Source organism: Paenibacillus macerans (assembly GCF_900454495.1).
Classification (GTDB): domain Bacteria; phylum Bacillota; class Bacilli; order Paenibacillales; family Paenibacillaceae; genus Fontibacillus; species Fontibacillus macerans.
This window is the reverse complement of record NZ_UGSI01000001.1, coordinates 3,632,851-3,690,521: the sequence shown is the minus strand read 5'-3', so window position 1 is coordinate 3,690,521 and position 57,671 is coordinate 3,632,851. Positions and strand designations below refer to the sequence as shown.

The window sequence follows — 57,671 nt, the reverse complement described above, 5'->3', positions numbered from 1 at the left end:
CGATAAAAAAGTATCTTTTATTCAGAAATGAACTGCACTTTTGCATCTGAACCCCCTGTTTCGAGGAATTTCGATAAAAACCGCATGCACTTTTGCATTTCGTAGGATTCCCCGTTACTTATATCTGCGACAGTGGGGGAGTGGCATATGGTTCCTTCTACGCAAAGGCTTCGGCGAGTTCAAGTTTCCGAATAGCGGCTTCAAGCCCCGCATAAGCCCTGCATGCCATCGCGTTGAGTTATTCGTTATTCGACCCGGACGGAAAAAACATAGCTAGACGTGCCTGCGGAAATGCGTTTTTCCGGATCCTTGAGCCATATCGCAAACAGATCGTAAACGTACGTTCCCGGCTCATGCGGCACTTCGAAGGAACCGTCCGCCGCCGCAACCTGTTCGGAACGGCCGTCTTTAAATAAAGTTACCGTGGTTTCCGTCGGCGGCTTGACGTTGTCGAACCGGAACGTTATCTTCTCCCCGGGGCTTGCCGCCGCGGCCGGTTTGCCCTGGGCTATTTCGCTCGGGCTGGCGTAATCCACGCAGACTCCCTGGCCCGTCTTCCCGGACTTGCCGGTGCTGCTCCAACAGTACGACCCCTGAATTACCGTAATGGCGGTATCGGCTGCTGTACGGACCGCCGGCAGGGGCGGCTCGCTGCCCAGGCCGTTCCCGCTGCTTGCTTCGCTCCTCGCGCAGCCGGAAACCAGCAGCAGGGCCGCAGCCAGAATGGGGCCTCGAACCAGGCCGCAAATAAGGTCCCGGATATGATCCCGAACATAATCCCGAACATAATCCCGAATATGGCCCCAGATATGGCCGCCAGACCATAACCGCCGTCCCCGTACACTGTGCATCAAGTCCCTCCTTATCGTTTTAATTTTAAGTATTTGCCTTCCTGACGTAACCAGGATGAGGTATGTTTCACTTGCGAGCGTTTTTTGCCGCATTTGGGCAAATTTTTTTGGCGTGCTTAAAGCTTCGGCGGAAACCAGATATTCCGCAGATCGACCCAGCCTTGGCTGTTGAAAGCGACGCCGCGCACCGATGGGAGGAAAGCGGTCTGGACCGGTTTTTCGTATAAAATATACAGTTCGTCCGCGGCGATTAACCGCGTTTCGATTTTCTCGAACAGGGTGGCCCGCCGCCGTGGATGCTGCTCCAAGGCCACGGCCTGCAGCAGTCTGCCGATGTCGATCTGCATATACGGCTCCACGTGTTCGGAGACGGTTTGATACAGATCGAACAGGCGGAGCTGCTCGTCCTGGTCCCGCAGCAGGGAAAAGACGATCAGGTCGGACTTCAGGCGGATATCGCCCTTGAATTCCTCGGCCGACGCGGAAAGTACGCGGCAAGGATAGCCCGCGGCCATCAAGCGTCCGGCGACGAAGTCGGCGTCCGGCTTGTACGGCGCAATGGTGGCGATAAGCAGCTCGGACCCGGCCGCATCCTGCGCCGGTGCGGCCGTATCCCGCCCAAGCGCACTGGCGTCCAGCCCGGGTGCAGCGGCGGCGCTCCGCCCAAGCGCACTGGCGTCCAGCCCGGGTGCAGCGGCGGCGCTCCGCCCAAGCGCACTGGCGTCCAGCCCGGGTGCAGCGGCGGCGCTCCGCCCAAGTGCGCTAGCGTCCAGCCCGGGTGCAGCGGCGGCGCTCCACCCCAGTGCGCTGGCGTCCCGCCCAGGTGCAGCGGCGGCGTTCCGCCCAAGCGCGCCGGCGTCCCGCCCAGGGACAGCGGCGCCCTCTTCTGATGCGATAGCGTCCTGGCCAAATGAGCCGCCGCCTTGCGCCGAATCGGCAGTACCCCGTGCTGAATCGGCGGTACCCCGTGCTGAATCGGCAGTATCCCGTGTTGAATCGGCGCTACCTCGCACAGAGTCGGCAACGTCTTGCCCAGGTCCGGTGCCAAGCCGCCCCGGCGCGTCGGCACGCCGAGCCGGCTCGGCGGCAGCGCCCCGCAGCGCGGAAAAAACCCGCGCCCGCACCGCAGGATCGCTGAGCGGGCCGCTTTTTCGCGTATTGCAGGTCACGAATTTGCGGACGGAGACCCGGGAATGCATTTGGCTCCAGCCTTCGCTTTCCGCCGCAGTCGGATTAGGGATAACGTGGAACGGGGAGAGAGAATCCCCGTCGCTTCCGGCGCCTGGTTCCCCGGCGATATTCCAGGGCACATACACGATTTCGATCCGGTCAAGATGCGCCTGCCCCTGAAAATAATGCGGGAAAGCCTCCAGCACGCACAGATCGCCGTTCATCTCGGCGACTTTGAACGGCCCGCTGCCGACGGGACTCACCCCGAATCTTGCTTCCCCGCGCCCGTCGAGGTTTCGCGGGACGATGGCGGCCCGGCTGGTGCAAAGCCACGGAAGAAATAGCTCGCTTTGCTCCTTCAGCTCGATGCGGACGGTGTTTTGATTAAGCGCGCGAACCGTCCGGATTTGCTTGAAAATCGAGCTGTACAAAGCGCGGCGCGTACTTCCGGCCAGCCGCTCGAAGGTAAACACGACGTCGTCCGCCGTAAGCAGATTGCCGTTGTGAAACAGCACTCCTTTGCGAAGGTAAAACGTCCACTCGGTGCGGCCTGCGTCAACGTCCCAGGCGTGGGCGATGCCTGGCAGCAATTCCCCGGCGGCGCTCTGCTGATGGACGAGACCGTCGAACACATGGCTCGACACAAAAGACTCCGCCAGCAGGTTCATGTACAGCGGGTCCACCGTATAAAGCCGCTGCCGGACCGGCAGGCGCAGCGTGTCGATCTGCCGGTCGCGGCGCGTTTCGGCGTGATGCCCGAAATAGGAAAGCAGCCAGCCCTGGAGCTGGTCCTGCAGCGAGGAGCTTCCAGCGTGCCGGCGGATGTCCTCGATCGCCTGCCGGACATCCTTGCGGCGGATGGCCTGCATGACCGACTGCGCGGCGATTTCTTCGGCTCTCGCCAGGAAGCGCAAGGAAGAACGCGCCCCCCGGCCCCGCCGCGGCGTCCACCCGATCCAGCCGCGCTCCTCCATGTTGCGGATGATCGTCAAGGCGTTCCGGTGGGTGCAGTCCAGGGCGGCCGCCAGCTCGTCCAGCGTAACTCCCGCAACGGCGGCTTCACCCTCCTTGGCGCCGTAACGCTCATGCAGCAGCAAATATTGATGGTGCAGTTTCATGAGAGCCGCCCCCTTTTTAGAAGTATTCTTCATAGAGGTAGTTCAAAAAGTCCGCTTTGGATCATTCCGCTTCGATACCCCGCTCCGCGGCGTTCCCGTCTTCATCCTCCACGTACTCCAGCAAATCCCCGGGTTGGCATTCGAGCGCCCGGCAAAGCGCATCCAGCGTGGAGAAGCGGATCGCTTTGCCGTTTTCGTTTTTGAGGATGGACAGGTTGGCCTGGGTAATTCCAACCAGTTGGGAGAGACGGGTTAACGACATTTTCCGCTGGGCCATTACGACATCAAGCTTGATTCTGATCACGCCCGTCACCTGCTTTCTCGATCAGATCGTATTTTTGTTTTCTTCCACCGCGTTTACGGCGATTTTGAGGGCGGAGGCAATGATCATCATAACGAATCCGCTGATTAGGCTGTCTACGTACGAGATGTCGGTCAATTGAATGGAGGCGCCCACGATCTGCAGCTCGCCGATGGCCTGCGTCAGCATAACGGATTCCGTGTAGTTGAATAACGTACCCAGTACAATAATAACGATCCCCAGTTTGTAAAAGACGGAAACATTCTCATACATAAACAGGCTGTCCCGGTGAATGTTCCGCAGCAACTTATGCATATAAAACGCGGACAACGCGATTAAAAGAAGCGCGCTGATCGAGTTAACGAAGGATAAAGCGATAAACGCCCTGCTGTCGTAGAGCTCCGGATTGGCAAGAAAATGGATATCGATATAGCTGAATACCGGCTCAAAATCGCCCAAAACCCCGGTCCATCCGCTGCCTGCGAACCAGAGATGGGAAACATGCTCTATCGCCTCCAGCACACCGATCAGCAGAGCTACAAAAAATACGATCAAGCTAGCGACGGATCCCGCTTTGAAGAACATTTTGGATTTCATGATTTCATACTCCTCTTCTCGTAATCTCTTTGTGTCTGGAACTGAATTTAGCACAAGTCGCACTGCAAATCAATAATAATTTATCGAAAAACAATAAAATCATATTGAGTTTCATGTGTAACCTTTGCTAAACTTAGACTTGATAGAAAGGAGTGGTTCTTTTTTGTCTAACGAAGTCATCGAACCTCGGCAGCGATTATCCAAAAATGCGGTGAAAATTTGGAGGATTCATGAGGCGGTCGAAAGCGCCGTCACATTTCTGGTGATCGGGGTGCTGCTTTATCTGGGTCACCGTTTTTCATGGGTTTCCTGGGTGGGATGGATTCTGGCCGGACTCGCCGTCCTTGAGGTGCCGCTGATGATTTGGTCCGTGTTTATCCAGCCTTCCATGAAGTATGCCAGATGGCGTTACGCCATTTCGGAGCAGTTTTTGCAATTGAAATATGGAATCCTTACGGAAACCGGGGAGTTGATTCCGATGACCAAAATTCAGGCGGTGGCCACCCGGCAGGGTCCATTGCAAAAAAGGTACGGGGTCTGCTCGGTAACGGTCACGACGATGGGGGCTTCGCATACGATTCCCGTCCTGGACCAGGACGCGGCCAAGGCACTAAGAAATCAGATCGCCCGTTATGCCAAGCTGAAAGAGGCCGACGAATGAGCCGGGCCAAACGTTATCATCCGTTTGTTATGCTGCTGGGCATCTGGAACTTGGGGAAAAATGCGATTTATTTCTTTTTCTTTTTATTTGTTCTTAAAGCGGGCTCGGACGCGGCATGGGTGAAATACGGCAGGCTGGCCTTGCTGGTCCTGGCCGGAATCAGCCTCTTGTCCATCCTGTGGAGTTGGCTCACGCGCCGGTATCAGCTTGATGACACTTCGTTCCGTTTATACCAAGGCGTTTTCGTCAAGTCGAAAAGAGTGATCCCCTTCTCCAAAATTCAAAATATAAACCGTCATACGACGCTGTTTCACCGGATTTTCAAGGTGACCGCCATCCGTTTTGAAACCGGGATGGAGGGCGAAGATGCGGCCGTCGAGTTTCGCGTCATCTCCTATGCGGAAGCGGACCGGCTGGAGGAGCGGGTGGCGGGACCGGCAAAAAGGGAGGATGCTTTGACTGCGGCGGACGGCGATAGGGCAACCTCGGAAGTAAAGCCCAAAGAAGCCGGTGATTCCAAGCGGACCCTGCATTTCAGTCCGGCCCGGAAAGACCTGATCAAAGCTTCGTTTACCTCCTTGAGTTTCCTTATTCTGATTCCGGTTCTTTTTTCGCTGTATTCCAAAGCCGATGACTTTTTCGATCTTGAGCAACAAGCCCAAGGCGTTCTGGCCGAGCTGATGAGTACCTGGTGGTCGGCGGCGGCGACACTTTCGCTGCTGGCGGCGGTATCCGTCGTCCTGGGGATCGCCGTAACTTTTGTGAGATATGGGGGCTTTGAGCTTTCTTCGGATGCGGAGCGCATCTATATCGTCAAGGGGATGATCGAACGTACGGCGTTCTCCATTGCAAAAGAAAGAGTGCAGGGGGTGGAGGTTGTCCAATCCCTGATGAAGCGGCTGCTTGGTTTGGCGGAGGTACGGTTGATCACCGCGGGCGGCGAGGGGAAAGACGAACGGGAGGTCAACTCGCTTTATCCTTTTTTGCCGGTCCTGGATGCCTTCCGCCTTGTGTCGGAAATGCTGCCTTCCTATGAGATTTCCGCCGAAATGAGCCCGCTCCCCCGGGCATCCCTGGGAATCAGTTTGGCTAAGTCAGGGTGGACTTGGGTTTCTCTTATTGCTTTATCCCTTCCTTGGCTTCCTTTCATACCGGACGTACCGGTTTTCGGGGCGGCTTGGTGGTGGATGGCCGCGGCGGGGCTGTTGATTTGGACCGTGGCGCGGAATATCCTGAATCATTTCAATACGGCTTATGCCATCCATGGCCGTTTCCTGCAGTTTCGGACCGGAGGGCTGACTTCCCGGCTGTTTATCAGCAAGCGGGAGAAAATCATTGAAGTGAAAGTGACCCGCGGCCCGCTGCAGCGCCGGTGGGGGCTGGCGTCCGTCCATATCGCGAACCGGGCCCGCCCCGTTCTGCAGCACAAGCTTCCCGGCGTTCCGGCCGCTTGGGCAAGGTCGTTTTACGCATGGTACGCGGGAAGAACGAAGGAAATAAGGATTGAATGATGACGCCGTCCGGCAGGCCTTTTTTAAAAATACGAAATTTCTTGTGAAAAACCTTCTCTTTATCTTCTTGTTTTATCCATTAAAATGGGCGGTAGAAAGCAAAGGTTCGACGAACCTTGAAGTTACGGAGGGATCCAAGGGATGAACGAAAACAGGCCCATGCCGCACGACAAAGTGCTGGCGGCGCTGCTCGGCGGCTTTGCGCTGGCCGCGGCGCATCAATATTTGTTTTACGGGGGCGGCTACGGCGTATCCGTTCCGATTTTTGCCGGCTTGTTTTACCTGTATTTGTTCTTATGCGCCAGGGACCGGTTTCAGCGCCCGATGACCTGGTTCGGCTGGCTGTCCTTGGCGGCGGTCGTGCTGCTGTCGCTGACGTATGCGCTGTTTGCCAATTCGGTGTTTTTTGCCTTGAATTTGCTTGCCTTGCCCGGCCTCATTTTTGCCCAGACGACTTATATGTTTAATCTGAAAAAACGGTCGTGGGGCGATTTAAGGATTATTTTTGATGTGCTCGACCATCTGCTTCCGCAAAACTTCCGGCACTGGGCTACAGCATTCCGTGCCGTGCAATCGGCAGCGACGAAAAAAATGGGCGACAGCCGCAAACAAGCGGCCGGCAAGGTGCTGCTCGGGCTGCTGATCGCGCTGCCGCTTCTGATCATCGTGATCGGGCTGTTGACCTCGGCGGACAGCAGCTTTGACCGCCTGCTCTCGGCGATCCCGGACTGGCTGAACGACAGCCTTTCGTTCGGGGATGTGATGTTCCGGCTGATCTGGATCTTGCTGCTCGGCCTGCTGCTGTTCGGCTATCTGTGGGGATTCGTCGACCCGATGCGGGAAAACCCCGTAGACTGGTTTGGAGGAATCCCGATGGCGGACAGTATAGGGCAGACCGGTGGGTTCCGGAGCGATACGGTCCAGAGCGATACGGTCCAGAGCGATACGGTCCAGAGCGGTGCGGTCCAGAGCGATATGGTCCAGAGCGGAGCGGGTGAGGGCGGTGCGAGCGTGAGCGGTGCGGGCGTGAGCAGAACGATTCAGAATGATGCGGGCCGCAACGGTACGAGCGGTGCAGGCAGAAGCGAAACGCTGCCTGGCGCAACCGCTGCCGCTTCCCCGTACCCGGGCAGTACGTACCCGGGCAGTACGCCCGTCAGAATCGATCCGCTGATTGCCGCTACCGTGCTGGTCTCGATCAACATCGTTTATCTGCTGTTCGTTTCGCTCCAGTTTACATATTTGTTCGGGGCGTGGCGGGGCGTTTTGCCGGACGGCAGCACTTACGCCGATTACGCGAGAAGCGGATTTGTTGAGCTCGTTCTGGTTACGTCGATCAATTTTGCGATACTGATCGGCGCCTTGACGTTGGGCGGCGAGGCGAGGAAGGCGCTGCGGACGCTGAATCAGGCTTTGCTGTATATCCTTGTCGGATGCTCCGGCATCATGCTGCTGTCGGCGTTTACGCGGCTGGCCCTGTACCAGGAAGCCTACGGCTATACCTATATCCGCTTTCTGGTCTTCGCCTTTATGATCTTTTTGGCGCTGCTGCTCGTTTGCGCCGGGCTGCGCATCCGCTTCGCGCGGGTTCCGCTGGCCAAATGCTTTATCGCGCTCGGCCTGGCCGCTTACGTTGCGGTAAACTATGCCAATATGGACCTCTTTATCGCCAAAAAGAACGTTGAACGCTACGAAGCGACCGGCAAAATCGATGCCCATTACCTGACGACTCTGTCCGCCGACGCGCTGCCATGGCTTGTAAGCTACAGCCGCAAGGCCGATCCGGAACTGAACCGCCAGCTGCATGAACGCTGGGACGTCATGACAACGATACCCGAAGGCCAGGGCTGGCCGGGGTTCAATTGGGCCAAATTCCGGGCGGTCCGTGCGCTGGAGGAGGATAGAAACCGCTAGGCAGCGGGAACCTTGGTGAATCGGGCAAACCAAAGAGGGATGAAACCCCGAATAACCGGGCTTCATCCCTCTTTTTCCACCGTTGCTTCAGGAAAAAATACGGTCGATGCCGGCGATTTCCTCGGGCGTTAGGGTCACGTCCAGCGTTTTCAAATTGCGAATGACCTGATCCGGTCTCTTGGCTCCGGGAATCAAGGCGTCGATCGTATCCCGGGTTAAGTACCAGGCCAGCACGACATGGGCCACCTCGGCGTTTTTGGCTGCGGCGATCTTGCGGACCTGGTCCACTTTTTCCAGCGTGCGGGCAAACGCTTCGCCCCGGAACATCGGGTGATTGGCCCGGTAATCGGCGAACTTGGTATCCTTGTCGTATTTCCCGCCGAGCAGGCCGGCCGCCAGCGGAAAATACGGGACAAAGGAGATGCCCTGCTCCCGGCAATACGGCTGCAGTTCCTTTTCCACATCGCGCTTGAGCAGATTGTATTCCGATTGCAGCACATCGATGTATCCGTCCTTATTGCCTTCCTTGAGCTGTTCAATCGAGAAATTGGATACGCCGATCGCCCGGATTTTACCTTCATCCTTCAGCTTCTTCAGCTCCCCGACCGCCTCGTCCTTGGGAGTCGCTTCATCGGGGAAGTGGATGTAGTACAGGTCGATGTAGTCGGTCTGCAGCCGTTTCAAGCTGTTTTCGACCTCCTGGCGCAAGAAGGCCGGCGAATTGTCGAACACGATTTTGCCGCCCGCCATCCGGTGCGCGCCTTTGGTGGCGATGACGGCCCGGTCGCGGGCGCCAAGCTCTTTGACGACTTCGCCGATCAGGATTTCCGACCGCTCCGGCCCGTAGAAATACGCCGTGTCCAGGAAGTTGATCCCCTGCTCCAGAGCGGTCCGCACGACCTGCTTCCCGGTTTCCTCGTCCAGATTCGGATAAATGTTGTGCCCGCCTACCGCGTTGGTCCCCAGACCGATCGGATTCACGTATAAATCGGTTTTGCCTAATTTCACGCTTGCTGCCATTCGTTTTTCCTCCTTTTTCCACTAATAAGTTTATTATACCGCAATCCGGCGGGCATTTCTCCTGAGCTTTTTGGCCGGTGGCCGCGGCTGCGTTTTAAAGTGATTGTCCCGCCAGGTATGTATTCGTATAATGGTAACATGCATTCTGAAAAAAGGGCCCGTGGGCCCGCCGACAACCAGGAGGAACACCGCTATGCCGTTGGAAATAGAACGTAAATTTCTGCTGCCGGAGTATCCGGAAGAGCTGATTCGGACAGGTGAACTGATTATTCGCTCGGAGCAGGAGATCGATCAGACGTATTTGGCTTTGCATGAGGATCAGGAGCTGCGGGTGCGGAAGATCCGCGATGCGGCCTCCGGGAACGTTACGTTTACGCATACGTTTAAAAAAGGCTTCGGTTTGTCCCGGGAGGAAGTGGAGGTTTCCATTTCGGAGGGGCTTTACGAGCAAATCACCGGAATCCACCGGGCGATACCGCTGACGAAACGGCGGGTGACCGCCGAGTGGAACGGGATCGTTCTGGAAATCGACCGCTACGATCAGATCGACCTGATGGTGTTGGAAGTGGAGTTCGCTTCGGAGACGGAGGCGCGGGAGTTTCAGCCGCCGCAGTGGTTTGGCCCGGACATCAGCACCGACAAGCGTTACAGCAACAAAAAGGTGTGGCGCGAGCTGCAGCAAAGCCGGCGCCCGCAATAAGCCGCCATGTATAAGGCTGCCGCCTATGCAATGAACAAAGAGACCTGGGGTCAGGTCTCATTGTAAAACTTCAGAGTGCCGGGGAACTACGAGGCCTGCGTTTTTGAAGGGATCATGGGATGGGAATAGCGGCAAAAAAGGATCTTATTTTCGCGCAAATAGGTATTACAGCAAAAATAGAGGACTTTTTTGCCGCTAGTTTAGAAAAATGGAGACAAACAGTTGTTTTTTCCCAGCTTAGCCTTTCAATAACGGCAAATAATGCCGCTATTTAACACGGGAGAGGGGGAACTCTCGAAATAAGGACAAAAATTGCCGCTAATTTCGATCCGTTCCACTGGGCCCGCGAAGCTCCGCATGCGGCAAATTCTATCTGCGCTATCTTCAGGTTCCGGCACCCGGCACCTCCATCCGCGTCCATCCGCGCCATCCGGTTCAATCCAGCGCCAAGTTGCCGCCCTCCCGAAGCAAAAAACGATAGTTCTTGCGCATGAATTCAAGCACTTTGTCAAAGATGATCCGGTGTCCGTCCTGGTTGGGGTGAATGCCGTCGGAACAAAGGAACTTCGTAAAATCGGGGTGTTCCAAAAACGCCCCCCGGACATCGATATACTTTGTTTTGGTCAGTTCCGATACTTTGAGGATGGTCGAATTGTATCTTTCCTGCCACCAGTAAATTTTCGTGACGCTTCCGAGCCATTTCATGATGTTTTGCTCCGCTTCCGGATCGTTTCTGCTGACCCATTTGAAGTACTTGTCAGCATTAAGCGGGGGCAAGCTCATCAGGATCGGGGTAATTTGCTGGCTTCTGACGAATTGGATCGCTTCGGTCAGCATTTTCTCAAACATCGAAAAGTCGGTTTTCGGGCTGTGCTCTGCGTCGGGCTGTTCAGCAATCTCGTTCCAGTTGAAGTCACAGTCGTTGCCGCCATATTCGATCAAGACAAAATTCGGCCGATCCTTCAAAACGTCCTTTTTTAGGTTGGTTAACCCCTTAACCAGCGTGTTGCCGAACCTGGCCGTGTTATGGATCGCTCCTCTCAATTTTTTCTGCAGGAGAGATACATAATTGTCCTCCAAAACGACGTATTTGTTTTTCGTTTCATCATAAATGACGCCCTTGGAAATGGAATCGCCGCTCACCATGTACTTAAATTCGTTGTTGAAAATTCCGCTGCTGTCCTCGCTCACAGATTTCACCTCTTTCCAGCCTCGAAACCTTGGAAGGTCGCTCGGTCCGTAATATAAACGCCTGTTACCCCTATTGTAGATTAGTTTTCTTTCGGTGCGCAAGTAGACTTCACCGCGTTGAACCTCATGTAAACGCTTAAAGTTTCGGCTTTTGTCCGGCGGAACGGCCTGGCGCGGTTTGCAGGGTGCTCGATGCACTTCGTAGAGGGAGTGGGGTGCAGTTTGCCGGACCGCCCTTATAGCTGTTCACGGACCGGTGATGGCGCTAACGGTATCCGTAAAAACGCTGATTGCCGGCGAATTTCTTTTTCGCCTGGAAGTGGACAAGGTTGACAGGGAATGAGAGAATACGGTTAGACCATTCATTCAAAAAAGGGGATGACATAACGTTGATACGATTCGGCACCATTGGCACGAACTGGATCACGGAGCGCTTTATCCAGGCGGCTTTGGAAACGGAGCAGTTTGTTTTGACGGCGGTTTACTCCCGCACGGAGGAGAAAGGCAAGGAGTTTGCCGCCAAATTCGGCGACCCCAAGGTGTTTACCGAGGTCAAGGCGCTGGCTGAAAGCGCTGACGTAGACGCCGTTTACATCGCCAGTCCGAATTCTTTGCATGCCGAGCAGGCGATTTTGCTGATGGATCACGGAAAACATGTGCTGTGCGAAAAGCCGATGGCTTCCAACGCCGCTGAAGTCCGGCGGATGATCGAGGCGGCGCGCCGCAATGGCGTCCTGCTTATGGAGGCGCTGAAGTCGACGCTGATGCCGAACTTCCGGGCGGTTCAGGACAATCTGTACAAAATCGGCCGGGTGCGGAGATATTTTTCCAGCTACTGCCAGTATTCTTCGCGGTATGACGCCTTTAAGGAAGGAAAAGTGCTGAACGCTTTTAATCCCGCGTTCTCCAACGGCTCTTTAATGGACCTTGGCGTCTACTGCATTTATCCGATGGTGACGCTGTTCGGCAAGCCGGAATCCGTTCAGGCGTCCGCGGTGATGCTGCCGTCCGGGGTGGACGGCGAAGGCAGCCTTATTGCGCGGTACCCGGATATGGACGGCGTGATCATGTATTCCAAAATCACGGACTCGTATGTGCCGACGGAAATCCAGGGGGAAAACGGGACGATGGTGATCGACAAGATCAACCAGCCTTACGATGTAAAAATATTGTACCGCGACGGGACGACCGAAGAACTGTCGCGCTCCCAGCCCCAGGAATCGATGTACTACGAGGCGCTGGAGTTCATTGAGCTGCTCCAAAGCGGCCGGCGGGAAAGCGAGATCAATACGCACGCCCGCTCCCTGGCCGTCGCCGAATTGATGGAGGAAGCGCGGCGCCAGTTTGGGCTGCGGTACGCGGCCGATCAGGATTAGCCGGTCAACCTGAGATTTGTGGCTGTTTTGGTAGGCCCGGGCATACGCTCCGGGCCTTTTTGGCGCTCGCTGGAGACTAATTAAGAAGTGTGCTGTGTGGTGAGCGGTAAGTTTGGCGGGTGGTCAGTCAATAAGGCTGGTGGATGGCAAGTTGCAAGCTAATATTAGTTTGGCGGCAGGTTTGGGTGATGCGATGGATGGTTCTATTGGAAATATCCAATAGAATGGAAAATGAGTGGAATATGGTTTGGTTAGATTGGATTTTTCCAATAGATTGGGTTCGGCAGAGGGCAAAATGGGCTGTTTGCGAGAAATCTATTGGATATTTCCAATGAGAGCCCCCAGTTGCGGCCGACTTTCGTCAATCTATTGGATTTATCCAATTAGAGGCGAGGGAACCAGCCACAAGGGAGCCTATTTGCATACTTGCATGTTTACGTACTCGTACTCACTAACAAGACAAGTTCATTTTTTTGATTGCAACCGCTTTCAATCATGAGTTAGGATAATCGGTGAGGTGAACGCAGATGATCAAGGACAAAACATGGCTGGCGGGCATTACCGTGTGCATCGTCATTTTGGTTTATTTGTTTTTCGGCTTTGCCCGCTATTCCGGGAAAATCGGCAGCATCGTTCAGGAGCTGCGGGGCAATCCCGCAAGCGGCGAACGCCGTTACCATATCGTGCTGATCGAGCAGGAACGGTATCACCCATACTGGGAGATGGTCGAAAAAGGCGCGGCCCAGGCGGCGGAAAAATACGGCATCGACATCGAATTTACCGGCGCGGTGCGCAACAACATGGAGGAGCAGCTGAACCTGCTGGAAAAAGCGATCGCCGCCCGCGCCGACGCGATTATCGTGCAGGGGTTGAACGAGGAGAAGTTCACGCCGGTCATCGACAAGGCGGTGCAGCGCGGCATCCCGGTCGTGACGATCGACACCGACGCGCCGGACAGCCGGCGGCTGGCCTATGTCGGGACCGACAATCTGGCCGCGGGGGAGCGGCTGGGCCGCCTGGTGGTGCAAACGACCGGCGGCTCGGGCAAGCTCGGCGTGATCATCGGCAGCGATCAGGCCGCCAGCCAGCTGCAGCGGCTGGACGGGCTGAAGCGGGTTGTGGCCGAGCATCCCGGACTCGACATCGTTGCCGTGCGCAGCTCCAACATCTCGCATATGGAGGCGATCCAGCAGGCCGCGGAAATGCTGCGGCAGCATCCCGAGATCGGGGTCATGGTCGGCACCAGCGCGACCGATGCCCTCGGCGTGCTGCAGGCGGCAAAAAGCCTGCAGCGCGAGCGTCTGATGATTATCGGGTTCGATAATCAGAAGGAAACGCTGGCGGCGATCCGCAAGGGCGAGATCGCCGCGACGGTCGCGCAGCAGCCTTACCTGATGGGGGAGACGGCGGTCCGGCTGCTGTACGAGCATTTTCAGGGCAAGCCGCTTCAGCCGGAATACTACACGGAGGTTAAAGTGCTGGACCAGCGCAACGTGCGGGAGGGAGAAAGCTTATGAGCATCCGCCGCAAGCTGTTTCTGTTTATTCCGCTGCTGGTGCTGCTGATGAGCTCGGTGTCTTTTTTTCTGTTCGAAAGCGGTAAAAACGTGCAGGAAAGCTATCATCTGATGATGAAGCGAATATTGCTGTACAAGGAAGTCTCCTACGAGGTCGGCGAGATCATGCGGGCGATGAACCGCTTTATCATGCAGGTGGATACGGAAAGTCTGCCCGAGGTCGAGCGCCACCTGAACGCGGTCAGAACCTTAAGGGCCGACTTGGACGGGCTGGAAACGATCGGCGGGAGCGCTTTGCCGCTTGTCAACTACCGCAATATCGTCGATACGTTCCTGGAGCAAGCCGAGGACATGATCGACCAGATCGGCGGCGAAGATTCAGGCACAATGGCGGGAAAATACATTGAAGCGGAGCAAACGCAGCGCTTCATTCGCGAGGAAGCCCAGGAACTCGTCGATCTTGAGCTGGAGCAGTACAAGCCGATTTACCAAGACATGATGTACGCGACGGACAAGCTGAACAGGCTTGGCATTATGCTCGTGGTGACGGCGGCGGCGTTCAGCATTTTGCTGGCGCTTTGGCTGTCGAGCAGCATCACCGGGCCGATTCGCCGGCTCGTCGCCACGGCCAAGCAAATTTCCAAAGGGCGGATGGACACGAAAGCTCCCGAAAGCGACCGCAACGACGAGATCAGCATTTTGTGCCGGGCGTTTAACGGGATGATCGACAACATCCAGCGCCTGATGGCCGAAAACATCAACAATCTGGAAAAAGACCGGCTGGTCAAGGAGCTGGAGCTGAAGACGCTGCAGAGCCAAATCAATCCGCATTTTTTGTTCAACACGCTGAATTCCATCTCCAAGCTGGCTTATATCGAAGGGGCGCCGAAAACGAGCGACCTGGCCGTCTCCGTTTCCAGGCTGCTCCGGTACAATTTGCAGAAGCTGGACCAGGCGGTCCCGCTGCGCGAAGAGGTGCAGCATGTCAGCGAATATATGAACATTCAGAAGGCGCGGTTCCGCGACCGCATCAAATTCGAGCTGGACGTGGACGAACGGGCGCTGGACGGCATCGTTCCCTGCCTCACCCTGCAGCCGATTTTGGAGAACGCCTTCGTGCACGGCATCGAGCAGATGGAGGAGGGGGCGCTTTTGCAGCTGGCGATCCGCCTTAGCGAGGAGGGTAAGGTGGAGATCGAAATCCGCGACAACGGCGCCGGCATGAGCCGCGAAACGGTGGAGCGGCTGCTGCGGTCGGTGCGCGAGGAAGCGCCGCGTTTTGGCGGGAAAGGGCAGTCGACCGGGCTCGGCACGCATAACGTGTTCAAAAGACTGCATCTGTTTTTCGACGGCCGCCAGCAGATCGACATCGACAGCAAGGAAGGGGCCGGCACGACCGTCAAATTCACCCTGCCGTACCGTACGGCGGCCATGGCGTCGTAAAAGAACATTTTCACACGGCTGCACTTTAACTTTATATAAAAATAAGAATGGAGGATTTCCGATTCATGTATACCTTGCTGATTGCGGATGACGAAGCGCTGGAACGGGAAGGCCTGGAGCTGATGATCGGCCATATGCTGCCGGATACGTTCCGCTTTCTCCATGCGGAGAACGGGCGGCGGGCCATTCAGCTGGCGGAGGAGGAGCGGCCGGATTTTATTTTTATGGATATTAAAATGCCGGGGATTCCGGGACTGGAGGCCGTGCGCGAAATTTTGGCGCGGCAGCCGGGAACGCCGGTCGTGATCATCACAGCGCACGATTATTTCGCCTACGCCAAGGAGGGGCTGGCGCTCGGGGTGCGCGAGTATTTGCTGAAGCCGGCCCGGCGGGAGGAAGTGCTGGACCTGCTGAAACGCCTGATCGCCGAGGCCGAGGAAGCCAGGCGCGCCCGCGATGAGCGGCTGGCGATGCAGGAGAAGCTGGCGCAGCTAGTGCCGCTCGCCGAAAACGAGCTGTCCCTGATGCTGATGCTGGAATGCGCGCAGGAGCCGGAACTGGCGCAGCTGGCGGAGCTGCTTCATCTGGACTGGCATAAGGGGTACGCGATGGTGTTGTCTTTTTCGCGGCATTCCCCGAAGGAGCGGGCCAATTTCCAACTGGTCAAAAAAGAGCTCCACGAAGCCGTCAAGCAATGGACGAAACCCGGCTTGTCCTGTCTCGTCAGCCCGGTGGTCGGCCATCAGCTGGCGTTGTTTATCCCGTTTCCGCCCGGGCGGCCGGGATATTCGCAGCGCGTGGCCGCGCTGGAATGGGGCGAGCGGCTGCGCAGCCAGGTCGAGCAGCGGTTCGGGCTGCCGCTGGCGGTCGGGATCGGTCCGGTCCGCGAGGGCTGGGACGGGCTCGGCCGCTCCTACCGGGAGGCGGTCCGCGTCTGCGCGGACGATCAGGAGCAGGACGTCGCCAGCGTCCGCCATTACGACGACATCGCTGAAAGCTCGGGCCGGCCCACGCTCCCGCCGGATGAGGAGAAACGGCTGCTCGACGCGCTGCTAAGGCATGACCGCCAGGAGACGGCGCAGCGGTTCGACCGGCTGTTCGAGCGGCTTGCGCAAAGCGAGCCCCGGCATTTCCCGCGCCTGCGCGGGGACGTGATCGGCTTGCTACTGCATCTGGGCCGAAGCGCGCAGGCAGGGGACGGCGGCGAGTTGATTTCCTTCTTGAGCGGCTTTAACGATCCGGACTCGTTGCGCAACGGGGCCCAGCGGCGGCTGGCCGCCTGGATCGACGGGCTGCGGGAAGCGAAGGAGCGCGGCCGCTCCCATGTGCTGCAGCGCGCGCTTTTGTACATCGGCCAAAGGTACAAGGAGGAACTCTCCATGGAGCAGACGGCCGAGCACGTCAATCTTAGCCCTTATTATTTCAGCAAATTGTTCAAGCTGCAGACGGGCGAAAACTTCAGCGACTACGTCACCCGGCTGCGCATCGAGGAGGCCAAGCGGCTGATCGCGGAGGGGCGCCTGAGCCTCAAGGAAATCTGTTACGAGGTAGGCTACAAGGACCCGAACTATTTCAGCCGGGTATTCAAAAAGGCGGCCGGCATGACGCCGACGGAATACCGCCAGCACAGCGAATAAACGGGAGGACGGGGCATGGTCGCCACGGCGCGCCGCTTGTGGCGCATCGCTGGGGCGTAGCGCCGTGGAAGCATCGCCGTGGCCACCACTGTGGCGCACCGCCGAGGCGCACCGCTGGGACGTAGCGCCGTGGCGTAATGCCGTGGAGCACGCCGTGGAGCATCGCTGAGGCGCACCGCAGGGGCGTGACGCGGTGGAGCACGCCGTGGAGCACCGCTGGTGACCAACGCAGCGGCGCACCACTGTGGCGCGGGGCATGCCCGAAATGGAACGTGGCACTGCAATGGCCCAGGGTCCCCATCAGTTTGAGAAGATAATTGTAAAAAGTACACTTAAATAGGCGGAATATAAGCTGCTTACCAGAAATAGTTGCAAAAGCTGCGGTTATTGAGGCGAAAATCAGAGGTTGATGCGCGCAGCATTCGTTTTGTTGTAAGTTTTGCAATTAAAATGGAACCGGCGACCATTACCCAGCGGTTACGTGTATAAAATGCAACTATTTCCGAAACAGAAAGGACCATCCTCAAGTTCTTGTCCACAGGCAAGGACTTTTTTGCTGTCCGGCCGACAAAAATGTGCTGTGAAAGCTCAGGCGATGAATTTCATTTCATCCGGCAGCAACCAAATGCTGATCGCGGGCAAACCAGTGCTGGCATTAGCGGCCCCGCGGCGGATCAATCGGTGCTAAGATTTGTGTGTAAGCGCAATCATAATCCGAATAACGAGAAGGGGCGAAGCAATATGAAAAAATTCAGTCAACGTTTCCGGTTTGGTTTGGCGGCCGTTTTGCTGGCATCTTCCCTGGCGGGGTGCGGCATCGTTTCGGACGGCGGCGCAGGCGGAGGCGCGGGCGGCGGTTCCGGCAATGCGCCGAATAACTCGGGCGGGGCGGCGAATGGAGGCGCCGGAGACGACGGGAAAATCGTGATCGGCATGTCGATGGACACGCTGAAAGAAGAACGCTGGCAGAAGGACCGGGATATTTTTACGGAGAAGGTCCAGGAGCTTGGCGGGGAAGTGAAGGTACTGGCCGCCAACGGCGACGACGCCACGCAGCTCAGCCAGGCGGAGCAGCTCATTTCCCAAGGGGTCGACGTACTCGTCGTGATCGCCCACAACGCGGAAGCGACCGCGCCGATCGTGGATAAGGCCCATAAGGAAGGCATCAAGGTGATCGCTTACGACCGGATGATCAACAACGCCGAAGTAGACTACTACATCTCCTTCGACAACGTCCGCGTCGGCGAGCTGCAGGCCCAGGCCGTCACCGCCGCGGCGCAGAAAGGGAACATCGTGTATATCGGCGGGGCGGACACCGACAACAACGCCCACATGTTCAAGGAGGGCGCGATGAACGTGCTTAAGCCGTTGGAGGAAAAAGGCGACATCAAAATCGTCTACGACCAGTTCTCCAAGGACTGGAAGCCCGAAGAAGCGCTGAAAAACATGGAGAACGCGCTGACCGCAAACAAAAATGACGTTCAGGGCGTGGTTGCCGCCAACGACGCCACCGCCGGCGGGGCGATCCAGGCGTTGACCGCGCAGGGCATGGCCGGCAAAATTCCGGTTTCCGGGCAGGACGCCGACTTGGCCGCCGTGCAGCGGATCGCCGAGGGCACACAGCTGATGACGGTCTACAAGCCGATCAAATCGATCTCCACCAAAGCCGCGGAAATGGCCGTATCGGCCGCCAAGGGCGAGAACATCGGCACGGACAAAACGGTGAACAACGGAAAAATCGACGTTCCGTCGGTGCTGCTGGACCCGATCCCGGTCGACAAAAGCAGCCTGAACACGGTCATTGAGGACGGGTTCCACAAGCTGGAGGACGTGTACAAAAACGTGCCGAAGGATCAATGGCCGCAGCGGTAAACGGTGTGAACCCGCCTTTGGTATTGGCTAAAAAAGGAGTGCAAACGCCTATGCACGTGTTGGAAATGGTGAACATCAGCAAAGAGTTTCCGGGCGTCAAAGCCCTCGACCGCGTCAATTTGCAGGTGCGAAAGGGTGAAATCCACGCCTTGTGCGGCGAAAACGGGGCCGGCAAGTCGACGCTGATGAAGGTGCTTAGCGGGCTGTATCCCGCGGGCACCTACAGCGGCGACATCATCATCGACGGCGAAAAAAGACAGTTCCATAACATCACCGATGCGGAAAAGGCCGGCATCGCCATCATTCACCAAGAGCTGGCGCTCGTGAAGGAAATGACGGTGGGAGAAAATATTTTTTTGGGGACGGAACCGACTAAACGCGGCGTCATTCAGTGGGATGAGCTGTATCACAACGCGTCCATCTGGCTGGACCGGGTCGGGTTGCGCATTTCCCCGGAAACGAAAATCGCCAGCCTCGGCATCGGTCAGCAGCAGCTGGTGGAAATCGCCAAAGCCCTGTCCAAGCATACGCGGATTTTGATTTTGGATGAGCCGACGGCGGCTTTAACCGAAAGCGAAGTGGCGATTTTGATGGGAATTTTGCATCAGCTGCGCCGGGAAGGCGTATCCTGCGTGTACATTTCGCACAAGATGCCGGAAGTGTTCGCTTTGGCCGACTCGATTACAGTGCTGCGCGACGGGCGTACGGTGGCGACGCTGGACCGCAAGGAGACGAACGACGACCAGGTCGTGTCGCTTATGGTGGGCCGGGAGCTGACCGAGCGGTATCCCCGGGTGGAGCATACCCCGCAGGAGACCGTGCTGGAGGTGCGGGACTACAACGTCTGGCATCCGGAAAAACGCAATCAAAGAGTCATCAAGGATGTTTCTTTTACGCTGCGAAAAGGTGAAATTCTCGGCATCGCCGGGCTGATGGGCGCCGGGCGCACCGAGCTTGTCAGCAGCTTGTTTGGCGCGTACGGGGGCCGCTCGTCCGGCGAGGTGCGGATCGAAGGGAAGCCGGTGCGAATCCGCTCGGTCGCGGATGCGATCAAAGCGGGCATCGGCCTGGTCAGCGAGGACCGCAAGCGGCAGGGCCTGGTGCTGGGGATGGATGTGAAAACGAACACGACGATGGCGACAATGCGCAAAGTGTCCAGGTTCGGCGTCATTAACGACAACGAGGAAATGAAATGGGGACAAAGGTACGTGCAGGATCTGAAGACCAAAACGGCTTCGCTGGAAACGCCCGTCGGCACGTTGTCCGGCGGCAACCAGCAGAAGGTCGTCATCGGCAAATGGCTGATGTCCGATCCGAAAATCCTCATCATGGACGAACCGACCCGGGGGATTGACGTCGGGGCCAAATACGAGATTTACCATTTGATGAATCGGCTGGTCAGCCAGGGCGTGGCGATCATTATGATTTCCTCGGAGCTGCCGGAGGTGCTTGGGATGAGCGACCGGATTCTGGTCATGAGCGAAGGCCGGTTCGTCCGGGAAATTCATTGGCGCGAAGCGACCCAGGAAAATATCATGCAAGCCGCAACGGGAGGAAAATAACATGGAGCTGCAAAAAAATGTTCAGCCGCAAGCGGAAATCCCTGACGCCAAATCGGCGTTATGGAGCGGCCTGTTCGGAAAAATGGACGTGCGGGCCTATACGATGGTCGGCGCCCTAATCCTCATCTGGGTGCTGTTTGGCATACTGGACCCGACGTTTTTGACGGCGCGGAACTTGTCCAACCTGTTTACGCAAATGTCCGTCACGTCCATTCTCGCGATCGGCATGGTGCTCGTCATCGTGGCCGGACATATCGACCTTTCCGTCGGATCGATCGTCGGCCTGACCGGCGGGATCGCGGCGATTTTCAGCAATTGGCTGGGCCTGCCGGCGATCGTCGTTATCCTTGCCACGCTGGCGGCCGGGGCCGTGCTCGGACTAGTGCAGGGCTGGCTGGTCGCCTACAAGATGGTCCCCGCTTTTATCGTTACGCTGGGCGGCATGATGGTGTTCCGCGGCGCGCTGATGGGCATCACCGGCTCGATGACGATCCCGGTATCGGACCCGGTGCTGGCGCTGCTCGGCAACGCCTATTTCGCCCCGGGCTTCGGCATCGTACTTGGCGTGCTGGCGGTCGGCCTGCTCGTCTGGAGCATGTTCAATAAACGCCGCTCTCGGCAAAAATACGGCTTTGAAGTCGCATCGCTCGCCGCCGACGTCATCAAGGTGGCCGCGCTTTCGCTGCTGGTGGTTGTGTTCGTGCTGGTTATGAACGCCTACAAAGGCATCCCGTTCCCGATCATTTTCGTGATCGTGCTGGCCGCCGTTTTTTATTTCCTCTCGAAAAAAACGACCTTCGGCCGCCACATCTACGCCATCGGCGGCAACCTGGAAGCGGCCCGCCTCTCCGGGATCAACATCCGCCGCAAAACGATGCTGATCTTCCTGCTCAGCGGCCTGCTGTCCTCGATCGCCGCGATCGTGCTGACTTCCCGGCTCGCCTCGGCCACGATCACCGCCGGGAACATGGCGGAAATGGATGCGATCGCCGCCTGCGTCATCGGCGGCACCTCGCTCATGGGCGGCGCGGGCACGGTGCTGGGCGCGCTGATCGGCGCCCTGGTCATGACCTCGCTCGACAACGGCATGTCGCTGATGGGGCTGGAGTCGTTTTGGCAGTACGTCGTCAAAGGCTCGATCCTCGTTTTCGCCGTCTGGCTGGACATCTCAAACCGCCGCAAGGGCGCAAACTAAGCTACATTAAACCGTTGTATCAAGTTATTGCACCAGATTATTGCATCAAGTAGTTTAAATCAAGTTACTGCACCAGATTATAGACGAAGTTGTTATTTCAAGTCAGTGTATCATGTTGTTTTATCAAGTTGTTACTTCAACGCTGGACTAAACAGTAAGCAAGCTCACTTGGACGTTGCACGACCGCTGCACCGATCAGCATCATATGAAAAATGGCACTTTCGGCCGCCGGGAATTCCGGATTTCCCCTGTGCGCGAAAGTGCCGTTTTTATTGGAGGCAGGTTTGCACGAAATGCAAAAGTGCATTTGATTTAGCGAAATTTCCGCCCATCGAGGCGGATCGCCTGCAAAAGTGCAGTTGCCGCGAGCTCATTGGGACGGATGTTGATTTTAAGACGGAAATGAAATGCACTTTTACATTTGAGCCGCCCTTTTCGGGCATTTTCGACGAAGTTCGCATGCACTTTTGCCTTTGCCCACCGGAAAGGGCATCTACCCTTCTAGTAGGGTGTATCTACCCTTCTAGTAAGGGTGCATCTACCGTCTAGTAAGGAGGCATCTACCGTCTAATAAGGGAGGCATTTGCCTTCCAGTAAGGGACGCAGCCTGTCTGATGGTAAGTGAGACGCAATTATCCGCGGTAGAATGGATTTGCCCGCTAGAAAGGGATGCCTTTGGGGATGCCTCTACCTGCTGGTGAGCGAGATCCATCCGCCCATGGCGATGTGGAACAAAGTTTCCGCATTAGCTAGCGCGCCTGCGCCCCTAACGGTACGTCACGATCAGCGCGTTGCTGATTTTGCGGCCCGGCGCCGTCAAGTACTTGCCGTTATAATACAGCCCGCTGGAAGCGCCGCCGTCGAGGTTCATCGCCTGATAGGCGCCGGCCTGCTTCATGATTTCCGCGAGCTGCGGAATCGTCGCGCCGCCGGTTGTCAGCAGGATCAGCTTGTGGTCGCGGGTCAGGCCAAGGGCGCTGCGGGCGCCGCCGCCGGTCAGGATTTTCGGGTCCTTGAAGCCCTCCGCCTTGACGTCGAGCGCTACTTTGCCGTCTGCGACCAGGCGTGGTCCGGCCTGCAAGGCGCCTTCCATTCGGCCTTCGTCATACCGCTCGCTGAACTCATTGCCCGGAATGAGCTGCGCCAGCAGGTTTTGGTCATAGGTAAAAATCGTCCGCTTGTCCCCGGAAGCTGTCTTTTTCACCTCACCGCCGCTGACGATATAGCCGTAAGGGGCTTTATAGGCGCCTGACGTGTAGGCGTCAAAAAAAGTGCCGTTCACGGCGACGGCAGCCTTATGGCGGTTGGCGATGCTGCTTAAGTCTTCGACCTTGCCGACTTTATCGCCCGCCAGCACGACGTCCAGTTGGACCTTCGGGTCCATCAGCGAAATCGTAACCATTTGCACGCTAAACGTTTTGCCGCCGACTTTAAACGACTTGCGTTCGCTGACGATCGGCTTGCCGCCGCTGTCCGTCGCCCCCCGGCTGGCCAGCGGCAGGGTCAGCCGTTCCTCGCCTTGCCCCAGGCTGATTGATGACAAGTTTTTGTCCCGGTCCATCGGCAAATTTAACAGCTCGCTTACAGGCTGCAGCGGGACGTAAGCGACCCCGGCTTCGGTAAAGGGCGCATCCGTTAACGAATGAGACTGTTGATTGACCGAAGCGTTCTTTTTCCCGACAAACATCGTAAGCTGTACATCGCCTTTGGCGATATCGATTTTTTGCTCGGCGGCGTTCCACTGGACGCTTGTCCCTTCAAACCCGCTTAAAATGCGGACCGGTACAAAAGCGCGGCCGCTTTTGGCGTCGGTCAGGACGACGTTTTTGGGAGCAGGCGCGGATGCAGCCGGGATCGTGGCGGGCACGAGGCAGATCATGGCGAGCAACAACAGCAGCAGTTTCTTTTTCATAAAATATGTACTCCTTCTTCCCTATGTCTGATAATGTCTCATTATGTAATATCGGCCGAAAGCCCCAAGAAAAAAAGACCGCCCGCTCCGGAAAGAGCGCGGTCCGTTCCATAGTGGAGGCCAATAGCGAGCGCCCGGTTCCGCCGAAGCCGCCCCAAGAGCATGTCTGGTTCCGCCGAAGCCGCCCCAAGCGCGCATCTGGTTCCGCCAAAAGCCGCACCAATTTGCGCACCTGATTCCGCCAAGCCGCCCGATTTGCCCGTTCGGCCTGCTTATCTTTGCGGCGGCAAGACGGCGGTTGTTAATTGCGGATGTACATTTTACGATAATACTCCTCCAGCATCCGGGCGGTCGCAAAGGATTGCCGGATCGTTTCGATGCTGCGCCGCATCATCCGCACCCACTGGGTCCGGTCGCCGTAATACGCTGGCAGCACGCGGTTCAGCAGCGTATCGTACAGCGCTTCGCCGTCATGGCGGTCCGCTTCCGCAGGATCGTCCGCCTCGTAGCCGTCCCCGAACTGCCAGCCGTTTTCGCCGTCGAGGCAGCCTTCGGGCCACCAACCGTCGAGGATCGAGCAGTTCAGCACGCCGTTGGCCGCGGCCTTCATCCCCGACGTACCGCTCGCTTCCAGCGGCCGGCGCGGGTTGTTGAGCCAGACGTCACAGCCGCGGGTAAGCATGGCGCCGATTGTCATATCGTAATTTTCCAGGAACACGACGCTGCCCGGGTACTTCTGCGCCATGGCGACGAGACCCGCGACGATTTGCTTGCCGGCTTCGTCGTTCGGGTGGGCTTTGCCGGAAAAAACGATTTGGATTTCTCCGGATTCGAGATAGGGGGCGATCACTTCCGGTTTGGAAAAAATCAACTCGCTGCGTTTATAAAGGGCGGCGCGGCGGGAAAAACCGAACAGCAGCCGGTCCGGATTCAACGCGGCCCCGCAGCGCTCCCGGATGAACTCGAGCAATTCGCGCTTCAGCTCCATATGGACCGCCCATAAATCGCCGCCTTCCTCATAGGCCCGCACGATGCGCGGATCGGCCCAGGTCGGAAGGTGAACCGCGTTGGTGATGCCGATGATCTCGGAGCGCCCGGCGACATCCCGCCACATGCGGTTGGCCGTTTCCGCGTGCAGCGCGGCCACGCCATTGGAAACGCGGGACAGTCGCAAACCGGCGACGGTCATGTTAAACGGATTGCCGCCGATGCGCTCCATCTGCTCGCGGCTTAATTCGTTAAATGCGGACATCGCCTCAAGCAAGTCCAGCGGATGAGCTTCGTTGCCTTCCTTAACCGGCGTATGGGTGGTGAACACCACTTCCTCGCGGGCCTGCCGCCAGGCGGCTTCAAAAGTGAGCCCGGACTGCATCTTTTCGCGGATTAATTCGGTGGCCGCCAGCACGGCGTGACCTTCGTTAAAATGATAGACATCCACCGGGATTTGCAGCGCGCGCAGCGCTTTGACGCCGCCGATGCCCAGCACGATCTCCTGGGCGATCCGCTCCTCGCCGAAGCCTCCCCCGTATAACCGCTCCGTAATCCACGCACTGCCGCTCCCCGGCAGGTCCGTGTCCAGCAAATAAAGCGGCGCGTTGCCGAACTTTTCCGTTTTCCATACCTTGCAGCGAACGTCCGCCGAGCGGACTTTGACGGTGACCGTCACCTCGGTATCTTCGAGAAAATCATAGTCTCTGTTTTCAAACGTATCGTAAGGCTTGCCGTCAGGGCCGATCCGCTGATCGGTGTAGCCCTGTTTCCACTTGATGCCGACCGCGACGATCGGCGCGCCGTAATCTTTGGCGCCTTTGATATAGTCACCGGCCAAAATGCCCAGGCCGCCGGCGTACATTTTAAAATCGGAATGAAGCCCGTACTCCATGCAAAAATAAGCGACCGCAGGCAATTTCTGTTCGTTCATGGGAATACCTCCTTTGATGGGGAAACCGACTCCGGAGATTCTTGATATCGTATGCAAAATGTGGCGAAAAATTGAGGGAATCGGAATTTACTCCATTTTGGCCTTGACGCGATTTATGAAAGCGGTTATATTGGATTTGTAGACAATACGTTATATAACGTTATATAAAAAGGAGAGAACAATATGAACGTATCGAAAGTCATCAGCACGATCAGCGAAAAGACGGAAAACGGGATTACGGAAGTTTACCTGGTCGCTTGCGGCGGTTCCCTCGTCGATATGTATCCGGCGAAATATTTTTTGGAAAGCGAAGCCCAAAAAGTCGTAACCGGCCTGTACACGGCCAATGAGTTCGTCCACGCGCTGCCGAAGCGCCTGAACAAAGACTCCGTCGTCATCGTCTGCTCGCACGGTGGCAACACGCCGGAATCGGTGGCGGCGGCCAAGACGGCCAAGGAACACGGCGCTCATACGATCGGCCTGACGCATAACAAGGAAGCCGCGCTGCTGAAGCATTCCGACCACACCTTCCTGTATGAGTGGGGGGAAGACAGCGACGTCAAAAACAACCCGATGGCGATTATTCTCGAACTCGTGGTGGAGATTTTGAACACAGTGGAAGGGTACGCGCATTACGATGCTTTCCAAAGCGGGATGCAGAAGATCAACGGCATCATTGTCGCCGGGAAAAAGCTGGTGGCTCCCCGGGCCAAAACGTTTGCGGACAAATACCGCGCGGAGGATCTGTTCTACATTTTGTCCAGCGGCGCTTCCTACGGCCACGCTTACGGTTTCGCCATCTGCTCCCTGATGGAAATGCAATGGCTGAACGCGGCGCCGATCCATTCGGGCGAATATTTCCACGGCCCGTTTGAAGTGACGGATAAAGAAACGCCGTTTATCCTGATGATGAATGAAGGACGCACCCGCGCCCTGGATGAACGCGCCTTGATTTTCCTTAAGCAGTACGCGGAAAAAGTGGAGGTCGTGGACGCCAAGGAGCTCGGGATCGGTACGATCGCCGATGAAGTGGTGGAGTTTTTTAACCCGATTCTGTTCTACAGCATCCTCTGCGTATACCGCGAGGCGTTGGCGGACGTACGCAATCATCCGTTGGAAACCCGCCGTTACATGGGGAAAGTGGCCTATTGATTTAATAATGATTTAACAGCTTTCAAGGGGAACAGGCAAACGGATTTTTGGGAGAAACCGATCGAAAGCAGGTGACAACATGAAAGTTTTAGGAATAGGCGATAATGTGGTGGACAAATACGTCCATCTAAAAACGATGTACCCGGGCGGCAATGCGCTGAACTTTAGCGTATTCGCCAAGAAGCTCGGCGTGGAAGCCGCTTTTGTGGGCGTGTTCGGAGACGACCGCGAGGCGCGGCATGTCGAGAACACGGTGCGGGAGCTTGGCATCGATATTTCGCGGTGCCGCCACTGCAGCGGGGAAAACGGCTGCGCCCGGGTGACGCTGGAAAACGGCGACAGGGTGTTCCTGGGGAGTAACGAAGGCGGGGTAACGCGGCTGAATCCGCTTAAGCTCGACGAGGAGGACAAGGAGTATATCCGCTCCTTCGCGGTCATGCATACCGGACTCTACAGCCATACCGGGCATTTGCTGCCCGAGCTTAAACAGCTTGGCGTTCCGCTCTCGTTCGACTTCTCCGACGATTTTGAGGACGAGCAGGTGGAGCGGTTCATTCCGTACGCGGATTTTGCTTTCTTTTCCTGCAGCCATATGCCGGAGGATGAGGCGATGGAATATATCCGCTCCAAATGGAAGGCCGGAAACCGGCTGATCGCCGCCACCCGCGGCAGCGACAGATCGATGGTCTATGACGGAAGCAACTTCCACTTCCATGCGCCGGACATCGTCGAGGCGGTGGACACGATGGGAGCGGGGGATTCCTATATTGCCGCGTTTCTGCTGAGCTATCTTCAGGACCGGAATATCCCGAAAGCCATGGAGGAAGGGTCGCGGTTTGCGGCGGCCAGCTGCCTGGTGGAAGGATCGTTTGGCTTCGGCGTTCCGTACGAATGAATTTAGCGCAGAAAATTAACGGTGCTCGCTTGTGCAAATTGAAAACGTTTGATACGCTTTGAGAGAGAATATAACGTTATATAACAAGCGAGGTAACCATGTTAAACGCAGATCATCCTGAACCATTATATATCCAATTGAAAAAAGCGATCCAATCGAATATTTTCAACGGTACGTTTCAGCAGGGAGAGAAAATTCCCACGGAGACGGAACTCAGCGAGCGCTATAACGTCAGCCGCATCACCGTCCGCAAAGCGGTCGAGGAGCTGGTCCAGGAGGGTTATCTGACCAAACGGCAGGGCAAAGGGACCTTTGTCAGCCACGCCAAAATCGGCCGGAAAATCGAGCATCTGATCGGCTTCACGGCGGCCTGCCAGGCGAACGGATATACTTCGCGCAGCGAGGTGACCCAAAGGGAAATCGTGGCTCCCGATCCCGAGCTCCAGCACGCGCTTAAACTGGCGAAAGGGGAAAAGGCGATCTATATTCAGCGGAAAAGATTCGCCGGAGACCACCCGCTGATGCTGGAGAACAATTATTACCCGGAGCGCCGGTATTCCTTTTTGCTGGATGAACCGCTGGAAGGCTCGCTGTATGACCTGCTGCGCGACAAATACGGGATCGATCCGAACCAGCCGGGGGAGACGACGCTGGAAATCGTGCTGGCGGACGAGGAGCAGGCCCGGTTGCTCGAAACCGAGATCGGCAAACCCCTGTTTTATATGAAGACGGTGATTTGCGATGATCAGGGGTTGCCCGTTCATGTCGGCAAGCAATATATCATTGGAGACCGCTACCGGTTTACGCTTTAACCGCTTCCGCCCTTTTGCCGCAAGTTCCGCTTGGAACGTAGCTTATAGCTTCTATCTTTATATCCTCTAACTTTATAGCTTCGGCATAATGCGGGGCTGTATATTTTTGGATATAACGTTATAATACGTATTGGCGAAAGGGCGGATTTCTTAAACCGGATGATTCAAAGTCTCTTATAAGGAGTTGTTATTATGCCCAGCATACAACGCCGGCAAGTTGCGGGAATGAATATTCACTATTTGTTTTACTCCTTGGATTATTTTTTGGACTCGGTGGAAAAGGCCGGCATGCGTACGGTTGAATTGTGGGGAGGGGCGCCGCATTTTTATATGGATGCGCTAAGCTACGCCGACTGCACAAGCGTCCGGCGCAAGGCGTCGGCCCGCGGCTTGACGATCGGCGCGTTTACGCCGGAATCGATTATTTATCCGTATAATATCGCGGCCCCCGACCCCGAACAATTCGCCAAAAGCAAAAGCTATTTCACCAATGCGATTAAGGCGACAGCCGAGCTCGGCTGCAAGTTGATGACGGTCAATTCAGGTTACGGTTACTTGAACGAAACGAAGGAGGAGGCCTGGTCGAGATCCGCGGACATGCTGTCCCATCTGGCCCGTATAGCGGAACAGGAAGGCGTGGTGATCGCCATGGAGGCGCTGCGCCCGGAAGAGTCGCAGATTGTGACCACGCTCGCGGGCGCCAAAAGAATGCTGGATGAGATCGCTTCTCCGGCCTTCCGGCTGATGGTGGACACCACGGCGATGGGCATTGCCGGAGAGACGCTGGAGCAGTGGTTTGATGCGCTAGGCGAGTCGATCGTGCACCTCCATTTCATCGATGGGACGCCTTACGGCCACCTGGCTTGGGGCGATGGTACTTTTCCGCTGGAGTCGATGATCCAAACGCTGAACGATTATGGGTATCAGGGGTTATTGGGACAGGAAATTACCGATTTCCGCTATTATGAGCGCCCTGACGAAACCGATCTACGGATTATGGAAGCGCTTGAGAAATATATCGGGAAAGACTAGAGGAGGGTGAAGATGAAAGCGACAAATGGTGCCTATGCGGATATCGTGCTGCTGTCAAACGCCGTGTTTACCGGTGCGGAAGACGAGGCCGCTCCCGGGTATGTGGCCGTATGCGGCGAGAGCATCAGCGCGGTTGGGCCAAAGTCCGGGGCTTTGCAGTGGATTGGGCCGGAGACGAAGGTTTACGAGCTTGGAGACGGACTGGTCATGCCCGGGATTCACGATAATCATGTGTTTTTTACCGGATATATGTCGATGCACCGAGGTTTGGATTTATCGGCCGCGGCGTCGAGCCGGGAGGCGCTCGATATGCTGAGCCGGTATGCCGAAACCTTGCCTGCTCACGGAAATGTATACGCTTTCGGGTGGGATGCCGCCGACTGGGGCGGCCTGCCGGAGCAGGGGCCGTTGGACAAGGCGTTTCCGGACCGGGCGGTGATTGCGATCAATCGTAACAAAAGCTATTGCTGGATGAACGCGGTTGCGATCGGAAAATACGGATTTACGCCGGACCGGTGCAGCGCGGAGGACCGGGCGCTGCTCCTGCGGGACATGCTGCGGGACCGGGAATTGGTGGAGGCCGAGTTTCTGGTTTTTTGCCGCATGCTGGCGGGGCGTGGAGTCACTTCGGTCAAAGACATCGGCTTTGACGATTACGCCGGGTTGCTGCCCGTATTGGCGGAGCTTGAGGAGAACGGCCGGCTGCCGCTGCGCGTTCACTTCGCGCTGGAGCCTGTGCTGGAGCCGCTTAACGTTACGGCCGGGCTGGATTACAAAGCGCGCTATCGCGGCGACAAGCTCCGATTCCAAGGCTTTAAGATCATGGTGGACGGCGTGGTGGCCGATCATACCGGGGATATGCTGGAGCCATATGCCGATCTGCCGGGAGTGACGAACCTGCGGCCTGTCGATTACGAGGCGATTGAAGCTGCCGTCATGGAGGCGGACCGCCACGGGCTGAAATGCATTTTGACCGCCGAAGGCGACGCGGCGATCCGCAGGGCGGTGTCAATGCTGGAGAAGTGCCGCAAGCTGAACGGAGACCGGGACATCCGGCACTCTATCAGCGATCTGGAATATCCGCATCCGGACGATTTGACGAGGATGGCCGATTTGGGGATTTTTGCGGAAGTGTACGCTCAGATTTTACTTTTGAACCCCTCCCGCGAACAAGCTTATATGGCTGAAGTAGCGGGGAAAGATAAAGAGTGCCGTTTCTACGATTATAAAGCGATGCTCGATGCCGGCGTAACGGTGACGATCGGTACGGATTTACCGTTGTTTATCACGAGCGTACCGGATTCGCTGTACGCCGCCACCGCCCGGTTATTCCCGGACGGGTCGCCGGAAGGCGGATGGTATCCCGAGCGGGGCATGCCGGCGGCGGAGGTGCTGAGGGCATGGACCGTAAACGGCGCGAAGCATTGTTACATGGAAGAGCAGACGGGCACGCTCGCCCCGGGCAAATATGCGGACATCGCCGTTTTCGACCGCAATCTGCTGCGAACTCCAGCGGCGGACTTAAGGAGCGCCAAGGCGCTGCTGACGATTTCCGGCGGTTTGATTACGCATGACGAGGTTGGCCAAACTAGGGAATTTAGGGAATAATGTCATTTTGAAGAAGACGTCTTATAACGATATGAAAACTGCTTAGTTTATACAAATCCGGGAATAGAGGGGATTTCAATGGAAGCGGAAAGTAAAAAACGGAAATGGTCCCTGCCTCATAGTTATGTGTTGATTTTTGCCATTATCATTCTGATGGCCGCGCTAACCTGGATTGTGCCGAGCGGACAGTTCGACCGCCAGGAGGTTACCGTCGACGGCATGACCAAATCGGCGATCGTGCCGGGAACGTACCATACCGTGCCGAAAAGCGGCGAAGACGGGAATTTGCGCCAGGGGATCCCGCAGATTTTGAGCGCGCCGATGGAAGGTCTGATCAATGCCGCGGATGTCGTGGCGTTTGTGCTGATCGTCGGCGGGGCTTTCGGCATCATTTTGCAGAGCGGCGCGGTGGACCGGGCGCTGCTGGCGCTGGCCCGGCGGCTTAAAAACAAAGGGATACTTGTCATTCCAATCGCCATGGTGATCTTTAGCCTCGGCGGCTCCACGTTCGGGATGAGCGAGGAAACGATTCCTTTGTACGCGATCTTCATTTCGCTGATGTTTGCGCTCGGGTTCGATTCGATGACCGCGATTTTGATCCTGTTTTTGGGCACGCAAATCGGTTACGTCGGCTCTACGACCAATCCGTTTTCGGTCCTGATCGCGCAAGGGGTGGCCGGAATCCACGGAAATCCGCAGCTGTGGTTGCGGTTTATCGAATGGATCGTGTTTACGGGCGTCTCAATCGCGTTTACGATGTGGTATGCCCACCGGGTCAAAAAGCACCCCGAGAAATCGGTCGTCTTCAAAAGCGATTTGCTGACCCGTCCGCTTTTTCTTAAGGAGGATAGCGGCGAAGAGGTGGTTTTCTCCGTGCGGGACAAGCTGATTGTCGGCGGATTTGTCGCCACTTTGGGGTTGATCGTGTGGGGGATTTTGGCCAAAGGCTGGTATATGATCGAAATCGGGGCGGTGTTTTTTGCGCTCGGCTTGTTTGCCGGGATCGTGTCGAAGATGAATCAGCGCGAAATGGCGGAAAATTTCGTCAAAGGCTGCGCCGAATTCATCTATGCCGCCGTCATCATCGGCTTGGCCCGCGGAATTCTCGTCATTGCCGAAAACGGCATGATCATCGACACGATTCTGAACTCTCTGGCCAATCTGCTGAAAGGGTTGCCGAGTTACGCATTTACGACAATCATGCTGCTGGTGCATAACGTCATCACGTTCCTGGTGCCTTCTTCCTCCGGCGAAGCGGCGTTGACGATGCCGGTGCTGGCGCCGCTGGGCGACTTGGTCGGCATCAACCGCGAAGCGATCGTCACGGCCTACCAGTTCGGGAACGGCCTAACCAATCTGATCTCCCCGACGGGCGGAGTACTGCTGGCCGGCCTGGCGATCGCCCGCATCAACTTCGGCCAATGGATCAAAGTGATCATCAAGCTGTTCGCCGTTCTGTGGATCATCGCGGCCGTATTTGCGGCCATCTCCGCTTCGGTTGGGATGTGAACGGAAATTGCGGCTTGGGCGCAAGAGAGCGCTTGGGCCCTGATGGCTCGGGCTTGGCCGCCCTGCGAGCCTTGCGCGGCTCTGGGTTATCTGGCCTGCACATTGTGCGGCTCTGGGTTATCTGGCCTGCACATTGTGCAGCTCTGGGTTATCTGGCCTGCACATTGCGCGGCTCTGGGTTATCTGGCCTGCACATTGCGTGGCTCTGGATATCCGGTCAGCGCCTTGCGCGGCTCTGTCCTGGCCGATTTCGCCTAACGCGGCTGGTTTTGGCCGCCCGCGCTTTCTGCTAGCTTTAGCCGCCTGCATCCATGCGAGCGGCTAAACTTTGTTTAGCACTTGGCAGATAACGTGCGCCTTCCCTTTTACTTTGCAGAACCAACTGCAAAAGTGCAGTTCATTTTTCTGAATTTCACGTTTCCGGGGAGATGAAATGTAAAAGTGCAGTTGATTTCTATCGAATTTACAAATTATGGTTATACAGGCGAGTACGAGCTGCACTTTTGCATTTGAACCGCCCATATTGAGCAGCTTCGACAAAAATCGCCTGCACTTTTGCATTTGATGGGAGACTTGCATAGTATGTACGCGATAGAATGGCCTACGACTGGTATGCACTCGGACCAAATTAGCTTGCGCTGGAACAATTCGGAATGATCTCGTACCAACTAGCTTGCACTAGAACGAACCGCATGATCTCGTACCAACTAGCTTGCACTAGAACGAACCGCATGATCTCGTACCAACTAGCTTGCACTAGAACAAACCGTATGATCTCGTACCAAACTAGCTTGCATTTACCGGCTTGAATTTCGTTGGAAACCGGCCTCACTATATTCCGGACTGCTCGAGGTTCACGCGAAACTGCCATCGAATCAGCCAGCGAGCTTCCTCATCGCAGATCGCACTGGAGTTGTCATGGAGGATCCCGCCGGAGCTGTTATCGAGGATCCCGCCGAATTAGCTATCGAATCAGTTATCGAATTAGCTGTCGAATTAGCCATCGAGGTCCCTATCGAGGTCCCCGGTCGACTCTGTCGTCGACTCTGCCGTCGAAGCCGCCGTCAAGGCCATCATCAAGGTTGTCATCAAGGCCGCCATCAAGGCTGCCATCCGGGCTTTCATCGATATACGCGGATTGCTCTTCGGCGGCGATCGCCTGGATTTCCTCGGCGCCGATGCTGAAGTAGGCGTATCCGTCTTGGGCCTGCTTTTTCAAAGCGCGTTCTTTGAAAAATTTCGGGCTGGCTTCACCCGCGTCTTCGTCATAAACGAGCAGGATGCCGTCCGTTTTGCGGAATAACAACTCGTCCCTGGCCTTGAACTGCCAAGGCCCGGTATACGGCTCTTTGCTCGCCTCGGCGAAAAAGTCCACCTGCTGCAAAATTTGCCGGTAGTATTGTTGTTTCTCTTCGCTCCATTTTTCTTCCTGACGGCTGTACGCCGTAATGATGGAGCATTTCAGCTGCGGGTATCTCCGCTTCAAGCCGAACACGGCTTCGCAGGCCCACAGGTCAACGCCGTACTGCCCGGGCGTAATCACCCATTCAAGCCCTTCCTCCGCCAGCGGAATGAGCCGGGAGGCGATGGCTTGGCGGATATAGGGGATGCCTTTGTGCTTGTTGCTGTAAATGCCGAGCTCGTGCGCCCGGTAACCGGTAACCAGAATATTTTTCAAAGGTGAAAACTCCTTATGCTTCTAAATAGGGTTATTTCTATTATAAACTTTTCTGGGATTTCGTCCCTCAGGCAGCAGTATATAGTTCTAAATAACTACATAATCAGGACCTTGAACTTCGGATAAACTGGACTTTTTTCCCTATTGCTTTCACCGCATGTTAGTTAACATGGATAGGAATACATAATTTAGGAGGACAAGCTTTTGAAGAAGTGGGTCACAGTACTATTGACGGCAATTTTGGCAGTAAGTTTGACAGCATGCGGGGGAGAAAAGGCGGCAAAAGGCGGCAATGCCGAAGGGGGAGCGCAAACGCCGGCAACCGCGGAGACTTCGGGTAACGCTGGAGCCGTACCAACGGTGGACGAGCTGATCCAAAAAACGACGGAAGCCAGCAAAGGGTTGAAAAGCTTCTCGATGGATGCCAGCGTAAACCAAAATATTGTCGTAACCGCAGGGGAACAGAAGCAGGAGCAAAAGGTCGACATGAAGATGAAGATCGACACGACCAAGGAACCTCTGGCCATGTACAATGAAACGCAAATGTCCATCCCGGACAGCGGGGAACAGAAATTCGAGCAATACGTCACCGAAGAAGGCATTTTCACGAATGCTACGGGCACCTGGACGAAGCTGCCGGATGATCAGCGCGATCAAATCTTGGCCAGCATGGGGCAATCGGCTAATCTGGAAAAACAACTGGAGCAGTTTAAGGCGATTGCCGGCGAGACGAAAGTGTCCGAAGAAGGCGGCGAATATATCCTGGCGGCCGACGTGTCCGGCGACAGCGTTAAAGAGCTGGCGAAAACGCTCATGAGCCAGTCCGGCGGGGAAAATGAGCAAATGGCGGCGATGCTGGATCAAATGAACATTAAAGGCATCAAAATTACTTACGGCATAAACAAGGAAACTTATTTGCCGACAAAAACCAATGTCGAAATGACGATGGAAATGAGCCAGGACGGCCAAAGCGTTTCGCTCGAAATGAAGATGGACAGCACGATTTCCAAGCACAACGAAGTTTCCGAAATCAAAGTGCCGCAAGAGGTTTTGGACAGCGCGGTATAATGTTATAACGGCAAAGCAAACAAGGGCGGGATGCAACGGGCACCCGCTCTTTTTGCATGGAGCGCAAAGCGAAAAACAAACCGCTTGACCCGGTTCGCCTGATCGGACGGGACAGCGGTTTGTTTTTTTATGGGTACAAGGAAACCGCGTTGTATAGGAGGGACGTCGTTGTATAGGTTTGTCTGTTAGCGGTTACAAACATGAAGCTTTATTATCCATGAATCGAGAAAAGAGTGAACATCGTATAGAACACGGCATAAAACGTACCCAGCGCAACAATCCACAAAAATGCGTTGCCTTTAGAATCGCTTCCGTTTTGCCACATGAGGATCAGCTCCTTTAAGAGGTGATTCAAAAAGTCCCTTTTGATCACGAAGTGAAGCCGGGCTTTTTGAATTCGCACTTTGAATTCGTTCACCGGCAGGAAGAAATTATGAACGTTTTGTGTCTAACTCTATTATTGAACATTTTGTGTCAAAATTCAAACAATTTTTTGAACAAATGGAGCTGAATTTTTTCGGACACCCGAAATCATCTTTAGCGATTCTTTATAATTGCTTGATAAGCTCTCTGGCAGAGGGGGAAATCCCCCATAATAATGACAGAGGATGATGGCAGATGAATGAAGTTTTACGAACGGTGAATCTGGAAAAACGCTTTGGCAGACATGCCGCCGTTTCCGGCGTGTCGCTTCATATCCGCCCGGGCACGGTGTACGGCCTGCTGGGTCCCAACGGCGCCGGGAAAACGACAACGCTGAAAATGATCGCGGGACTGCTGCGGCCTACCTCCGGCGAAATATGGATGAACGGCAAGCTGTGGAGCCGCGATTGCCTGAACGAGATCGGGGCGCTGATCGAATCGCCGGCGCTGTACGGCAATTTGACGGCCCGCGAAAACCTGCTGGTACACACCCGGCTCCTGAACCTGCCCGAAACGCGGATCCGGGAGGTGCTTGAGACTGTCGGCCTCACCGGTACCGGCCGCAAAAAGGCGTCCCAATTTTCGCTGGGCATGAAACAAAGGCTGGGGATCGCGATCGCGCTTGTGCAAAACCCGAAACTGCTGATTTTGGACGAGCCGACGAACGGGCTTGATCCGCTTGGCATTCAGGAGCTGCGCGAACTGATCCGCTCTTTTCCAGCGCGGGGCATAACGGTGATCCTGTCGAGCCACATCCTGACCGAGGTGGAGCATACCGCCGACGATATCGGCATTATCAGCGGGGGACGCCTGTGCTACGAGGGCGCAAACCGGCGCGGCAGCGATCTGGAGGCGCTGTTTATGGAAGTGGTCCGGGAAAACCAGGTGAAGGAGGGGATGGGCCATGCTTAACTTGCTTCGGGCGGAAATCTTGAAATCCAAACGCACATTTGCCAGGAAGCTGGCCTGCGGCGCTCCTTTGTTCTTCGTGCTGTTCGCTATCGTCGTCAAAATACTGATGCCCGATCAGACGATCGGCGGCTGGGACGCGCTCCTGTTCATGGTGTTTAACTGGTGGCCGGTGCTGTTTGTGCCGGTCGGGAACGCGCTATTGTGCGGTCTGACGGAAGCACGTGAGAAAAAATCGGGCGCCGAACGCTCCTTGCGGGCGCTGCCGGTTTCGCCCCGGCGTTTGTGGCTGGCCAAAGCGGCTGTTCTGGCCGGCCACACGCTGGCGTCTTCCGCCGTTTTGGTCGCGTCGGTAGTGACCGCGGGCCTGCTGATCGCCGAGGGGCCTGTGCCCTTCACGGACATTGCCATAGCCAGCGCGGTGGTCTGGCTGCTGTCGGCGGCCTTGATTCCGCTGCATTTGCTCGTGGCGGCATGGAAGGGCACGGCCGTCTCGCTCCTGCTCGGTTTGGCCGGAATGTTCGCCGGCGTCCTTGCGGCGTCGCGGCCGTATTGGCTGCTCGTCCCGTGGAGCTGGCCAACCCGCCTGATGGCCCCGCTCATTGGGGTCCATCCGAACGGCGTCCCGCTTCCGGCCGGCGATCCGCTGCTTAGCCGCGCCGTCATTCCGGCCGGGTTCGCGGCTGCGATCGCGTTTCTGGCCATCACCTTGCTCCTGACCGCACTGTGGTACTCCCGCAGGGAGGTACGTTAACGATGGCTCTTCTGCGCATACTCCGCACCGACTGGCTGCTCACCAAACGCACCGGCTACCGCTGGCTCGTGTTCGCGGCGCCGCCGCTGGCCGCGGGAATTTTACTGTGGTATTATTCGGGCCGGCCGGTGACGCCGGGTTTGGCGAACTCGATATATGACGCGTTCTTCCAATTGATCGCCTCCGCGCTGCCGCTCGCCATCGGCCTGCTGTCCGGGATGCTCGCCATGCAGGAGGAGCAGGCCGGCCGTTTCGGCGGGCTGCTCGGGAGGCGGCAGCCGCGGGCGCTGAGCTACGCGGGCAAGCTGCTGATGGTGGCGCTGCCCGTCGGCTGCGGCATCTTCGCGGCCACGCTGCTGCTCGTCACCGGCATGGGGACGCTGCTTCGCATAGCCGACGCCGATGCCGGATTTTTTCTCGCGGGAGCGGCGTATGGGACGCTCGGCTCGCTGGCGCTTTGCGCGCTGCATCTATGGCTGGCGTTCGCTTACGGGATGGGCGCTTCCGCCGCGGCCGGCGGGGCGGGTTTTCTGCTCGCCGCGATCGTCGGCGCCACGGCCATCGGGGACCGTATTTGGACATTCGTCCCCTGGGCCTGGCCGGTCCGGCTGTCGCTGCTGCCGTTGATGCAGCGTCTGCCGGAATTTCGGCAGGGGCAAGGCGCCCTGGCCCTTGAGCTGTACCTCCGGCAGGCCAACGCCGCCCTCCTGTTGGCGCTCGCCGCGTTTATCGTTCTCGCAATCTGCGGTACAATATGGTTTGTCCGCTGGGAAGGACGCAAAACTTACGAATAGAAATGGCGGAGGTTGCGATGAGTACGATTTTGATCGTTGACGATGAGCGGGACATGGTGGAGCTGCTGGCGGATGAGCTCACGGCCAGGGGGCACAACGTGCTGGCCGCGTACGACGGGGACCGCGGCATCGAGCTGGCGGGCTCGCAGCCCGATCTGGTCATTTTGGATATCATGATGCCGGGGCGGGACGGCTTTGAGGTGTGCCGGGCGATCCGTGACACCGTCCGCTGTCCGATCCTGTTCGTCAGCGCCCGGCAGTCGGAAAACGACCGGGTCAAGGGCTTTTCGCTCGGCGGCGACGATTACATCGTCAAGCCTTTTGGCCTGCGGGAATTTCTTGCCCGCATCGAGGCCAATCTGCGCCGGGAGGAACGCGCCAGACAAAACGCAAATGCCGCTGGCCCCATCCGTACCGCCGATACCACCGGCACCACCGATACCACCGGCACCACCGATACCACCGGCACCGCGAATATCACCGGCACTACCGGTGCGGGAACTGCGGCACAAGCGCTTCTGCGCTGGCGGAACCTGGAGCTCGACCTGAAAGGCATGGCCGTAACGGTTTGCGGCACGCCGGTGGCGCTGACCCGGAGGGAGTACGAAATCGTCGAGCTGCTTGCGCTGCACGCGGGCCAGGTTTTTTCCCGGGAGCAGATGTATGAACGGATTTGGGGTTTGGATGCGGAAGGCGACTCGTCCACCGTCGTTGAACATATCAAAAAAATCAGAGCCAAGCTGGCCGCGGCCGATCCGTCCGGGGACTATATCCAGACCGTATGGGGCATCGGCTACAAATGGAATAAGGGGTAAGCAGATGAAAAAAATCGCCCATTGGTCGCTGAAATCGCAGTTTACCCTCGGCTTTGCGCTGATCCTTGCGCTCAGTTTGGCGGCTACCGTTATCACCTATGCGTTTGGGGTCCTGCTGTTCACCCGGATGGAGAACAGCAGCGTTTATCCGGCCAATTTTTACGAAAAACAAATTCCGGGCATTAAGGAATACATCAGGGAGGAAAATACGGCTTTGCTCGATCCGTCCCGCAGGGAAGCGCTGGAAGCCCAAGTGCCCGCGGCCGGCTTCCTTTATCAGGTGGTCGACGGCGAAGGAGACTATATCTATGGAACTCTCCACGACCAAATTTTCGCAGGAAAACGGCAATTGTACGACAAGCTGAACACGGTGACCGGCCTCCGCGGCCGGTATGTCCAGACGGTGCCGGTGATCGGCGGGGACGGGCGGATTTCAGGGGCCGTCCTGCTCTCCTACACGCTGAGCCCGACGTACGCCGAAGGCCGCGGCTGGCTGGCGGCCGTTTACATCGCTATTTTGCTGTCGCCGTTTTTTTACATCCTGCTGTTTACGCTGCTGTTCGCTAGACGAATCGCCGGGCGGATGAACGAGCCGATCCGCATGCTGATGCAGGCGTCCCGCAAAATTGCCGACAAGGATTTGGACTTCACGATTGAATACCGCTCCGGCAATGAACTCGGACAACTGTGCGCCGCGTTCGCGCAGATGCAGGAGGAGCTCCGCTCGTCGTTGTCCGCGCAGTGGCGGCTGGAGCGGGAAAAAGCCGAAATGGTCGAAGCGCTGGCCCATGATCTGAAGACGCCGGTATCGCTCATTTCGGGTTATGCCGAGGCTTTGCTGGAATCCGGGGCCGCGGATGATAGGCAGCGCCGTTATCTTTCGGTGATCCACGACAATGCGCAAAAAAGCGCCGGGCTCGTGCGCCAGCTGCAATACAGCGCCGAGGTGGAACGGCTCGAAGGGCGGCTTGACGTCTCGCCGGTCGAACTTATTCCCTGGACCGAAAAGCTGGTGGGGCAATTCGAACCGGCCGCCAGGGACAAGGGGATTCGCCTTCTCTTTCACCCGGAAGGGGCCGATGGAGTATACCGGATCGATACGGAGAAGCTGGAGCGGATACTCGGCAATATCATTTCCAACAGCATTTCTTACGCATCGGAAGGCGGGCGCATCGAAGTCGGTCTCAAAACCCAAGAGCGGCAGGTTCTTTATCGGATTCGGGATACCGGTCCCGGCTTTAAACCCGGGGAGGAGAAAAAGGTGTTTGCGCGTTTTTACCGGGCCGACAAAGCGCGCGGGCAGGCGGAAGGCCATTCCGGCCTGGGACTTTACATCGCCAAGCGGCTGGTTGAAAGCCACGGGGGCTGGATCAAAGCCGGCAACGCGGAGGACGGCGGAGCGGTGGTGACGTTTGCGATCGCCGCCGCAGACGCGGAAGAATAGGGCGATCGCACCGGCGGTTGCCCGGCAACCGCCCTGTAATTGTCCGAAAATCGCCGTATTCCGGCAAGCCGGCAAATGGCTTATAATAAATGCGTACGACAGCGGGCGGTTTGCCAGCCCAGAATCGACAACGCTTACATAAGATCCGCTCCGAAAGCCGGACTAACCCTGGGGAAACGAAAGGAGTAACAGTCACGCATGATTTTTAAGGAGAACGACGTCGTATTGTTTCAAGGAGACAGCATTACCGACTGCGGGCGGAATTACGAGGACAGCGCCTCGCTGGGCTTCGGCTATCCGCTGATGGTGGCTTCGCGGCTGGGACATTTGTTCCCGGAGAAAAACCTTGCCTTTGTAAACCGCGGCATCAGCGGAAACCGGGCCATCGATCTGAAAAACCGCTGGGACCGGGATTGCCTTGACCTCAAACCAACCTGGGTATCGATCCTGATCGGCATTAACGACACCTGGCGGCGGTACGATTCGAACGACGCGACGAGCGCGGAGCAATTTGCGGCGTTATACCGCAACATCTTGGAGCGCGCCAAGGAGCGGCTGGACGCGAAGCTGATTTTGCTGGAGCCGTTTGTGCTGCCGGTTCCGGAGGACCGCAAACAGTGGCGCGCTGACCTTGATCCGAAGATCGCCATCGTGCGCGAGCTGGCCCGCGAATTCGAAGCGATCCTGGTTCCGCTCGACGGCTTGTTTGCGGCGGCTTCCGCCAAAGCGGAGCCGGCTTACTGGGCGCCGGACGGCGTCCACCCTTCGGCAGCGGGACACGGGCTGATCGCGGATGCCTGGATCAGCGCCGCCGGAGTGTAATTTTTTGATCGAAAAAGACCGCCGGAGGAATTTCTCCAGCGCTCCCTTTTTGCGCAAACCCGGAGGCATCGGCGGCGGATTTCGCGGGGTCGCCGAGGCCGGTTCGCTGGTCGTCGCCAGCGAAATCGTCGCCGCCGAGCCTCTGTTGGCAATAGAGACCATTTGTGCCGTTATTTTCGAGATTTGCTCGCTTCTGCGCAAAATAGAGGGAATTCATGTCGTTATTTTGGGACTAGGATGGGAAAAAGCACCTGGTTGCCCTCACCTTATTCAAATAGGGACAATAAATTCCTCTATTTCTGCAGGCCCCCTTTTTTCGGGAAAATAAGGCCCTTTTTGTCGTTATTCCCGGGGTGTATTGGAGTATTTACAAAATGCTCCGGGACAGCCGCCTCTAATACTTCGTATTGCCGGACTGGCTGGTGTTGCCGGAAGCAAACCCTTTGAACAGCGTGGGCACATTATGATACCGCGTGTTTGTGATTTTGGCCGTGCTCGTTTTGCTGTCCGTTCTAAAAATGGAGTCCTTCACATCGGAAATGTCCGAATTATCCAGCGTGAACACGACTTTATACGAGGTGCCGCCGTTTTGCCGGGCTAATTTGCCGATGTCGTTGGCCTTGAAATTCTTAATGTTGATCGTGCCGGCCGCGTTGACCTGGAACACTTTATCGTAAGCTTTATACGCTCCGCCGCCGGTAATATTGACCGTGCCGGACTTTTTGAGCGTCAGGGCGTCTTCGCCTACGTCAAGCCAGGTCACGTTTGAGATGGTGCCGTTGCCGTAGACGTGCACGCCGTCGGCGCCCGGTGCGCCGATATAGACGTTTTTCAGCGTTGCGTTGTTTTCCAGTTTGAAAATCGGTTTCTGGTTTTCGGCCTGGCTGCCGTCTCCCAAGGTGGCGGGATTCGCCACATATGTCTGGCCTTTCCCGTCAAACGTTTCCCCCGCTTTCACCACAATCGTTGAATTGACCACGATCGGGGACGCGGCTTTCGCTGGTGTTATTCCTGATAGCGCTACCAAAATTACACTGGACAAAATAAGGGCTAGGGCTTTTTTCAACTCACATACCTCCCTTTCTCCAACGAAATTTTTTGGTGGGTCAAAAATGTATGCTGCTTCCACCGGCGGATACGCTCCGGATGTGCACCTCCAGCCGTATCTAAATCCAATAATATCCTTTTTAATCAACAATATCAATATATGGAATTTGGTTTTTTATATTTCCCGGTATGGCAGGTGATTTCCTTGCTTTCCTCGAAAAGAGTATAATCATGATGAAAATTTCGTTTGGCTCAGGAGGGGATTCGCAAGTGGGAGAAACGGCGAAAATCAAGTGGGGCATTATGGCGTCCGGTTGGATTGCCGAGCAATTCGCGGAGGATCTGGCCCATGCCGGAAATGGGGAAGCCTATGCCGTAGGCTCGCGTTCGCTGGAAAAAGCCAAGGCGTTTGCGGATAAATACCGTATCCCGCAGGCTTACGGCAGCTATGAGGAGCTTCTTGCGGATGCCAATGTGGACGCGGTTTATGTGGCGACTCCGCATCCTTTGCACAAGGACAATGTCATGCTGGCGCTGCGGGCCGGAAAGGCGGTTCTATGCGAAAAGCCGTTTACGGTGAACAGCGCCGAGCTGGAGGAGCTCGTCGCCTACGCGCGGGAGCGCAAGCTGTTTCTGATGGAAGCGATGTGGACGCGGTTTCTGCCCGCGATTCGCCGGGTCCGGGAATGGCTGGCCGCCGGGCGGATCGGAGAGGTGCGCCTGGTGAAAGCCGATTTCGGCTTCCGCGCCGACTGGAATCCGGCCGGCCGCCTGTTCAACCCGGAGCTTGGCGGAGGCGCGCTGCTGGATGCCGGCATTTATCCGGTTTCCTTCGCCGCGATGGTGCTGGGCGCCAATCCGCAGCATATCCAAAGCACGGCCCATCTTGGGGAAACCGGAGTGGACGAGCATTTTTCCGTGCTGCTCACTTATGAGGGCGGCCAAATCGCCTCCCTGAACGGAGGCGTCCGGCTGGCGATCGGCAACGATGCTTACATTCACGGCACCCAAGGGAAAATATACGTCCCCGGCTTCTTGAACGCCAAAACCGCCACCTTGTACGCGGACGGGGAAGAAGCGGAAACGTTTGTCGACGACCGTGCAACGAAGGGTTATGTGTTTGAAGCGGAGGCGGTCGGACGGGCCCTGAGCGCCGGGCTGACCGAAAGCGCGGAAATCCCGCTGGACGAGTCGCTGGCCATCATGCGCCTGCTCGATAAGATCCGCGAACCGTGGGGGCTGCGTTATCCGTTTGAAAAGCAAGCGTAAAAACTTTATCCCGTCGGGCCAGAGAAGCCTTGGCGGGATTTTTTTGCACGGATTGCGGTGCGGCCGAAGGGAATGAAAACGGATGGAGGTGGGGTGAATGTTCTAAAATGAAGCATCCGGGAATATGTATAATAAGGGGCAGCTTTTAGCCGCCCCGGCGGTACAACCTTTCCAGTCGGGAAGTCTGAAAGTTTCTTAGATTATTTTTTTCGTCGAGAACGCGTTTCCCGTTTTTTCTTCGTCCACCATGCTTTCCAACTGCTGCACCTGCTCGGAAAGCTCCTCAAGCGAGGTTTCGATCTTGCCCAATTTATCGCCGACGGTCTGCAGCACATACTTGATCAGAATGAAGCACAACGTGACAGGAAACCCGACATTGGCAACCAACGACACGATATCCGCAACCTGCATGCTAATACCTCCTTTGATTTTTTGGGCCTTTCACTTATATAGTGAAATTTATTTGGGCAAAGTACAACCAATAATTAGAAAAAATGTTATAATAATAATTAGCTATATAATTATGGTTGTGTATGGCCCGCCAGAATTTCCCTATATATAGAAGATGAAAATGAAAGGGGGAAGTCGTTATGAAAGAACAACACACCGTGTACGAGCAATATCGCAAAGAAGTTTATCGGATCGCTTGGAGGGTTCAGTACAAAGCCAAGACTGTGAGAAAACGGGAATGTTCGTTCAATGGAGTCGAGCCGGCCGTAACCTGCTTCACCTCATCTTCTGATAACAAAATCGTTGTGAGACAGTTGATTAATGCGCTTCCTTCCGATACGGGGAAAACGATCATCCACAAACTCTTTCTACAGGACAAAACTGAGGGGGAAGTCGCCCGCGAGTTGAATATGACTCAGCAAGGGGTGAACAAATGGAAACGAAAGATGATCAAAGAGCTGTCCCGGATGATGAAGAGTTCCTGAATTTGCTGCGCAAAGCGAGGGAGAACGATCCCGAATCAACGTTAAAGCTGATTGAGTTGTTTAAAGGCGACATTTTGCATACAAGCAAGTTTATCCATATGTCTAAAGAAGACGCCGTTTCCGATATCATTCTCGAGTTTCTGGAGATGATCAAGGAGCGGAAGGACTGAGGACGCTAGGAAACGGAAAAGCCTGCGCTTTTGCAGGCTTTTTCAGCATATCAGCCAGAAAGTATAAAATTCCGCGGGAGCACGTTGTTATTTCCGGGTTTATTTTACCTTTATACATGGAGGTTCAATTTACGCTGCGAGGCCGGGGCGATTTTCGCTTGCGTCCGGTATTTGGCGACGGTTCTTCTGGAGATGGAGATCCCCCGCTCTTGAAGCAGATCGCTGATGAGCTGATCCGTAAGAGGTTTCCTTTTATCCTCGCCCGCGATCAACTCGCGGATCATTTGTTTGACCGCGCCGGCGGCGAGCATATCCCCGGACTCAGCTTCAATTCCCCCCGCCAGAAAATATTTGAAGCTGAACACGCCCCAAGGTGTATCCAGCCATTTGTCTTTGATCGCCCGGCTGACGGTGGACGGGTGCATTCCCGTGCTGCCGGCGATTTGTTCCAGCTTAAGCGGTTTGAGTTCATGGATGCCGCTTTGGAAAAAAGCCCTCTGCTTCCGCACTAGCGCGGTTAGCACTTTTAACAGCGCTGTATGCCGGTAATCCAGCTGTTGGGCCAGCGCTTTCGCCTCCTCGATCTTTTGCCTTAACTCAATGGAACATGCCTCTTTCATGCTTTCGAGATAGCCAGTTTCTTCATACAGGCTGATCTTGAGCGAATTCAAGGCGATTTTCAGGCGTCCGTCGGCCATCGTTACGCTGGCGGCGATATCCTTCACTGCCGGGGCGGGCTCTGCGTCCTCGTAAACCAATCCCGGCCGGGGCTGCAGCTTACGGATGCGGGCCAGGCTTTCCGCCACTTCTGCAAGCGGAGCCCCGGTTTCCCTGGCAATGGCTGGCAGGTCGCCCCGCGCCGTTTCTTCCATGTAGCTGTGCACCATTATATAGGCCAGGGAGTTTTTCCGGCCTTCGCGAATCAACTGCAGTTCCAGGCACTCCTGCAATGAACGGGCACCGATCCCGGGCGCGCCTTCCTGCTGCAGCAGCCAAAGCGCCCTGGCGAACGCGGCGCGGGAAATGCCGGCCTGTTCGGCATGACGGTCGATGTCCGGCGGCAAATACCCCGCTTCGTCCAAATTCCCGATCAGGAATTGCAGCGCTTTTTTCACCTTAGGATCATCCACGCTGAATTTTAACTCCTCCCAAATCGCCTCTTCACTCGTTGTTTTCGCTTTCAACTTATAGCCCAGCAGTTCAGTGGACAAGCCCGCAGCGATTTGCCTGGATAGGCCGGCGGACATACGTCTATTTGGCCGCAGCGGCAGGATTTCGATAAACGGATTGGTCTGCGCCTTTTCGCTGATTAGGCGTTCCAATTCGCCGTTCGGCATCGCAAGCAGCCGAAACGTCTGGAGCATTTGCGGATTGACGTTCAATTGCACGGATTGGCGTTGCTTGTTCTGGATTTGGGTACGCACGCGGATGAACTCCTTTCCAAATAACGGTGGTGATTCACGCCACGCCGGGCAGCGCGATTTTTTAATATGATACACCGCCTTCTCGCAAAAAGAAGTTAGCCTTTACTTTTTAGGCGGGGGAAAAATATTTTTTTGGCCAAAGTTCACATTGGGTTCAAAAATGAGCGATAACGCATCGTTTGCTTTCTTTTCTTCTAAATATTTGGGATTCCGTTATCAAAAGCTGGAACGCTTGCGGATCGTGGAACCATCTTCCATGAAGCGGGTTCTGTTCTAAATATTTAGAAATATTGACGGCCGTCCGGTCCGGAGACATTGCCTCCGGATTTTTATTTTTTGCTGGAGTACCGGGCTTTTCCGCCACTATCATCGGAGTTTGGCACGGTTTTTGCTTGTTAGTTTAATTGAACCACATTTTTGCTGCAACGAGGTGAAAGGAAAATTGAAAGACAAAGTAATTCGGCTCGACGAGGCGCTTTCGTTCCTGAGGAGCGGAATGACGGTCATGATGGGGGGATTTATGGGCGTTGGCGCGCCGGAGGGCTTGGTGCGGGCGATTCTCGACAGCGAGCTGGCCGAACTGACCCTGATCTCCAGCGATACGGGGACGGTCGACAAAGGCTGCGGGCCGCTGATCGTCCAGCGCCGGGTGAAGAGGCTGGTCGCCTCCCATATCGGCACCAATCCGGAGACGGGCCGGCAAATGATCGCCGGCGAACTGGAGGTGGAGCTGACCCCGCAGGGCACGTTCGCCGAACGGATCCGCGCGGGCGGCGCCGGCTTGGGCGGCGTGTTGACCCGCACGGGGCTCGGCACCCTGGTGGAAGAGGGCAAGCCAAAGGTGGCTGTGGACGGCCGGGAATATTTGCTGGAAACTCCGCTGCGCGCCGACGTGGCCTTGCTGAAAGCTTACAAGGCAGACCGGGCGGGCAATTTGGTATTCCGCAAGTCGGCGCGCAATTTCAACCCGATCATGGCCCTGGCCGCGGATCTGGTGATCGCGGAAGCCGAGCAGATCGTGGAGACCGGCGAGCTGGACCCGGACAGCATTGTCACTCCGGGGATATTGGTGGACAAAATCGTGCAATGCGGAGGTGAACGGGAATGAAGGGAAGCGAAACGGAGGCGCTGACGGGCAAACAGAAAATCGCCAAACGGGTGGCGCAGGAAATCCGCGACGGGGATGTGGTGAACCTCGGCATCGGGCTGCCCACGTTGATCCCCGCTTTTCTGGACCCGCGGATCGATATTCAGATTCAATCCGAAAACGGATTTATCGGCCTGACGGATGTGAACGAGCAGACGGACAAGGATCTGGTGAACGCGGGCGGCCAGCCGACCGGTCTTCGTCCCGGGGGCAGCTATTTCGACAGCTCCGTGTCGTTTGCGCTGATTCGCGGCGGTCATGTGGACGTGTCCGTGCTCGGCGGACTTGAGGTGGATGAGCAGGGCAATCTGGCCAACTGGATGGTTCCCGGAAAAATGGTGCCGGGCATGGGCGGGGCGATGGATTTAGTCACCGGGGCCAAAAAAGTCATCATCGCCATGGAGCATTGCGCCAAGGGCGGCGCGGCGAAAATCGTCAAACGCTGCACGCTGCCGCTGACGGCCGTCGGCGTGGTGTCCATGATCGTCACTGAGCTGGCGGTGTTCCGCTTTGCGGAGCGGGGGCTGGAGCTGATCGAATTGGCGGACGGCGTAGACCTGGACACGGTAAAAGCAAAAACAACGGCGTCTTTTGCCGTTAATCTGCCGCAACTTTAAGTGCGAGCTCATAAAGTCCGGTTTTCCGGCACCGGGAAAAACAATCTCTTTAAACGAAAGGAAGGAAGCGATTTGCACGAGGTAGTTATTGTCAGCGCCGTACGTACGGCGATTGGAGCGTTTATGGGGGCGCTGGGGGAGGTTCACGCCGCGGAGCTTGGCGCCGCCGTAATCAGGGAAGCGGTAAGCCGGGCGCAGATTTCCGCGGACATGGTGGATGAAGTGTTTATGGGGAACGTGCTTCAGGCTGGCGAAAAGCAGAACCCGGCGCGCCGCGCCGCTATGCTGGCGGGATTGCCGCAGGAGGTGCCGGCGACTTCGTTGAACTTGTTGTGCGGGTCCGGGTTGAAAGCGGTTCACCTTGCTTCCCAGGCCATCTATAGCGGGGAGGCGGAGATCGTAGTGGCCGGCGGCATGGAATCGATGAGCACCGCTCCTTACGTGCTGCCCGGAGCGCGCCAAGGGTACCGCATGGGCGACCGGGCAGCGGTGGACAGCATGGTGAGCGACGGCTTGACCTGCTCCATGGGCGGTTATCACATGGGGATCACGGCGGAAAACATCGCCGCGAAGTACGGCATCGGCCGCGCGGAGCAGGATGAGTACGCCGCCCGCAGCCAGCAAAAAGCGGTCGAGGCCATCCGCAAAGGAGTGTTCGCCGAGGAGATCGTGCCCGTATCCGTGCCGCAGCGCCGGGGCGAGCCTGTGATTTTTGCCACAGATGAGAGCCCGCGCGAAGGGGTTACAGTAGAGAAACTGGCAAAGCTGAAACCGGCCTTTACCGAGGCGGGCAGCGTAACGGCGGGCAACGCGTCGGGGATCAACGACGGCGCGGCCGCGCTGGTGCTGATGAGCCGGAGCAAGGCCGAAGCGCTAGGCATTAAGCCGCTGGCCGTTGTCCGCGCCAATGCCAGTGCCGGCGTCGATCCGGCGATCATGGGCACCGGGCCGGTCCCGGCCACCCGCAAGGCGCTGGCCAAAGCGGGCTTGACTGTGGCCGACATCGATCTGATCGAAGCCAATGAGGCGTTTGCGGCGCAGGCGCTGGCGGTGGCCCGCGAGCTGGGCTTTCCGGAGGACCGCTTGAACGTCAACGGCGGCGCCGTGGCGCTGGGTCATCCGATCGGAGCCAGCGGCGCGCGGGTGCTCGTGACGCTGCTGTACGAAATGAAGCGGCGCAGCGCCAGACGCGGCCTGGCTACACTGTGTATCGGCGGCGGCATGGGCGTGTCCACGATCGTGGAGCTGGTATAGCGCTTGGGGCTTATTTTGCAGTACAGTCTGTATCCGGAGGTTAGAATATGCTGGCTTTGCTAGGTGTTTTGACGATTGCGCTTTTTCTGTATTTAATCATGACCAAAAAGGTTTCGGTCATTGTCGCGCTGGTGATCGTGCCGGTTCTGTTCGCGGTGATCGGCGGATTTTGGGATCAACTGGGGGAGGCAACTTTAAACGGCGTGATCCAGGTGGCCCCGACGGGCATTATGCTCATGTTCGCCGTACTCTACTTCGGGCTGATGTCCGATGCCGGTCTGTTTGACCCTATAATTAAAAAAGTGGTGTCCGCCGTCAAAGGCGATCCGCTGAAAATTATTGTCGGCACGGCCGCCGTGACGATGCTCGTCCATCTGGACGGCGACGGAACCGCGACCTTTATGATTACGATCACCGCCTTCCTGCCGATTTACAAGCGCATCGGGATCAACAAGCTGATCTTGCCTTGCGTGGTCGCTTTGGGGGCGGGGGCGATGCATCTCGTTCCCTGGTCGGGGACGCAGGCGCGGGCCATGTCCGCGCTGCAAACCGATGCCAGCCAGATGTTCACCGCGATTCTTCCGTCCATGGCCGGCGGGATTATCTACGTGCTGGCGGTCGCTTTTTTCCTGGGCTTACGGGAGCGCAAGCGGCTGGGCGTCATTGATTTCAACTACAACATGGAAGATGAATTGACCGAGGAACAAAAGGCGATGCGCCGTCCCAAGCTGTTCTGGTTCAACGCGGTGTTCACGGTGCTGTTGATCGTTGGTCTGATGACGCATATTTTTCCGCATACGATTTTGTTTATGATTGGGTTTGCGGTCGCCCTGCTGGTCAATTATCCCAACCTGAAAGACCAGTCGGCGCGTTTGAACGCGCATGCCAAAAGCATTGTGCTCGTGACCAGCATGATTTTTGCGGCCGGCATTTTTTCCGGCATCCTGAACGGCACGGGGATGATCGCCGCGATGGCCGATTCGCTCGTCTCGATCGTGCCCGATTCGATGGCCCGGTTCCTGCCGCTGATTCTGGCCGTCATCAGTATGCCGCTGAGCTTGGTGTTTACGCCGGACGCCTTCTATTACGGGATGCTGCCGATTTTGGCCCAAGCGGTGGCCAACTTTGGGATGGACCCGATCGAAATCGGGCGGGCCGCCATCTTCGGACAGATGACCGTCGGCTTTCCGCTTAGCCCGCTGACGGCGTCGACGTTTCTGCTCGTCGCCCTCTCCGAGGTGGACCTGGCGGAGCATCAGAAGTTTACCTTCAAGTGGGCTTGGGGCACGTCGCTTGTGTTTACCGCGATAGCGCTCATCACAGGAACCATATCGATATAAAGAAGACAAAAAAGTGGAGGACTGATAAGCAATGAAAGCAATCCGTATCGGCGCGGGAGCGGGGTACGCCGGAGACCGTCTGGAACCGGCCTTGGAGCTGATGGAAAAAGGCAACCTCGACTATATCATGTTCGAATGTCTGGCGGAGCGCACCATCGCGATCGCGCAGCAGCAGAAATTGAAGGACCCGACGAAGGGCTACAACCATTTGCTGGAGCACCGGATGGTCAAAGTGCTGCCCCTTTGCAAGCAGCATAATGTGAAAGTCATTACTAATATGGGGGCGGCCAACCCGCTGTCCGCGGCGCAAAAAATCAAAGAGATCGCCCAGGGCCTCGGTATTACCGGACTGAAAATCGCCGCCGTAACCGGTGACGATATCGCGGACAAAATCGACCGATATATCGACTACCCGACCGTCGAAACCGGCGAGAAGCTTGGTTCCCTGCGCTCGTCGATCGTCTCGGCCAACGCCTATATCGGGGCCGCAGGAATCGTGGAAGCGCTGGGTAACGGAGCGGATATCGTCGTCACCGGCCGTGTGGCCGACCCGGCGCTGGCGATCGCCCCGCTCGTTTATGAATTCGGCTGGAGCATGGAGGATTACGACCTGCTGGCCGCCGGGACGGTGGCCGGGCATCTGCTGGAGTGCGGAGCGCAGGTTACCGGGGGCTACTACGCCGATCCGGGCTACAAAGACGTGCCGGAGCCGTGGAACATCGGCTTTCCGATCGCCGAGGTCGACAGCGCCGGAAATATTGTGATCGAGAAGCTCCCCGATACCGGAGGCGTGGTCAATAAGGATACGATTAAAGAACAGCTGCTGTACGAAATTCACGACCCGGCCAATTATCTGACCCCTGATGTGGTGGCCGATTTTACGGAGCTGACCGTTGAAGAAATCGGATTAAACCAGGTTAGAGTGACGGGGGCCAAGGGAAAAGCCAAGACGGGCTTTTATAAGACGAGCGTGGGATATCAAGATTGTTATATCGGCGAAGGCGAGATGAGCTACGGCGGCAGCGGGGCTTACGAACGGGCCAAGCTGGCCGGAGAAATCGTAGCCAAACGGCTGGAGCTGCTGCAGGTGCCGATCCAGGAGCTGCGTGTGGATTACATCGGAGTAAATTCATTGTACGGAAATAAAATTTCCCGTATGATTAATGCTGATTTTAACGGACTAAGCGAAGTCCGCCTGCGGGTGGCGGGAAGAACGCTCGAACGCAAGCATGCGGCCTTGATCGGCAATGAAGTGGAGGCGCTGTACACCAACGGGCCGGCCGGCGGCGGGGGAGCCCGGGCGGGCGTCAAAGAGATTGTCTCGATTGCGTCCGTGTTGGTGCCGGCCGATGATATTGAGATTGCCGTATTTTACGAGGAGGTGTAGAGGATGAAGCTGCGTGAAATTGCCCATTCCCGGACAGGCGACAAAGGCGATATCTCCAACATTTCGCTGATCGTGTACAAGGAAGCCGATTATGAAGCCGTAAAGGCGCAGGTCACCGCGGAGAAGGTGCGGGAGTTTTTCGGCGATATTGTCCAGGGGAACGTGGTACGCTATGAGCTGCCCCGTTTGCATGCTTTGAACTTTGTCATGTCCAAGGCGTTGGGCGGCGGAGTTACCCGTTCGCTGGCGATCGATATGCATGGCAAAAGCCTTTCCTCGGCGTTTTTGGAGCTGGAGATCGAGCTGGATTAGAATTGTGTGCTATGCAGGTGGCAGTAAAGAAGCATGCTGTGCCGTGTGTATGACGGCAAAAGAAGCGCGGTTTGCGCATTGATCGCGCTTCTTTCTTTTTTTAAAATAGGATGAAACCGTATTCAAGGAGGCGTTATGTGGAATAAAAGAGAACTGCTGCAGCTGCCGTCCGGTTCGTTGGCTGATTACTTTTTCGCGTTGCTCCGTTCAATTCAGGATGGGCTGCTCGTCATTGACAAAGAAGGCGTCGTACTGTTCATCAATCCCGAGTATACCCGGATCACCGGGGTGACCGAAGCGGAGATCGTCGGCAAGCCGCTGTTGTCGGTTCGCCCTAACGCGCAGCTGGTGGAGGTGATGAAACAGAATAAGGTCGTGGTCGGATTGCGGCGGAAGGAGCGGAATGTCGAGTACGTCGTCGATATGGCTCCGATCGTTTTGGGCGGCCGGGTGGAAGGAGCGGTATCGATCTGCAAAGGCGCCGTCGAGGTCCATGAGCTGGTGAAGAAACTGGAAAAGAACAGCAAGGAACTCAAACGGCTGCAGCAAGGCATGAACAGCTTGAGCAAAGCCAAATACAGCTTCGAGCATATCATCGGCGCGGAAGGTGACCTGAAAGCGGTGATCGCCAAGGCGAAAAAGGTGGCCCGGTCCGCGATTTCGGTCGTGATTTACGGGGAGAGCGGGACCGGCAAGGAGCTGCTGGCTCAGGCGATTCACAATGAGAGCGGCCGGAGCGATAAGCCGTTCGTGGCCGTCAACTGCGCCGCGATCCCCGAAGCGCTGCTGGAAAGCGAGCTGTTCGGCTATGAGGAGGGCGCTTTTACGAACGCCAAACGCGGGGGGAAGCTTGGCCTGTTTGAGCTGGCGCATCAAGGCACGCTTTTTCTGGATGAAATTTCGGAGCTGCCTTACGATATCCAAGCCAAGCTGCTGCGGGTGCTGCAGGAATCGGCCATCCGCCGGGTGGGCGGCGTTAATGAGCTGGAGGTGGATGTGCGGGTGATCGCCGCGGCTAACAAGGATTTGGCCCAGATGGTGGAGAAGGGGCGGTTCCGGGAGGATCTTTTTTACCGGCTTAACGCCTTTATGCTGCAATTGCCGCCGCTGCGCGCCAGGCACCGCGATATCGAAGCGATTGTGGATTCCATGCTGAAGCACGAGGCGCGGGCCAACGGCGAGGATGCCGAAGCGTACGTCGTCGAGCCGGAGGTGATGGATATTTTCGCCCGGTATCACTGGCCCGGCAACGTTCGCCAGCTCAAAAACGTGATCGACTACGCCGTTTGCATGGCCGAAGGGAACATGATCACGCCGCGCGACCTGCCGGATTACATCCGCCAGGAGCACGCGGAGCGGCGGCCGGCCAGTCAAGGCGGCGGAAGTTTGAAAGAAGCGGTCGAGCAAGCGGAACGCGCAGGAATCGCCCAAGCGCTGAAGCGGACGGACAATACTTTAGAAGGCCGCAAACAAGCCGCGCAAATGCTCGGCGTCTCCCTGGCCACCCTTTACAATAAAATCAAAAAATACGATCTGGAAGAAATCTCATAATCAGTTTATTGTAAGGACCGGAGGATGCCGGTCTTTTATTTTTGGGTGGGGAAGGCACAAAATGAACAAAATATATGCTTGTGAATATTTGGAGGAAAGACCAGGGAATTGCGCCGAATGCTTTAAGAAGAGATGTTCATTGAAAGTATGGGGTAGGATTATTGAAAACTAAAGGCAGTATAAAAGAGATATGACTAAGGTGCGATTACTTCTAATATGCATTAGACGAAAAATTTGCCGAATCGCCTGCATCCTTTATACCGTAAGGGCTAAGAGTGAATTTTAAGAAGACTCTATTTACAGGACTCGCGGTTCAATGCAAAATGAATAGATAGCCTAACCTGAAAAGGCTGATACAACAAGGTTTTGTGGCTGCAAAAAATGAGGGTTTTATTTGAATGTAGTGGGATATAAAGTAATGTTTTGTTTACGTGTACACCTCACGCATGGGGGGGATTTGAACGTAGTGGGATAAAGAACGGAGAAGGTTATGAAACCGTCCGACGCCGGGAGGTTTTATCAGAACGTAGTAGGATATAAGAGTACGGCCATTTTAGCTTATGTAGTGGATTGTCGTAGTGTCAACATACGCGAAATTGGATTATGACTGCCCTATTTTCTCAGATACATATCAGGACATAGCATTTCAAAAGTAAAATCTTAGATTAAGACTAGATTTAGATTAAAACATTTTTCCATGAGGCCAATTAAAAAAGAGTCCGCTACTCGCGGACTTCAAATTTATATTGGTACATATCACTTTCTAATCTAGTTGTTCTTGTTTCGATTTGATTGAATTGTTTTTCGATCTGATTAAATCGTTGATCAATCTGATCGAAGCCTTTTGAAATTTGGGATTTGATTTCTTTTAGATCTTTGGCAATTTCTAATAACAATTCGTTCATTGCGTTTTTTTCAGGCATTTAACTACCCCCTATTTCGAATCTTATGATACTTTTGGAAAGTAATTATTTTGAGTGATAAATCAAAATCATCATAATTAGTTTGATAATTAATTTTATCAAAATAGCTTAAGGATGTTCAATTATAAATGCGACATTTTTACAAACTTGTTTGCCAAAATAAACAGAAATATGGTGATTTCATCTTAAACCCGGGTATATGGGAGGGGCAAGACTTTGAGGCCATCTGTAAGTTTGTGCAGATTCCAGATAATTACTCGAAAATAAGATCCGGCTTAGCATCTTAATCATCACGGTTTCAATCGTTAATGAATCTTTTGGGACGTAAATTTTAAGCCAAGTGAATTTTAGTGTAATTTAACTTGATTTGAAGCTTATAAGCTGATCAAGCGCGTCATTGGTGAGATGAAACCTCTATGGCTTGGTAGTAGACCAATTGGAGATGGGCATGGTTTTTTGAGTAATTTTCAGAATGCTTGGATTTGAAGTGAAATTCGGTGTTTGAAGGTGAGATTATATAAGCGAAGTTAACACGCTGCCTCGCTGAACTGTAGGGAATAGTGGAAGATAAAGCTCCCTATGATCTGTACAAGTAGAGAATCCCAGGCTATAGTGAAAGAGATTATTGTAGAGAATTGGTCTTGCACGTAAACTGTTCATTTGAAGTGCATTCAGTTGAAGGTACGACACTTCTAGATAAAGTGCAGCGGTCGAAAAATTTGTCGAATCGCCTGGAAGCCTTGCACCTCATAGGTTGAGGGGCTTTTTTGGAAGATGTGTATTTTCCAAATTGGTGGTTCAATGCAAAACGAGCAAATCCTCTGGGCAAAAAATGCTGATATAACAAGGATTTTGAGCTGCAAAAAACCAGGGTTTTATCTGAACGTAGGGGGATATAAAAGTAACAGAACGCGATCAGAACAAATGCAATCAATCGTATTGTAATTAGGCTAATTAAACAAAATTAGAATAGTAATTAAGCTTTCTGTAAACCCAAAAATACAAATGAACAGGCGAAGGAGGTACTTTGAAGTTTTGGTGGGATTGTTTTGAATAATAATAAAATAATGGTAAACGGGCTATCGTACTTAGTAGTGAGTGAGCGATTTTGAATTATGATGAATCAGAATCAATTTATAGCTTCATTTTATCTTCAAATCTTTCAAAAAAAACAGCAAGGCTAATGTGAAGTGCCCTAGTCAAAGAAATAATGGTAAGTAGGGACGGGGCCTTCTCTCCATTTTCTAACTCACTTATATATGATCGATCAACACGTGAATACAAGCTCAATTGATATTGCGTCATTTGATTTTCTTTTCGAAGTTCTCGAAGGACTCTTCCAAAAGCGAGGAGTTCTTTTGGTTTATTATGATTTTCCACAGTTAAAACCCCTTAATTTGGTAGTTATTTAATAGCGTACGATTTTCTTAAAGGGATTTTCTGTAAGCTATTGCCAACAAAACTTATATAATGCTAAAGAAAAACGGGCCCGCTAACCGGACGAACAACCAGGCGGGCATTTCTTTTTTACTAGGCCAAACAATATTCAAAGCGGCATGGCTTGCCGCTTTTCTGCATTTTTCGATTACCTATTCAATATCCCCAAATACTCCACCCAAGGCCCGACGTCGGCCCTGTATCTGTTGGCCATGACTCTGGCGATTTGGGCAAGGTGTGTCAAATCGTGCACTACCCACGTGGACAGCAGTTCCCTTAACTTGACTTCACCAAACGCCGGATGTAAACCTGTTCGTTCAAGATGCGAAGCTGGGTCGACGAGCTCTTTGATTTTAACGATGTGTTGCGTTCGGAGTTCTTTGAATTCCCGTAGCCGATGTTCGATGGATGTTTCCGGTTTATTTTTCAAATGTGCGTCCCGGTCGAAAGGAGGGAACGGGGTGCTGTTATCGTCCTGGAGTATCGACTTAAGCCGCGGCAGCCAATTGCTTTTTTCCCCCTCGATCAGGTGATCGATCACTTCCGAGACACTCCAGGTTCCCTCGCCTTCATTGCACCGGAGCCATGCTTCGGACAAGCCGGATAAGAACTGCTCCAGCGCCTGCGGCGTACGCTCCAGAACCTCAATCGCTTCATTCAGATGGAAATGCATGTTGTACCCCTTTCCAACCTTTTTTTCGGACTAGCCATCCTATATATTTTCTTTAAACTTTCTTCAATTCCTCCATAATCAAATGACCATAATTACAACCAGTAATTAGAAAAAAATGAAATGATACTAATTACCTAAGCATTTTTGGTTGTGAATCGCCCCTCTGGATTTCCCTATAAGTAGAAGTTGGATGAAAGGGGGAAGTAGTTATGAAAGAACAGCCAACCGTGTACGAGCAATATCGGAAAGAAGTTTATCGAATCGCTTGGAGGATTCAGTACAGAGCCAAATTGGTAAGGAAGCGGGAATGTTCGTTCAACGGATTCGAACCGTCGGAAACTTGCTTCACCTCGTCTTCTGATGACAAAATCGTTGTGAAACAGTTGATTAACGCACTTCCCTCCGACACGGGAAAAGAGATCATCTACAAAATATATCTGCAGGACAAGACAGAAGGGGAAGTTGCCCGCGAGCTGAATATGACGCAACAAGGAGTGAACAAATGGAAGCGGAAAATGATCAAGGAGATGTCCCGGATGATGAAAAGTTCCTGAAGCGTACGCTCTGCTAAAAACCGGCACTATTGCCGGCTTTTTTTCGCCAAAGGGGATGGGGCAAAAAAATCCCAAAAAAGCGGTTGTTATTTTTGCTCCCGTTCTACCCTTATAAGTGAGCGCGGCGGTAATGCTTTAACAGCCCAAAGCGTCAGCACGGCATATTGCAGTGTGAGTTTGAGGAAGTTGACAAAATGAATGTTTGTAACTATACTGGTTACAACGGTGGTGATACCCTATGAAGCAGATCAGTACGCGCTTTTCGATTGCCGTGCACACCCTTTCCCTCATTGCGGTCACGCCGGATTGCACCGGGGATTTTATCGCCGGCAGCGTGAACACAAATCCCGTGATCATCCGGAGAATTATGGGAATGCTGAAAAAAGCGGGATTGGTGGAGGTGCGGCCAGGGGTGGGAGGAGCCGCTTTGCTCAAGGAACCGGACCGG

At 55.5% G+C, this 57,671-nt stretch carries 53 protein-coding genes (1 of these 53 running past the window's edge); 38 read left to right on the top strand and 15 right to left on the bottom strand.

The window, feature by feature from the left end:
- Window positions 1-245: 245 nt before the first annotated feature.
- The 4 genes from DYE26_RS16635 to DYE26_RS16620 all read right to left on the bottom strand — a co-directional run bounded on the left by DYE26_RS16635 (window position 246) and on the right by DYE26_RS16620 (window position 4,037).
- The gene (locus DYE26_RS16635) at window positions 246-851 is read right to left on the bottom strand and encodes a hypothetical protein (protein ID WP_036625595.1); all 606 of its coding nucleotides are present in this window, start codon (window positions 849-851) and stop codon (window positions 246-248) included.
- A 116-nt stretch (window positions 852-967) separates the two neighbouring features.
- Window positions 968-3,139, bottom strand: coding sequence for an ABC transporter substrate-binding protein (locus DYE26_RS34230; protein WP_244927437.1), 2,172 nt, complete (start codon window positions 3,137-3,139; stop codon window positions 968-970).
- A 61-nt stretch (window positions 3,140-3,200) separates the two neighbouring features.
- Window positions 3,201-3,443 (bottom strand): helix-turn-helix domain-containing protein, encoded by a 243-nt coding sequence (locus tag DYE26_RS16625; protein ID WP_255310181.1) that lies wholly within the window; start codon window positions 3,441-3,443, stop codon window positions 3,201-3,203.
- A 21-nt stretch (window positions 3,444-3,464) separates the two neighbouring features.
- Window positions 3,465-4,037, bottom strand: a complete 573-nt coding sequence (locus tag DYE26_RS16620; protein WP_036625593.1) for a DUF2975 domain-containing protein — start codon at window positions 4,035-4,037, stop codon at window positions 3,465-3,467.
- 163 nt (window positions 4,038-4,200) lie between these two features.
- Here DYE26_RS16620 and DYE26_RS16615 point away from each other — a divergent pair, with 163 nt between their 5' ends.
- From DYE26_RS16615 to DYE26_RS16605, 3 genes are all read left to right on the top strand, one after another.
- Window positions 4,201-4,698 carry a PH domain-containing protein gene (locus tag DYE26_RS16615; RefSeq protein ID WP_036625592.1) on the top strand — a complete coding sequence of 166 codons (498 nt, stop codon included), beginning with the start codon at window positions 4,201-4,203 and terminating at the stop codon, window positions 4,696-4,698.
- Window positions 4,695-6,209, top strand: a complete 1,515-nt coding sequence (locus DYE26_RS16610; protein ID WP_036625590.1) for a PH domain-containing protein — start codon at window positions 4,695-4,697, stop codon at window positions 6,207-6,209. Before DYE26_RS16615 ends, DYE26_RS16610 begins: the two co-directional genes overlap by 4 nt.
- Window positions 6,210-6,350: 141 nt before the next feature.
- The gene (locus tag DYE26_RS16605; protein WP_051985675.1) at window positions 6,351-8,123 is read left to right on the top strand and encodes a DUF4153 domain-containing protein; all 1,773 of its coding nucleotides are present in this window, start codon (window positions 6,351-6,353) and stop codon (window positions 8,121-8,123) included.
- An 87-nt stretch (window positions 8,124-8,210) separates the two neighbouring features.
- Here the strand turns inward: DYE26_RS16605 and DYE26_RS16600 are convergent, their stop codons facing one another.
- Complete coding sequence (locus DYE26_RS16600) at window positions 8,211-9,143, bottom strand: aldo/keto reductase (RefSeq protein WP_036625589.1); 933 nt, start codon at window positions 9,141-9,143, stop codon at window positions 8,211-8,213.
- Window positions 9,144-9,336: 193 nt separating this feature from the next.
- Here DYE26_RS16600 and DYE26_RS16595 point away from each other — a divergent pair, with 193 nt between their 5' ends.
- Both DYE26_RS16595 and DYE26_RS33485 read left to right on the top strand, forming a co-directional pair.
- Window positions 9,337-9,843 carry a CYTH domain-containing protein gene (locus DYE26_RS16595; protein ID WP_036625587.1) on the top strand — a complete coding sequence of 169 codons (507 nt, stop codon included), beginning with the start codon at window positions 9,337-9,339 and terminating at the stop codon, window positions 9,841-9,843.
- Window positions 9,844-9,962: 119 nt separating this feature from the next.
- Window positions 9,963-10,118, top strand: coding sequence for a hypothetical protein (locus tag DYE26_RS33485; protein WP_155620003.1), 156 nt, complete (start codon window positions 9,963-9,965; stop codon window positions 10,116-10,118).
- A gap of 160 nt (window positions 10,119-10,278) precedes the next feature.
- Here DYE26_RS33485 and DYE26_RS16590 read toward each other — a convergent pair whose 3' ends face one another.
- Window positions 10,279-11,034, bottom strand: coding sequence for an SGNH/GDSL hydrolase family protein (locus DYE26_RS16590; RefSeq protein WP_227872703.1), 756 nt, complete (start codon window positions 11,032-11,034; stop codon window positions 10,279-10,281).
- A gap of 392 nt (window positions 11,035-11,426) precedes the next feature.
- On the opposite strand from DYE26_RS16590, the gene DYE26_RS16585 reads away from it, so the two are divergent.
- From DYE26_RS16585 to DYE26_RS16555, 7 genes are all read left to right on the top strand, one after another.
- Window positions 11,427-12,410, top strand: coding sequence for a Gfo/Idh/MocA family protein (locus DYE26_RS16585; protein ID WP_036628718.1), 984 nt, complete (start codon window positions 11,427-11,429; stop codon window positions 12,408-12,410).
- A gap of 527 nt (window positions 12,411-12,937) precedes the next feature.
- Window positions 12,938-13,927 (top strand): sugar-binding protein, encoded by a 990-nt coding sequence (locus DYE26_RS16580; RefSeq protein ID WP_036625586.1) that lies wholly within the window; start codon window positions 12,938-12,940, stop codon window positions 13,925-13,927.
- The gene (locus tag DYE26_RS16575; RefSeq protein ID WP_036625585.1) at window positions 13,924-15,369 is read left to right on the top strand and encodes a sensor histidine kinase; all 1,446 of its coding nucleotides are present in this window, start codon (window positions 13,924-13,926) and stop codon (window positions 15,367-15,369) included. The genes DYE26_RS16580 and DYE26_RS16575 overlap by 4 nt, the downstream gene beginning before the upstream one ends.
- Window positions 15,370-15,434: 65 nt before the next feature.
- A complete protein-coding gene (locus tag DYE26_RS16570) occupies window positions 15,435-17,006 on the top strand; it encodes a helix-turn-helix domain-containing protein (RefSeq protein ID WP_036625584.1) in 1,572 nt (523 codons plus the stop codon).
- A gap of 741 nt (window positions 17,007-17,747) precedes the next feature.
- Window positions 17,748-18,878, top strand: a complete 1,131-nt coding sequence (gene xylF, locus DYE26_RS16565) for a D-xylose ABC transporter substrate-binding protein (protein WP_036625583.1) — start codon at window positions 17,748-17,750, stop codon at window positions 18,876-18,878.
- 50 nt (window positions 18,879-18,928) lie between these two features.
- Window positions 18,929-20,440 (top strand): xylose ABC transporter ATP-binding protein, encoded by a 1,512-nt coding sequence (locus DYE26_RS16560; RefSeq protein WP_036628717.1) that lies wholly within the window; start codon window positions 18,929-18,931, stop codon window positions 20,438-20,440.
- 1 nt (window position 20,441) lies between these two features.
- Window positions 20,442-21,635, top strand: coding sequence for a sugar ABC transporter permease (locus tag DYE26_RS16555; protein ID WP_036625582.1), 1,194 nt, complete (start codon window positions 20,442-20,444; stop codon window positions 21,633-21,635).
- Between the two features lie 766 nt (window positions 21,636-22,401).
- Here DYE26_RS16555 and DYE26_RS16550 read toward each other — a convergent pair.
- Both DYE26_RS16550 and glgP read right to left on the bottom strand, forming a co-directional pair.
- On the bottom strand, window positions 22,402-23,547 hold the full coding sequence (locus DYE26_RS16550) for a phosphodiester glycosidase family protein (RefSeq protein WP_036625581.1): 1,146 nt from the start codon (window positions 23,545-23,547) through the stop codon (window positions 22,402-22,404).
- A gap of 301 nt (window positions 23,548-23,848) precedes the next feature.
- Window positions 23,849-25,468 carry an alpha-glucan family phosphorylase gene (gene glgP, locus DYE26_RS16545; protein ID WP_036625580.1) on the bottom strand — a complete coding sequence of 540 codons (1,620 nt, stop codon included), beginning with the start codon at window positions 25,466-25,468 and terminating at the stop codon, window positions 23,849-23,851.
- A 183-nt stretch (window positions 25,469-25,651) separates the two neighbouring features.
- Here glgP and DYE26_RS16540 point away from each other — a divergent pair, with 183 nt between their 5' ends.
- From DYE26_RS16540 to DYE26_RS16515, 6 genes are all read left to right on the top strand, one after another.
- Window positions 25,652-26,620: an SIS domain-containing protein gene (locus DYE26_RS16540; RefSeq protein ID WP_036625578.1), complete on the top strand. Its 969-nt coding sequence runs from the start codon at window positions 25,652-25,654 to the stop codon at window positions 26,618-26,620.
- Between the two features lie 79 nt (window positions 26,621-26,699).
- Entirely contained in the window at window positions 26,700-27,515 is an 816-nt protein-coding gene (locus DYE26_RS16535) for a fructoselysine 6-kinase (protein WP_036625577.1), read from the top strand.
- 98 nt (window positions 27,516-27,613) lie between these two features.
- Entirely contained in the window at window positions 27,614-28,327 is a 714-nt protein-coding gene (locus DYE26_RS16530) for a GntR family transcriptional regulator (protein WP_036625576.1), read from the top strand.
- Between the two features lie 192 nt (window positions 28,328-28,519).
- The gene (locus tag DYE26_RS16525) at window positions 28,520-29,359 is read left to right on the top strand and encodes a sugar phosphate isomerase/epimerase family protein (RefSeq protein ID WP_036625575.1); all 840 of its coding nucleotides are present in this window, start codon (window positions 28,520-28,522) and stop codon (window positions 29,357-29,359) included.
- Between the two features lie 12 nt (window positions 29,360-29,371).
- Window positions 29,372-30,967, top strand: a complete 1,596-nt coding sequence (locus tag DYE26_RS16520) for an amidohydrolase (protein WP_036625574.1) — start codon at window positions 29,372-29,374, stop codon at window positions 30,965-30,967.
- 78 nt (window positions 30,968-31,045) lie between these two features.
- Window positions 31,046-32,476, top strand: coding sequence for a YfcC family protein (locus DYE26_RS16515; protein ID WP_036625573.1), 1,431 nt, complete (start codon window positions 31,046-31,048; stop codon window positions 32,474-32,476).
- Window positions 32,477-33,488: 1,012 nt separating this feature from the next.
- Here DYE26_RS16515 and DYE26_RS16505 read toward each other — a convergent pair.
- The gene (locus DYE26_RS16505) at window positions 33,489-34,154 is read right to left on the bottom strand and encodes an SLOG family protein (RefSeq protein ID WP_082207915.1); all 666 of its coding nucleotides are present in this window, start codon (window positions 34,152-34,154) and stop codon (window positions 33,489-33,491) included.
- 204 nt (window positions 34,155-34,358) lie between these two features.
- On the opposite strand from DYE26_RS16505, the gene DYE26_RS16500 reads away from it, so the two are divergent.
- From DYE26_RS16500 to DYE26_RS33900, 8 genes are all read left to right on the top strand, one after another.
- Entirely contained in the window at window positions 34,359-35,222 is an 864-nt protein-coding gene (locus DYE26_RS16500) for a DUF6612 family protein (RefSeq protein WP_036625571.1), read from the top strand.
- Window positions 35,223-35,840: 618 nt separating this feature from the next.
- Window positions 35,841-36,557: a lantibiotic protection ABC transporter ATP-binding protein gene (locus tag DYE26_RS16495; RefSeq protein WP_036625569.1), complete on the top strand. Its 717-nt coding sequence runs from the start codon at window positions 35,841-35,843 to the stop codon at window positions 36,555-36,557.
- Window positions 36,550-37,308, top strand: a complete 759-nt coding sequence (locus tag DYE26_RS16490) for a lantibiotic immunity ABC transporter MutE/EpiE family permease subunit (RefSeq protein WP_036625568.1) — start codon at window positions 36,550-36,552, stop codon at window positions 37,306-37,308. The genes DYE26_RS16495 and DYE26_RS16490 overlap by 8 nt, the downstream gene beginning before the upstream one ends.
- Before the next feature lie 2 nt (window positions 37,309-37,310).
- Window positions 37,311-38,102, top strand: coding sequence for a lantibiotic immunity ABC transporter MutG family permease subunit (locus tag DYE26_RS16485; RefSeq protein WP_036625567.1), 792 nt, complete (start codon window positions 37,311-37,313; stop codon window positions 38,100-38,102).
- A 17-nt stretch (window positions 38,103-38,119) separates the two neighbouring features.
- Window positions 38,120-38,917 carry a response regulator transcription factor gene (locus DYE26_RS16480; protein WP_036628714.1) on the top strand — a complete coding sequence of 266 codons (798 nt, stop codon included), beginning with the start codon at window positions 38,120-38,122 and terminating at the stop codon, window positions 38,915-38,917.
- Between the two features lie 4 nt (window positions 38,918-38,921).
- Window positions 38,922-40,361, top strand: a complete 1,440-nt coding sequence (locus DYE26_RS16475) for a sensor histidine kinase (RefSeq protein WP_036625566.1) — start codon at window positions 38,922-38,924, stop codon at window positions 40,359-40,361.
- Between the two features lie 198 nt (window positions 40,362-40,559).
- Window positions 40,560-41,183 (top strand): SGNH/GDSL hydrolase family protein, encoded by a 624-nt coding sequence (locus tag DYE26_RS16470; protein WP_036625564.1) that lies wholly within the window; start codon window positions 40,560-40,562, stop codon window positions 41,181-41,183.
- A 4-nt stretch (window positions 41,184-41,187) separates the two neighbouring features.
- Window positions 41,188-41,511 carry a hypothetical protein gene (locus DYE26_RS33900; protein WP_036625563.1) on the top strand — a complete coding sequence of 108 codons (324 nt, stop codon included), beginning with the start codon at window positions 41,188-41,190 and terminating at the stop codon, window positions 41,509-41,511.
- Window positions 41,512-41,577: 66 nt separating this feature from the next.
- Here the strand turns inward: DYE26_RS33900 and DYE26_RS16460 are convergent, their stop codons facing one another.
- The gene (locus DYE26_RS16460; RefSeq protein WP_371861021.1) at window positions 41,578-42,228 is read right to left on the bottom strand and encodes a pectate lyase; all 651 of its coding nucleotides are present in this window, start codon (window positions 42,226-42,228) and stop codon (window positions 41,578-41,580) included.
- A gap of 272 nt (window positions 42,229-42,500) precedes the next feature.
- On the opposite strand from DYE26_RS16460, the gene DYE26_RS16455 reads away from it, so the two are divergent.
- Complete coding sequence (locus DYE26_RS16455) at window positions 42,501-43,499, top strand: Gfo/Idh/MocA family protein (RefSeq protein WP_036625561.1); 999 nt, start codon at window positions 42,501-42,503, stop codon at window positions 43,497-43,499.
- A gap of 195 nt (window positions 43,500-43,694) precedes the next feature.
- On the opposite strand, the gene DYE26_RS16450 is transcribed toward DYE26_RS16455, so the two are convergent.
- Entirely contained in the window at window positions 43,695-43,910 is a 216-nt protein-coding gene (locus tag DYE26_RS16450; RefSeq protein ID WP_036625559.1) for a hypothetical protein, read from the bottom strand.
- A gap of 179 nt (window positions 43,911-44,089) precedes the next feature.
- Here DYE26_RS16450 and DYE26_RS16445 point away from each other — a divergent pair, with 179 nt between their 5' ends.
- A complete protein-coding gene (locus tag DYE26_RS16445) occupies window positions 44,090-44,434 on the top strand; it encodes a sigma-70 RNA polymerase sigma factor region 4 domain-containing protein (RefSeq protein ID WP_036625558.1) in 345 nt (114 codons plus the stop codon).
- Complete coding sequence (locus DYE26_RS16440; RefSeq protein WP_036625556.1) at window positions 44,383-44,604, top strand: hypothetical protein; 222 nt, start codon at window positions 44,383-44,385, stop codon at window positions 44,602-44,604. Before DYE26_RS16445 ends, DYE26_RS16440 begins: the two co-directional genes overlap by 52 nt.
- Before the next feature lie 110 nt (window positions 44,605-44,714).
- On the opposite strand, the gene rpoN is transcribed toward DYE26_RS16440, so the two are convergent.
- On the bottom strand, window positions 44,715-46,028 hold the full coding sequence (rpoN, locus tag DYE26_RS16435; protein WP_036625555.1) for an RNA polymerase factor sigma-54: 1,314 nt from the start codon (window positions 46,026-46,028) through the stop codon (window positions 44,715-44,717).
- A gap of 442 nt (window positions 46,029-46,470) precedes the next feature.
- Between rpoN and atoD the strand changes: the two genes are divergently transcribed.
- The 7 genes from atoD (at window position 46,471) to DYE26_RS16400 (ending at window position 53,636) form a co-directional block, all read left to right on the top strand.
- The gene (atoD, locus tag DYE26_RS16430) at window positions 46,471-47,136 is read left to right on the top strand and encodes an acetate CoA-transferase subunit alpha (RefSeq protein WP_036625554.1); all 666 of its coding nucleotides are present in this window, start codon (window positions 46,471-46,473) and stop codon (window positions 47,134-47,136) included.
- Complete coding sequence (locus tag DYE26_RS16425) at window positions 47,133-47,792, top strand: 3-oxoacid CoA-transferase subunit B (protein WP_036625552.1); 660 nt, start codon at window positions 47,133-47,135, stop codon at window positions 47,790-47,792. Before atoD ends, DYE26_RS16425 begins: the two co-directional genes overlap by 4 nt.
- 72 nt (window positions 47,793-47,864) lie before the next feature.
- On the top strand, window positions 47,865-49,046 hold the full coding sequence (locus tag DYE26_RS16420) for an acetyl-CoA C-acetyltransferase (protein ID WP_036625551.1): 1,182 nt from the start codon (window positions 47,865-47,867) through the stop codon (window positions 49,044-49,046).
- Between the two features lie 47 nt (window positions 49,047-49,093).
- Window positions 49,094-50,386 carry a CitMHS family transporter gene (locus DYE26_RS16415; RefSeq protein ID WP_036625549.1) on the top strand — a complete coding sequence of 431 codons (1,293 nt, stop codon included), beginning with the start codon at window positions 49,094-49,096 and terminating at the stop codon, window positions 50,384-50,386.
- 31 nt (window positions 50,387-50,417) lie between these two features.
- Entirely contained in the window at window positions 50,418-51,773 is a 1,356-nt protein-coding gene (locus tag DYE26_RS16410) for an acyclic terpene utilization AtuA family protein (protein WP_036625548.1), read from the top strand.
- Window positions 51,774-51,776: 3 nt separating this feature from the next.
- Window positions 51,777-52,085, top strand: a complete 309-nt coding sequence (locus DYE26_RS16405; protein ID WP_036625546.1) for an AtuA-related protein — start codon at window positions 51,777-51,779, stop codon at window positions 52,083-52,085.
- A 135-nt stretch (window positions 52,086-52,220) separates the two neighbouring features.
- A complete protein-coding gene (locus tag DYE26_RS16400; RefSeq protein WP_036625544.1) occupies window positions 52,221-53,636 on the top strand; it encodes a sigma-54 interaction domain-containing protein in 1,416 nt (471 codons plus the stop codon).
- Between the two features lie 722 nt (window positions 53,637-54,358).
- Here the strand turns inward: DYE26_RS16400 and DYE26_RS16395 are convergent.
- The 3 genes from DYE26_RS16395 to DYE26_RS16385 form a co-directional block, all read right to left on the bottom strand.
- The gene (locus DYE26_RS16395) at window positions 54,359-54,559 is read right to left on the bottom strand and encodes a hypothetical protein (RefSeq protein ID WP_036625542.1); all 201 of its coding nucleotides are present in this window, start codon (window positions 54,557-54,559) and stop codon (window positions 54,359-54,361) included.
- Between the two features lie 1,134 nt (window positions 54,560-55,693).
- Window positions 55,694-55,939 carry a helix-turn-helix domain-containing protein gene (locus tag DYE26_RS16390; RefSeq protein ID WP_036625541.1) on the bottom strand — a complete coding sequence of 82 codons (246 nt, stop codon included), beginning with the start codon at window positions 55,937-55,939 and terminating at the stop codon, window positions 55,694-55,696.
- Window positions 55,940-56,144: 205 nt separating this feature from the next.
- Entirely contained in the window at window positions 56,145-56,669 is a 525-nt protein-coding gene (locus tag DYE26_RS16385; RefSeq protein WP_036625539.1) for a DinB family protein, read from the bottom strand.
- Window positions 56,670-56,878: 209 nt separating this feature from the next.
- Here DYE26_RS16385 and DYE26_RS16380 point away from each other — a divergent pair, with 209 nt between their 5' ends.
- Both DYE26_RS16380 and DYE26_RS16375 read left to right on the top strand, forming a co-directional pair.
- Window positions 56,879-57,223: a hypothetical protein gene (locus DYE26_RS16380; protein ID WP_036625538.1), complete on the top strand. Its 345-nt coding sequence runs from the start codon at window positions 56,879-56,881 to the stop codon at window positions 57,221-57,223.
- A gap of 238 nt (window positions 57,224-57,461) precedes the next feature.
- Window positions 57,462-57,671, top strand: partial view of an Rrf2 family transcriptional regulator gene (locus DYE26_RS16375; protein WP_036625536.1) — the 5' portion only. 204 nt of this gene lie beyond the right edge of the window; 210 of the gene's 414 nt are visible here — the first part of the coding sequence; it begins with the start codon at window positions 57,462-57,464; its stop codon lies beyond the right edge, outside the window.

What these genes read in the sequence shown, in the direction of transcription:
- DYE26_RS16635 (WP_036625595.1), bottom strand. Translation starts at nt 851, where the DNA reads ATGCACAGTGTACGGGGACGGCGGTTATGGTCTGGCGGCCATATCTGG.
- DYE26_RS34230 (WP_244927437.1), bottom strand. Translation starts at nt 3,139, where the DNA reads ATGAAACTGCACCATCAATATTTGCTGCTGCATGAGCGTTACGGCGCC.
- DYE26_RS16620 (WP_036625593.1), bottom strand. Translation starts at nt 4,037, where the DNA reads ATGAAATCCAAAATGTTCTTCAAAGCGGGATCCGTCGCTAGCTTGATC.
- DYE26_RS16610 (WP_036625590.1), top strand. Translation starts at nt 4,695, where the DNA reads ATGAGCCGGGCCAAACGTTATCATCCGTTTGTTATGCTGCTGGGCATC.
- DYE26_RS16605 (WP_051985675.1), top strand. Translation starts at nt 6,351, where the DNA reads ATGAACGAAAACAGGCCCATGCCGCACGACAAAGTGCTGGCGGCGCTG.
- DYE26_RS16600 (WP_036625589.1), bottom strand. Translation starts at nt 9,143, where the DNA reads ATGGCAGCAAGCGTGAAATTAGGCAAAACCGATTTATACGTGAATCCG.
- DYE26_RS16595 (WP_036625587.1), top strand. Translation starts at nt 9,337, where the DNA reads ATGCCGTTGGAAATAGAACGTAAATTTCTGCTGCCGGAGTATCCGGAA.
- DYE26_RS33485 (WP_155620003.1), top strand. Translation starts at nt 9,963, where the DNA reads ATGGGAATAGCGGCAAAAAAGGATCTTATTTTCGCGCAAATAGGTATT.
- DYE26_RS16580 (WP_036625586.1), top strand. Translation starts at nt 12,938, where the DNA reads ATGATCAAGGACAAAACATGGCTGGCGGGCATTACCGTGTGCATCGTC.
- DYE26_RS16575 (WP_036625585.1), top strand. Translation starts at nt 13,924, where the DNA reads ATGAGCATCCGCCGCAAGCTGTTTCTGTTTATTCCGCTGCTGGTGCTG.
- DYE26_RS16570 (WP_036625584.1), top strand. Translation starts at nt 15,435, where the DNA reads ATGTATACCTTGCTGATTGCGGATGACGAAGCGCTGGAACGGGAAGGC.
- xylF (WP_036625583.1), top strand. Translation starts at nt 17,748, where the DNA reads ATGAAAAAATTCAGTCAACGTTTCCGGTTTGGTTTGGCGGCCGTTTTG.
- DYE26_RS16560 (WP_036628717.1), top strand. Translation starts at nt 18,929, where the DNA reads ATGCACGTGTTGGAAATGGTGAACATCAGCAAAGAGTTTCCGGGCGTC.
- DYE26_RS16555 (WP_036625582.1), top strand. Translation starts at nt 20,442, where the DNA reads ATGGAGCTGCAAAAAAATGTTCAGCCGCAAGCGGAAATCCCTGACGCC.
- DYE26_RS16550 (WP_036625581.1), bottom strand. Translation starts at nt 23,547, where the DNA reads ATGAAAAAGAAACTGCTGCTGTTGTTGCTCGCCATGATCTGCCTCGTG.
- glgP (WP_036625580.1), bottom strand. Translation starts at nt 25,468, where the DNA reads ATGAACGAACAGAAATTGCCTGCGGTCGCTTATTTTTGCATGGAGTAC.
- DYE26_RS16540 (WP_036625578.1), top strand. Translation starts at nt 25,652, where the DNA reads ATGAACGTATCGAAAGTCATCAGCACGATCAGCGAAAAGACGGAAAAC.
- DYE26_RS16535 (WP_036625577.1), top strand. Translation starts at nt 26,700, where the DNA reads ATGAAAGTTTTAGGAATAGGCGATAATGTGGTGGACAAATACGTCCAT.
- DYE26_RS16530 (WP_036625576.1), top strand. Translation starts at nt 27,614, where the DNA reads ATGTTAAACGCAGATCATCCTGAACCATTATATATCCAATTGAAAAAA.
- DYE26_RS16525 (WP_036625575.1), top strand. Translation starts at nt 28,520, where the DNA reads ATGCCCAGCATACAACGCCGGCAAGTTGCGGGAATGAATATTCACTAT.
- DYE26_RS16520 (WP_036625574.1), top strand. Translation starts at nt 29,372, where the DNA reads ATGAAAGCGACAAATGGTGCCTATGCGGATATCGTGCTGCTGTCAAAC.
- DYE26_RS16515 (WP_036625573.1), top strand. Translation starts at nt 31,046, where the DNA reads ATGGAAGCGGAAAGTAAAAAACGGAAATGGTCCCTGCCTCATAGTTAT.
- DYE26_RS16495 (WP_036625569.1), top strand. Translation starts at nt 35,841, where the DNA reads ATGAATGAAGTTTTACGAACGGTGAATCTGGAAAAACGCTTTGGCAGA.
- DYE26_RS16490 (WP_036625568.1), top strand. Translation starts at nt 36,550, where the DNA reads ATGCTTAACTTGCTTCGGGCGGAAATCTTGAAATCCAAACGCACATTT.
- DYE26_RS16485 (WP_036625567.1), top strand. Translation starts at nt 37,311, where the DNA reads ATGGCTCTTCTGCGCATACTCCGCACCGACTGGCTGCTCACCAAACGC.
- DYE26_RS16480 (WP_036628714.1), top strand. Translation starts at nt 38,120, where the DNA reads ATGAGTACGATTTTGATCGTTGACGATGAGCGGGACATGGTGGAGCTG.
- DYE26_RS16475 (WP_036625566.1), top strand. Translation starts at nt 38,922, where the DNA reads ATGAAAAAAATCGCCCATTGGTCGCTGAAATCGCAGTTTACCCTCGGC.
- DYE26_RS16470 (WP_036625564.1), top strand. Translation starts at nt 40,560, where the DNA reads ATGATTTTTAAGGAGAACGACGTCGTATTGTTTCAAGGAGACAGCATT.
- DYE26_RS16450 (WP_036625559.1), bottom strand. Translation starts at nt 43,910, where the DNA reads ATGCAGGTTGCGGATATCGTGTCGTTGGTTGCCAATGTCGGGTTTCCT.
- DYE26_RS16445 (WP_036625558.1), top strand. Translation starts at nt 44,090, where the DNA reads ATGAAAGAACAACACACCGTGTACGAGCAATATCGCAAAGAAGTTTAT.
- DYE26_RS16440 (WP_036625556.1), top strand. Translation starts at nt 44,383, where the DNA reads ATGGAAACGAAAGATGATCAAAGAGCTGTCCCGGATGATGAAGAGTTC.
- DYE26_RS16425 (WP_036625552.1), top strand. Translation starts at nt 47,133, where the DNA reads ATGAAGGGAAGCGAAACGGAGGCGCTGACGGGCAAACAGAAAATCGCC.
- DYE26_RS16415 (WP_036625549.1), top strand. Translation starts at nt 49,094, where the DNA reads ATGCTGGCTTTGCTAGGTGTTTTGACGATTGCGCTTTTTCTGTATTTA.
- DYE26_RS16410 (WP_036625548.1), top strand. Translation starts at nt 50,418, where the DNA reads ATGAAAGCAATCCGTATCGGCGCGGGAGCGGGGTACGCCGGAGACCGT.
- DYE26_RS16405 (WP_036625546.1), top strand. Translation starts at nt 51,777, where the DNA reads ATGAAGCTGCGTGAAATTGCCCATTCCCGGACAGGCGACAAAGGCGAT.
- DYE26_RS16400 (WP_036625544.1), top strand. Translation starts at nt 52,221, where the DNA reads ATGTGGAATAAAAGAGAACTGCTGCAGCTGCCGTCCGGTTCGTTGGCT.
- DYE26_RS16395 (WP_036625542.1), bottom strand. Translation starts at nt 54,559, where the DNA reads ATGCCTGAAAAAAACGCAATGAACGAATTGTTATTAGAAATTGCCAAA.
- DYE26_RS16385 (WP_036625539.1), bottom strand. Translation starts at nt 56,669, where the DNA reads ATGCATTTCCATCTGAATGAAGCGATTGAGGTTCTGGAGCGTACGCCG.
- DYE26_RS16380 (WP_036625538.1), top strand. Translation starts at nt 56,879, where the DNA reads ATGAAAGAACAGCCAACCGTGTACGAGCAATATCGGAAAGAAGTTTAT.